This window comes from Planotetraspora kaengkrachanensis (assembly GCF_016862895.1).
Classification (GTDB): Bacteria; Actinomycetota; Actinomycetes; order Streptosporangiales; family Streptosporangiaceae; genus Planotetraspora; species Planotetraspora kaengkrachanensis.
Genome location: NZ_BONV01000058.1, coordinates 1 through 48,659, shown reverse-complemented (window position 1 = coordinate 48,659; position 48,659 = coordinate 1). Strand labels below are relative to the sequence as shown.

Annotated in this window: 42 protein-coding genes and 1 pseudogene; 21 read left to right on the top strand and 22 right to left on the bottom strand. The window is 69.1% G+C overall.

Annotation, left to right across the window (positions count from 1 at the left end):
• Positions 1-217: 217 nt before the first annotated feature.
• The 3 genes from Pka01_RS38950 to Pka01_RS38940 form a co-directional block, all read right to left on the bottom strand.
• A complete protein-coding gene (locus Pka01_RS38950) occupies positions 218-1,303 on the bottom strand; it encodes an alcohol dehydrogenase catalytic domain-containing protein (RefSeq protein ID WP_203888032.1) in 1,086 nt (361 codons plus the stop codon).
• 50 nt (positions 1,304-1,353) lie between these two features.
• Positions 1,354-1,548 (bottom strand): ferredoxin, encoded by a 195-nt coding sequence (locus Pka01_RS38945; RefSeq protein WP_203888031.1) that lies wholly within the window; start codon positions 1,546-1,548, stop codon positions 1,354-1,356.
• Positions 1,549-1,648: 100 nt separating this feature from the next.
• Positions 1,649-2,182, bottom strand: a complete 534-nt coding sequence (locus Pka01_RS38940) for a pyridoxamine 5'-phosphate oxidase family protein (protein ID WP_239116258.1) — start codon at positions 2,180-2,182, stop codon at positions 1,649-1,651.
• 223 nt (positions 2,183-2,405) lie between these two features.
• On the opposite strand from Pka01_RS38940, the gene Pka01_RS38935 reads away from it, so the two are divergent.
• Complete coding sequence (locus Pka01_RS38935; protein WP_203888030.1) at positions 2,406-3,047, top strand: class I SAM-dependent methyltransferase; 642 nt, start codon at positions 2,406-2,408, stop codon at positions 3,045-3,047.
• A gap of 106 nt (positions 3,048-3,153) precedes the next feature.
• Here Pka01_RS38935 and Pka01_RS38930 read toward each other — a convergent pair whose 3' ends face one another.
• The 3 genes from Pka01_RS38930 to Pka01_RS38920 all read right to left on the bottom strand — a co-directional run bounded on the left by Pka01_RS38930 (position 3,154) and on the right by Pka01_RS38920 (position 6,251).
• Positions 3,154-4,215: a prenyltransferase/squalene oxidase repeat-containing protein gene (locus tag Pka01_RS38930; protein ID WP_203888029.1), complete on the bottom strand. Its 1,062-nt coding sequence runs from the start codon at positions 4,213-4,215 to the stop codon at positions 3,154-3,156.
• Positions 4,212-4,925 carry a class I SAM-dependent methyltransferase gene (locus Pka01_RS38925; protein ID WP_203888028.1) on the bottom strand — a complete coding sequence of 238 codons (714 nt, stop codon included), beginning with the start codon at positions 4,923-4,925 and terminating at the stop codon, positions 4,212-4,214. Before Pka01_RS38925 ends, Pka01_RS38930 begins: the two co-directional genes overlap by 4 nt.
• An 81-nt stretch (positions 4,926-5,006) precedes the next feature.
• Positions 5,007-6,251 (bottom strand): glycosyltransferase family 4 protein, encoded by a 1,245-nt coding sequence (locus tag Pka01_RS38920; protein ID WP_239116254.1) that lies wholly within the window; start codon positions 6,249-6,251, stop codon positions 5,007-5,009.
• Between the two features lie 259 nt (positions 6,252-6,510).
• Between Pka01_RS38920 and Pka01_RS38915 the strand changes: the two genes are divergently transcribed.
• Entirely contained in the window at positions 6,511-7,536 is a 1,026-nt protein-coding gene (locus Pka01_RS38915) for a GDP-mannose 4,6-dehydratase (protein ID WP_203888026.1), read from the top strand.
• Positions 7,537-7,794: 258 nt separating this feature from the next.
• Here Pka01_RS38915 and Pka01_RS38910 read toward each other — a convergent pair whose 3' ends face one another.
• Complete coding sequence (locus Pka01_RS38910) at positions 7,795-8,763, bottom strand: type IV toxin-antitoxin system AbiEi family antitoxin (RefSeq protein ID WP_203888025.1); 969 nt, start codon at positions 8,761-8,763, stop codon at positions 7,795-7,797.
• 344 nt (positions 8,764-9,107) lie between these two features.
• Positions 9,108-10,310: a cytochrome P450 gene (locus tag Pka01_RS38905; protein ID WP_203888024.1), complete on the bottom strand. Its 1,203-nt coding sequence runs from the start codon at positions 10,308-10,310 to the stop codon at positions 9,108-9,110.
• Between the two features lie 279 nt (positions 10,311-10,589).
• On the opposite strand from Pka01_RS38905, the gene Pka01_RS38900 reads away from it, so the two are divergent.
• The 6 genes from Pka01_RS38900 (at position 10,590) to Pka01_RS38875 (ending at position 15,774) form a co-directional block, all read left to right on the top strand.
• The gene (locus Pka01_RS38900; protein ID WP_275414543.1) at positions 10,590-11,423 is read left to right on the top strand and encodes a fumarylacetoacetate hydrolase family protein; all 834 of its coding nucleotides are present in this window, start codon (positions 10,590-10,592) and stop codon (positions 11,421-11,423) included.
• Positions 11,420-12,730 (top strand): L-fuconate dehydratase, encoded by a 1,311-nt coding sequence (locus Pka01_RS38895; protein WP_203888022.1) that lies wholly within the window; start codon positions 11,420-11,422, stop codon positions 12,728-12,730. The genes Pka01_RS38900 and Pka01_RS38895 overlap by 4 nt, the downstream gene beginning before the upstream one ends.
• Before the next feature lie 35 nt (positions 12,731-12,765).
• Positions 12,766-13,518: an SDR family NAD(P)-dependent oxidoreductase gene (locus Pka01_RS38890; protein WP_203888021.1), complete on the top strand. Its 753-nt coding sequence runs from the start codon at positions 12,766-12,768 to the stop codon at positions 13,516-13,518.
• A 37-nt stretch (positions 13,519-13,555) separates the two neighbouring features.
• On the top strand, positions 13,556-13,861 hold the full coding sequence (locus Pka01_RS38885; RefSeq protein WP_239116251.1) for an L-rhamnose mutarotase: 306 nt from the start codon (positions 13,556-13,558) through the stop codon (positions 13,859-13,861).
• Positions 13,858-14,772, top strand: coding sequence for an aldo/keto reductase (locus Pka01_RS38880; protein WP_203888020.1), 915 nt, complete (start codon positions 13,858-13,860; stop codon positions 14,770-14,772). Before Pka01_RS38885 ends, Pka01_RS38880 begins: the two co-directional genes overlap by 4 nt.
• Before the next feature lie 129 nt (positions 14,773-14,901).
• On the top strand, positions 14,902-15,774 hold the full coding sequence (locus tag Pka01_RS38875) for an amidohydrolase family protein (RefSeq protein ID WP_203888019.1): 873 nt from the start codon (positions 14,902-14,904) through the stop codon (positions 15,772-15,774).
• Here Pka01_RS38875 and Pka01_RS38870 read toward each other — a convergent pair.
• On the bottom strand, positions 15,717-16,676 hold the full coding sequence (locus tag Pka01_RS38870; RefSeq protein ID WP_203888018.1) for an AraC family transcriptional regulator: 960 nt from the start codon (positions 16,674-16,676) through the stop codon (positions 15,717-15,719). The two genes, Pka01_RS38875 and Pka01_RS38870, sit on opposite strands and share 58 nt — an antisense overlap.
• A gap of 103 nt (positions 16,677-16,779) precedes the next feature.
• Between Pka01_RS38870 and Pka01_RS38865 the strand changes: the two genes are divergently transcribed.
• Positions 16,780-17,814, top strand: coding sequence for an aldo/keto reductase (locus Pka01_RS38865; protein ID WP_203888017.1), 1,035 nt, complete (start codon positions 16,780-16,782; stop codon positions 17,812-17,814).
• Here the strand turns inward: Pka01_RS38865 and Pka01_RS38860 are convergent, their stop codons facing one another.
• On the bottom strand, positions 17,815-18,486 hold the full coding sequence (locus Pka01_RS38860; protein WP_203888016.1) for a FadR/GntR family transcriptional regulator: 672 nt from the start codon (positions 18,484-18,486) through the stop codon (positions 17,815-17,817).
• 238 nt (positions 18,487-18,724) lie between these two features.
• Here Pka01_RS38860 and Pka01_RS38855 point away from each other — a divergent pair, with 238 nt between their 5' ends.
• Positions 18,725-19,627 carry a TIGR03619 family F420-dependent LLM class oxidoreductase gene (locus tag Pka01_RS38855; protein WP_203888015.1) on the top strand — a complete coding sequence of 301 codons (903 nt, stop codon included), beginning with the start codon at positions 18,725-18,727 and terminating at the stop codon, positions 19,625-19,627.
• Positions 19,628-19,662: 35 nt separating this feature from the next.
• Here the strand turns inward: Pka01_RS38855 and Pka01_RS38850 are convergent, their stop codons facing one another.
• Entirely contained in the window at positions 19,663-20,823 is a 1,161-nt protein-coding gene (locus tag Pka01_RS38850) for a steroid 3-ketoacyl-CoA thiolase (protein WP_203888014.1), read from the bottom strand.
• An 89-nt stretch (positions 20,824-20,912) separates the two neighbouring features.
• Positions 20,913-21,575, bottom strand: coding sequence for a TetR family transcriptional regulator (locus Pka01_RS38845; protein ID WP_373318245.1), 663 nt, complete (start codon positions 21,573-21,575; stop codon positions 20,913-20,915).
• A 250-nt stretch (positions 21,576-21,825) separates the two neighbouring features.
• Here Pka01_RS38845 and Pka01_RS38840 point away from each other — a divergent pair, with 250 nt between their 5' ends.
• The 5 genes from Pka01_RS38840 (at position 21,826) to Pka01_RS38820 (ending at position 26,811) form a co-directional block, all read left to right on the top strand.
• Positions 21,826-22,896: an acyl-CoA dehydrogenase family protein gene (locus Pka01_RS38840; RefSeq protein WP_203888013.1), complete on the top strand. Its 1,071-nt coding sequence runs from the start codon at positions 21,826-21,828 to the stop codon at positions 22,894-22,896.
• Positions 22,896-24,068 carry an acyl-CoA dehydrogenase family protein gene (locus Pka01_RS38835; RefSeq protein WP_203888012.1) on the top strand — a complete coding sequence of 391 codons (1,173 nt, stop codon included), beginning with the start codon at positions 22,896-22,898 and terminating at the stop codon, positions 24,066-24,068. Before Pka01_RS38840 ends, Pka01_RS38835 begins: the two co-directional genes overlap by 1 nt.
• Positions 24,069-24,162: 94 nt before the next feature.
• Positions 24,163-25,086 carry a bifunctional MaoC family dehydratase N-terminal/OB-fold nucleic acid binding domain-containing protein gene (locus Pka01_RS38830; RefSeq protein WP_203888011.1) on the top strand — a complete coding sequence of 308 codons (924 nt, stop codon included), beginning with the start codon at positions 24,163-24,165 and terminating at the stop codon, positions 25,084-25,086.
• The gene (locus Pka01_RS38825) at positions 25,086-25,511 is read left to right on the top strand and encodes a MaoC/PaaZ C-terminal domain-containing protein (RefSeq protein WP_203888010.1); all 426 of its coding nucleotides are present in this window, start codon (positions 25,086-25,088) and stop codon (positions 25,509-25,511) included. Before Pka01_RS38830 ends, Pka01_RS38825 begins: the two co-directional genes overlap by 1 nt.
• Before the next feature lie 127 nt (positions 25,512-25,638).
• Positions 25,639-26,811, top strand: coding sequence for a lipid-transfer protein (locus tag Pka01_RS38820; protein WP_203888009.1), 1,173 nt, complete (start codon positions 25,639-25,641; stop codon positions 26,809-26,811).
• Positions 26,812-26,964: 153 nt separating this feature from the next.
• On the opposite strand, the gene Pka01_RS38815 is transcribed toward Pka01_RS38820, so the two are convergent.
• On the bottom strand, positions 26,965-28,272 hold the full coding sequence (locus tag Pka01_RS38815) for an RNA polymerase sigma factor (protein WP_203888008.1): 1,308 nt from the start codon (positions 28,270-28,272) through the stop codon (positions 26,965-26,967).
• A gap of 310 nt (positions 28,273-28,582) precedes the next feature.
• Between Pka01_RS38815 and Pka01_RS38810 the strand changes: the two genes are divergently transcribed.
• The 5 genes from Pka01_RS38810 to Pka01_RS38790 all read left to right on the top strand — a co-directional run bounded on the left by Pka01_RS38810 (position 28,583) and on the right by Pka01_RS38790 (position 32,821).
• Positions 28,583-29,659 (top strand): ABC transporter ATP-binding protein, encoded by a 1,077-nt coding sequence (locus Pka01_RS38810; RefSeq protein WP_203888007.1) that lies wholly within the window; start codon positions 28,583-28,585, stop codon positions 29,657-29,659.
• Positions 29,656-30,333 carry an ABC transporter permease gene (locus Pka01_RS38805; RefSeq protein ID WP_203888006.1) on the top strand — a complete coding sequence of 226 codons (678 nt, stop codon included), beginning with the start codon at positions 29,656-29,658 and terminating at the stop codon, positions 30,331-30,333. Before Pka01_RS38810 ends, Pka01_RS38805 begins: the two co-directional genes overlap by 4 nt.
• Positions 30,330-30,992 carry an ABC transporter permease gene (locus tag Pka01_RS38800; RefSeq protein ID WP_203888005.1) on the top strand — a complete coding sequence of 221 codons (663 nt, stop codon included), beginning with the start codon at positions 30,330-30,332 and terminating at the stop codon, positions 30,990-30,992. The genes Pka01_RS38805 and Pka01_RS38800 overlap by 4 nt, the downstream gene beginning before the upstream one ends.
• Positions 30,993-31,028: 36 nt before the next feature.
• Positions 31,029-31,943 (top strand): ABC transporter substrate-binding protein, encoded by a 915-nt coding sequence (locus Pka01_RS38795; protein ID WP_203888004.1) that lies wholly within the window; start codon positions 31,029-31,031, stop codon positions 31,941-31,943.
• A gap of 386 nt (positions 31,944-32,329) precedes the next feature.
• Complete coding sequence (locus Pka01_RS38790; RefSeq protein ID WP_203888003.1) at positions 32,330-32,821, top strand: flavin reductase family protein; 492 nt, start codon at positions 32,330-32,332, stop codon at positions 32,819-32,821.
• A gap of 19 nt (positions 32,822-32,840) precedes the next feature.
• Here Pka01_RS38790 and Pka01_RS38785 read toward each other — a convergent pair whose 3' ends face one another.
• The 8 genes from Pka01_RS38785 to Pka01_RS38750 all read right to left on the bottom strand — a co-directional run bounded on the left by Pka01_RS38785 (position 32,841) and on the right by Pka01_RS38750 (position 44,469).
• Positions 32,841-33,704, bottom strand: coding sequence for a hypothetical protein (locus Pka01_RS38785; protein ID WP_203888002.1), 864 nt, complete (start codon positions 33,702-33,704; stop codon positions 32,841-32,843).
• Entirely contained in the window at positions 33,701-34,255 is a 555-nt protein-coding gene (locus Pka01_RS38780) for an RNA polymerase sigma factor (RefSeq protein WP_203888001.1), read from the bottom strand. The genes Pka01_RS38785 and Pka01_RS38780 overlap by 4 nt, the downstream gene beginning before the upstream one ends.
• Positions 34,256-34,367: 112 nt before the next feature.
• On the bottom strand, positions 34,368-34,898 hold the full coding sequence (locus Pka01_RS38775; RefSeq protein ID WP_203888000.1) for a GNAT family N-acetyltransferase: 531 nt from the start codon (positions 34,896-34,898) through the stop codon (positions 34,368-34,370).
• A gap of 16 nt (positions 34,899-34,914) precedes the next feature.
• Positions 34,915-36,606 (bottom strand): signal peptide peptidase SppA, encoded by a 1,692-nt coding sequence (gene sppA, locus Pka01_RS38770; RefSeq protein ID WP_203887999.1) that lies wholly within the window; start codon positions 36,604-36,606, stop codon positions 34,915-34,917.
• Positions 36,607-37,094: 488 nt separating this feature from the next.
• Positions 37,095-39,242: a 1,4-alpha-glucan branching protein GlgB gene (gene glgB / locus Pka01_RS38765; protein ID WP_239116250.1), complete on the bottom strand. Its 2,148-nt coding sequence runs from the start codon at positions 39,240-39,242 to the stop codon at positions 37,095-37,097.
• 70 nt (positions 39,243-39,312) lie between these two features.
• Complete coding sequence (locus Pka01_RS38760) at positions 39,313-40,662, bottom strand: maltokinase N-terminal cap-like domain-containing protein (protein WP_203887997.1); 1,350 nt, start codon at positions 40,660-40,662, stop codon at positions 39,313-39,315.
• On the bottom strand, positions 40,659-42,392 hold the full coding sequence (treS, locus tag Pka01_RS38755) for a maltose alpha-D-glucosyltransferase (protein ID WP_239116241.1): 1,734 nt from the start codon (positions 42,390-42,392) through the stop codon (positions 40,659-40,661). The genes Pka01_RS38760 and treS overlap by 4 nt, the downstream gene beginning before the upstream one ends.
• A 31-nt stretch (positions 42,393-42,423) precedes the next feature.
• Positions 42,424-44,469 carry an alpha-1,4-glucan--maltose-1-phosphate maltosyltransferase gene (locus Pka01_RS38750; RefSeq protein ID WP_203887996.1) on the bottom strand — a complete coding sequence of 682 codons (2,046 nt, stop codon included), beginning with the start codon at positions 44,467-44,469 and terminating at the stop codon, positions 42,424-42,426.
• Positions 44,470-45,018: 549 nt separating this feature from the next.
• On the opposite strand from Pka01_RS38750, the gene glgP reads away from it, so the two are divergent.
• Positions 45,019-47,616, top strand: a complete 2,598-nt coding sequence (gene glgP / locus Pka01_RS38745; RefSeq protein WP_203887995.1) for an alpha-glucan family phosphorylase — start codon at positions 45,019-45,021, stop codon at positions 47,614-47,616.
• A gap of 680 nt (positions 47,617-48,296) precedes the next feature.
• On the opposite strand, the pseudogene Pka01_RS38740 reads toward glgP, so the two are convergent.
• Positions 48,297-48,659, bottom strand: a pseudogene (locus tag Pka01_RS38740) (hypothetical protein); the annotation flags it as partial.

Genomic DNA, 48,659 nt, shown 5'->3' with positions numbered 1-48,659 from the left:
TCCCACCCCCTCATTCGCCGACGGCCTGCGCGTCCAGCAGGTCCTCGCCGCCGTCGAGAAAAGCGCGGCCGACGAGTCCCGGTGGACCGAGGTGTGACCTCGGAAAGGACATGACGGAGTGAGAAACGGCTCCGGTCCGGGTGCATCTGGGGCCCGGATCGGAGCCGTTTCTCATGAACGCCGCGGACGCGCCGGAGTGCGGCGCGTCACGCGGGGCTCAGTCGAACATGACGATCTGGCGGAGCACCTCGCCGCCCCTGAGGGCCGCGACCGCGTCGTTGAGGTCGGCCAGCCGGATCCGCGAGCTGATCATGCTCTCGAGGTCGAGCTTGCCGGCCTTGTAGAGGTTCGCGAAGAACGGGAAGTCCCTGCGGACGTCCGCGCCGCCGTAGAGCGAGCTGAGGATGTTCTTGCCCTCGAACAGCAGCCCGAAGGCGGTCAGCGGCACCTGGTCGTCCATCGCGCCCGCGCCCACGACGATGACGTCGCCGCCGCGCCGCGTGGCCTGCCAGGCGGTCATGATCGCGGCGGACTTGCCGACGACCTCGAAGCCGTAGTCGAAGCCCTGGCCGCCGGTCAGCGTGCCGATCGCGTCCATGAGCTGGTCGGGCGTGCACGCGTGCGTGGCCCCGACCTTCTTGGCCAGTTCGTGCTTGGACTCGAGCGGGTCGATGGCGAGGATCGTCGTCGCCCCCGACACCCGGGCTCCCTGGATCACGGACAGGCCCACGCCGCCGCAGCCGACGACCGCGACCGTCGATCCCGGCCGTACCTTCGCCGTGTTGATGACGGCGCCGACGCCGGTGGTGATGCCGCAGCCGATGAGCGCGGCGGCCTCGTAGGGGACCTCGGGGTCCACCTTGATGGCGCCCTGCCACGGGACGACGATCTCCTCGGCCCAGGTGCCGCAGCCCGCCATGCCGAAGGCCGGCGTCTGCCCGCCGTAGACGAACCTGGCCTCCATGAAGCTCTTCATGACGTAGGTCGTGCAGAGGTTGGGCTGGCCGACGATGCAGTTGGGGCAGTCCCCGCAGGCCGGGGTCCAGTTGATGATGACGTGGTCCCCCGGCTGGACGGAGGTCACGTTGGCCCCGACCTCGACGACCTCGCCCGCGCCCTCGTGGCCGGGGATCACCGGCAGCGGCATGGGCAGGACGCCGGTCAGGACGGAGAGGTCGGAGTGGCAGACACCCGTCGCCTTGATCTTCACCCGCACGTCGGTCGGCCCGACGGGGGTGAGGGTGAAGTCGTCACGGATGTCGAGCTTGTCGTCGCCGACCGCGTGCAAGAGAGCGCCGCGCATTGGACCTCCTGGGGGGTTACTCGTCTTCGAGTTATGAGTCTTCGAGCGACTTATGAGTCTTCGAGGGACAAGGCGGCTTTGGGGCAGGACCGGACCGCGTGCCGTACCCGGTCGAGCATCTCCGCGGGCGGCTCCGGCAGCAGGACGTGCAACTGGTCGTCGTCGTCGACCTCGAACACCTCGGGCGCCAGGCCCATGCACACGGCGTTCGCTTCGCAGACCAGATAGTCGACCTTGATCTTCATGTCCGGCTCTCCTTCGTACGGCGGGGCTCGTCCGCACTCTCAATCCGGCGGCCGAGACCGTGTCGTTCCCCCGAGGTCCCCACGGCCGGTGAGATCGCGCTCATCCAACGCTAGCGCCGGGCAGCTTGCGGTGATCCCACGAGACCACGCGCGAGGGCTCGACCACGTAGGCGATCCGCTTGCGGGCGGTGTGTGCCACGTACTCGCGCAACTGGCCGTCCGCGGCCGCGTCCGAGCCGTTGGGGGAAGCCGCGCCGTCCGGCTCGCCGGGGGCGGCCATGCCCGTCATCCGCCGTGTGACGTCCATCCCGACATCGAGGACCTCTTCCGGGTCGTCGATGAGACGGGCCGTGCCGTAGATCATGACGCCGCGCAGCTCGAAGTAGTCGTCGCCGGACTCGACGAGGCAGGTGACTCGGGGGTCCCGGTCGATGTTCCGCGCCTTCTGCGCCTTGCGGTACGTCCAGAAGGTGATCTTTCCGTCGCTCAGGCCGTAGAACATGGTGACGAGGTGGGGTGTGCCGTCGCCGTTGATCGTGGCGAGCTGGAGCTTGCGCGCGTCGCGCAGGAACCCGGCGACCTCCTCGTCGTCCATCGCGATGCCTGCACGGCGGTTCACGCTGGGCTGGGTCACGCTGCAAAGTAGAACACGTTACAGCAGGGTGGACAAGGGGCGAGTGGAATGTTGTTCGGGTGAGTGTGCGGTGGTCGGGCGGGGGTCGGTAGGGTTCCAGCGCGGCGGTGGAGCAGCCGTCCGCCGCGAGCCGTACAGAGTCACACAGAGCGGCCACACAGGCCGTACAGAGTCACACAGAGCGGTCACACAGGCCGTACAGAGCCGCACAGAGGGACAGCGCATGGCCGTCACGATGCCCGACGATCTCCGCCGCCTGGCCGAGGAGGCGAGGGGGTTCATGCCGCCCGCCGAGGGGCTGGCGCTGTTCGACGTCGCCGCCCGGTACGGCTCCCTCGGCCCGATCTGCGAGATCGGCAGCTACTGCGGCAAGTCGGCCGTCTACCTGGGCGCGGGTGCGCGCGAGGCGGGCTCGGTGGTGTTCACCGTCGACCACCATCGGGGCTCCGAGGAGATCCAGCCGGGCTGGGAGCACCACGACGCCGACCTGATGGACCCGCGCTTCGGGAAGATGGACTCACTGCCGTTCTTCCGGCGCACCATCGCGGAGGCCGGACTGGAGGACGAGGTCGTCGCGATCGTGGGCGCGTCGGCGGTGGTCGCCCGATTCTGGAACACGCCGCTGGCGGTGCTCTTCATCGACGGCGGCCACTCGGAGGAACCGGTCACGAGGGACTACGAGGGGTGGGCCCCTCACGTCATGGTGGGCGGAGTCCTGGTGTTCCACGACATCTACCCGGACCCGGCCATGGGCGGCCAGGCCCCGTACCAGGTCTATTTGCGTGCGCTCGCCTCAGGAGCCTTCAAGGAGACCAGAGTGGAGGGCTCCCTCCGGGTCCTCGAACGCACCACCCCCTTGGCGTGATCATGCACGGATTCGCGTGCGGCGCCGATGACCTGCGGCGCCGCCGTACGTGATCATGCGCGGGATCGCGCGCACGTCTGGTGACCTGCGGCACCACCGTACGTGATCAGGCGTGGGCGCGCTCGCATCCGCACTCGCCCGTGATCCGCACCTGCTGGCCTCCCGCGTCGCGGAAGACTCCGGAGCCGGGAGTGGTCCGCGAGAGGGCGTCGGCCGCGAGGATCACCGCGGCCGCCGTGTAGCCCGACCGCTCGTGCGGGAAGTGCTTGCCGTTCACGAACTGCCAGCCGGTCCAGTAGGACCCGTCCTCGTGCCGCAGGTGCTGCATGTCCGCGAACACCGCCAGCGCCCGCTCGTCGTCTCCGAGCGCGTCGAGGGTCATGACCAGCTCGCACGACTCGGCGCCGGTCACCCACGGCTGGTCGGACACGCAGCGCGCGCCGAGCCCGGGGACGACGAACGTGTCCCACTCCAGGTCGAGCCGCTGCGCCGCCTGGGCGCCCCGGACGGCGCCGCCCAGGATCGGGTAGTACCAGTCCATCGAGAAGCGGCTCTTGTCCGCGAACGCCTCCGGATGCGCCGTGAGCGCGTGCCCGAGGCGGTCGGCCGCGAGCTCCCAGTCGGGTTGCGGGTCACCCAGCCGTTCGGCGAGCAGCACACCGCAGCGGAGCCCCTGGTGAACGGATGAGGAGCCGGTGAGCAGGGCGTAGGCGGCGGGCTCGCCGGCGACGTTCCGCTCCCACACGATCTCGCCCCGGGTGGTCTGCAGGTCCACGACGAAGTCGAGGGCCCTGGCGACCACGGGCCACATCGACCGGGCGAAGTCCATGTCGCCGGTAACGAGCAGATCGTGCCAGACGCCCACGGCGACGTAGGCCGCGTGATTGGACTCCCCGCCGGCCTCGACCGCCTCGTCACCGACGAGCTTCATCGGCCAGGAGCCGTCCGGACGCTGGTGCCGTACGAGCCAGTCGAAGCCGCGGCGCGCCTCGTCGCGCAGCCCGGCCACGGTGAGGGCCATCAGGCACTCGATGTGGTTCCAGGCGTCGACGTGGCCCTCAGGCCAGGGGATGCCACCGGTGGCGTCCTGGATCGCGGCGATGCTCCGCGCCGTCTGGACCACCTGCTCGGCGGTGATGACTCCGGGTACGGACGGCGCCGCCGTCATGCGGGCTTCCGGACGTAGACCACCACACTCTTCCCGATCAGAGGGTTGAGCAGGGCTTCCGCGATCCGGGTGGCGGCGGGGCGCTTCATGATGTCCCACACCAGGAGCTCGTGGTAGGCCTTGGCCAGCGGGTGGCCGTCGTTGTTCACGCCGACCGCGCATTTGATCCACCAGTACGGCGAATGCAGCCCGTGGGCGTGATGGTGGGGCCCGACCTCCAGGCCGGAGGCCTTCAGCTTGGCCTGAAGCTCGGCCAACGTATAAATCCGGATATGTCCGCCAGGCGCCGTGTGGTAGTCCTCGGAGAGGGCCCAGCAGATGCGCTCGGGGATGAAGTTCGGGACCGTGATGGCGGCCTGGCCGCCCGGCTTGAGCACCCGGACGATCTCCCGCATCGCGGCCATGTCGTCGGGGATGTGCTCGAGGATCTCGGCGGCGATGACGCGGTCGAACGACGCGTCGGGGAAGGGCATGCCGAGCGCGTCGCCGACGACCGTCTCGCCGGTGGCCCCCGGGGGGATCTGCCCTTCCTTGTCCATCGCCGCGAACATCGCGGCCACGCCTTCGAGTTCGGCGGCGTCCATGTCGAAGGCGACCACGTCGGCGCCTCTGCGCAGCACCTCGAACGCGTGCCGGCCCGCGCCGGCGCCGAGGTCGAGAACGCGGTCACCCGGTCCGACGGGCAGACGGTCGAAGTCGACGGTCAGCACTCGCGTCACCTTTCGTATCGCAATGTCTGTCGGCCGCCGCACGGACGATCCGGTGGTCGGCGGCCTGGGGAAGGGCGAAGGTCAACTGGTGTGAGCCGTACGCGCCGCGATGGCCTCGCGGTAGGCCTCGACCGTGCGCCGGGCGACGACGGGCCAGGCGTAGCGTTCCATGACCCGCTCGTAGCCCTTGCGGCCCACCGCCTCGCGCTCCTCCGGGGAGTCCAGCAGGCGGAGCAGGACCGCGGCCAGCTCCTCGGGGTCACCCGGCTCGACCTGGATCGCGGCGTCGCCGACGACCTCGGGAAGGGCGCCCGTCCGGGAGGCGACCAGCGGGGTTCCGGAGGCCATGTGCTCGACGGCGGGCAGCGAGAAGCCCTCGTACAGCGAGGGGACGACCGACACCTCCGACGTGGCGATCAGCTCCGCGAGCGCCTCGTCCGAGATGCCGTGCACGAACGTGACGTGCTCGTTCAGCGAGAGCTCCGCGATGAGTTTCTCCGTGGGCCCGCCGGGCGTCGGCTTGCTCACCACGGTGAGGTGCACGTCGCGCTCGGTGGCGAGCTTCGCGGTCGCCCGCAGCAGCGTCGCGACGCCCTTCATCGGCGAGTCGGCGCTCGCCACGGCCACGATCGACCCCGGCCGCTTGGGCAGCTCCGGCCTGGGGTGGAAGAAGCGGGTGTCGACCCCGAGGGGGATCAGCCGCATGTTGTCCTCGGGGACGCCGAAGTCGCGGTGGATGTCGGCCAGCGACGACTCGCTGACGGTCAGGATCGGGCTCAGCCGTGGGGCGACGATGCTCTGCATGCGCACGAACCCGTACCAGCGGCGCATGGAGAGCTTCTTCCAGCCCTTCGCCGCCTTGAGCTCGATCCGGCGGTCGACGCTGATCGGGTGGTGGATCGTGCCGACGACGGGGAAGAGCTTCTTGATCCCGAGCACGCCGTACCCGAGCGTCTGGTTGTCCTGCACGACGTCGAAGTCGCCCTGGCGCTTCTCGAGCTCTCGGCGCGCGCGAAGGCTGAAGGTCAGCGGCTCGGGGAAGCCGGCCGTCCACATGGTGGCGACCTCCAGGACGTCGATCCAGTCGCGGTACTCGCGCAGCTTCGGCGTCCGGAACGGGTCGTCGTCGTTGTAGAGGTCGAGGCTCGGGACCTTGTTGAGGATCACGCCCTCATCCAGCTCGGGGTACGGCTGGCCGGAGAAGACCTCGACGTGGTGACCGAGGGCGACCAGTTCACGGCTGATGTGGCGGAGATACACCCCCTGACCGCCGCAGGTGGGCTTGCTGCGATAGGACAGCAGCGCGACTCGCAGCCGTTCGGCCAAAGGGCACCTCTTTCCCGCTGTGCCCTCAAGGGGCTGGCACCGAACCCTACCATTTGACCTTAGATAGGACAGCTCGGGTGGAATTGTTCCTAGGGTTGCCTGCACCATGCCGGAACTGCGAAGTTAGCTTACCCGAATGGCATTCGGTGTAACACGTTCTATCTAATGGTCGATCACGATGGCATCCTGAGGCGGGCAGGGCGGTACATTCGCCTCTTATAGCCCTCATCGGGTTGGTCGGGCACAGCGAGGAGGACCGTTGGCCAAGCGCGCGCTTGTAACCGGCATCACCGGTCAGGACGGCTCATATCTCGCCGAGCACCTGCTCAGTGAGGGTTACGACGTGTGGGGCCTCGTCCGCGGCCAGGCCAACCCCCGCGTGTCGCGCGTACGGAAGCTCCTCCAGGATGTGCAACTCGTCCGGGGCGACCTGCTCGACCAGGGTTCGCTGATCTCGGCCGTCGAGAAGGTGCGACCCGACGAGGTCTACAACCTGGGCGCGATCTCGTTCGTCCCGATGTCCTGGGAGCAGGCTGAGCTCACGGCCGAGGTGACCGGCATGGGAGTGCTCCGCATGCTCGAGGCCATCCGGGTGTGTTCGGGGATAACGGCGTCGCGCGGCTCGGCCGCCGGACAGATCCGCTTTTATCAGGCTTCTTCGTCTGAAATGTTCGGGCAGGTCAGGGAGACGCCGCAGACCGAGAGCACCCCCTTCCACCCCCGCTCCCCGTACGGCGTCGCCAAGGCGTACGGGCACTTCCTGACTCAGAACTACCGCGAGTCGTACGGGATGTTCGCCGTGTCGGGCATCCTCTTCAATCACGAGTCGCCCCGCCGCGGCGCCGAGTTCGTCACCAGAAAGGTGACCCTCGGAGTGGCGCGGATCAAGCTCGGCCTCGCCACCGAGCTGCGCCTGGGCAACCTGGAGGCGCGGCGCGACTGGGGATACGCGGGGGATTACGTCCGGGCCATGCACCTCATGCTGGGCGCGGGGGACCCCGAGGACTACGTGATCGGCACCGGGCGGACGAGGTCCGTACGGGAACTGGTGGAGGCCGCGTTCACGGCCGCCGGGCTGGACTGGGAGCAGCACGTCGTGTGCGACCAGAACCTGCACCGGCCGGCGGAGGTCGACCTGCTGTGCGCCGATCCGAAGAAGGCCAGGACCCAGCTCGGCTGGGAGCCGACCGTGTCGTTTGAGGAACTCGTCGCGATGATGGTCGAGGCCGATCTGCGTCTGCTCGCGGACGGCCACGACCCAGATCACGACTCCTCCTGGCCGTGATCATGCACAGGTTCGGCCGCATGCCGTACGACGTGGGCCGACGCTTGGCGTGATCATGCACGGGTTCGCGGGGAGGCGGGCTGACGTGGGCACCCCCCTGGCGTGATCATGCACAGGCTCGGCCGCGTGCCGTACGACCTGGTCTTTCCTCGTTCGTGATCATGCACGGATTCGGGAGCGTGCCTCGCCACCTGGGGAAACCTCTGTCGTGATCATGCACGCACTGTCGGACATGGCGCACGGTAGAGGGTTAAGGCGTCACGCGGCATAGAGGCGAAATCGCGCCTCACGGTTGCGCAGCATGCGCAGTCGCGTGAGGACGAACGTCATCTGCTCGGTGGACGGCCGCCATCCTCTGGAGAGGAGTTTCCCGGTCAAGTCCTCGAGATAGTCGGCGGGCCGTCCGAGAACGTCTGACTTGCGAACGATGACGAGCTCCCAGCCGCACTCCCGAAGCTGCGCACGTCGCCACGCGTCGTGCGCCAGGTCCTCGGCGCTGCTGTGGTATTTCTCCCCGTCGTACTCGACCCCGACCAGTTGGTTCGGGTACCCCATGTCCACGAACACCTCCGCGCCCGACGGCAGGATGACGTGAATCTGCGTCTCGGGTCGCGGCAGGCCGGCATCGACGATCAGCACACGCGTCCAGCTCTCGCTGGGGGCCTGCGCGCCCGCGTCGCCCAGTTGCAGGACCTCTCGGAGCCTCTTCGCGTTGCGCCGGCCGGCGAGCGCGAGGGCCCGGGTCTGCAGGCTCTCGATCTCGACGCGCCGCCGGAGGAACTGGTCGAGTGCCGCGACGGCCTCAAGGCGCGGCAGGAATCGCGCACAGTCGAGAGCCGTACGTTCTTGAGTGGTGATCGCCACACCGCCGAGGAGCGTGATGTCCGCGGAAGTGATCTCGGCCTCGTGGCCGCGGCAGCCGGGCCGCCGAGGTCGCGTCCTTTCTCCTGCGGCGACGAGGAGCTCCACCGGCCAGTCGTGGCTCGTCTTCCCCGGCGGAAGCACGTCGAGGCCCCACAACCACGCGGCCGTGCGGCGGCAGATGATCGCCGTCGGCCCGCTGACGGCGGCGATGATCTGCGCTCGTACGGCCAGGGCATGCGGATGGTCGCCGGCGTAATAGGCCCCGAGTGCGAGCCGATGAATCTCGCCGGTGTCGACGAGCCTGGTGAGCTCGTCCTTGTCGATTCCGCGCGCCCTGGCGGCCGCCGTCGTGATGAGATCCATGACCGCACAGCATGGGACTTCGCAGGCCCAGCCGTTGGCAGGTCCGCCCGGCTGTGGATATCAGGCGTGGCTGTGGACAAGCCCGGCCGCCTGCATGATCACGACAGGCGTTGGCGCTGGTGGGAGGGGGTCTCTCCGAATCTATGCATGATCACGGACGGTGAAAGGCCAGGTCGTACGGCATGCGGCCGAACCTGTGCATGATCACACCAAGGGGTGGCGCAGGTCGGGCAGTGTCTCCGCGAACTTGTGCATGATCACACCAGGGGGGACCTGCACTTACATGATCACGCCAAGGGGGGACCTGCACTTACATGATCACGCCAAGGGGAGGGCCCGGGGGGTCAGAGGGTGACGGGGAGGGTCTTGATGCCGTTGATGAAGCTGGACCGGAGGCGGGTGGCCTCGCCGGACTGCTGAAGGGTGGGAATCCGCTCCGACAGGACCTCGAAGAGCACCCTCAGTTCCAGCTTGGCCAGGTGGTTGCCCAGGCAGAAGTGGGCGCCGCCGCCGCCGAAGCCGATCTGGGGGTTGGGGGTCCGGCCGATGTCGAAGACGTCCGGCGCCTCGAACACGTCCTCGTCCCGGTTGGCCGAGGTGTAGAAGACGACGACCTTGTCGCCCTCGGCGATCTCCTGGCCGCGGACGACCGTGTTCGTCGTGGCCGTCCGCCGGAAGAGGTTGACCGGGGACACCCAACGGACGATCTCGTCGGCGGCGGGCCCCGCCAGATCACGGTTCTCGACCAGCCTCGTCCACTGCTCGGGGTTCTCGAAGAGCGCGAGCATGCCGCCGGACGCCGCGTTCCGGGTGGTCTCGTTGCCCGCCACGACCAGAAGCAGCACGAACAGGTCGAACTCGTCGACGCTCAGCGTCTCGCCGTTCTCCGCCGGCAGGAGGAGCTTGGTGACGATGTCGTCCTGCGGGTCGTCCTTGCGGGCCGCGGCCAGTTCGTTGGCGTACGAGTAGACCTCCATGGCGGCGGTCTGGCTCTCGTCAGCCTCGGCGGCGTAGTCGGGGTCCTGGGCGCCGATCATGCGGTTGGACCACTCGAAGATCTTGTCCCGGTCCTCGATCGGCGCCCCGAGGAGCTCGCAGATCACGTAGAGGGGGAGCGGGGCCGCGAAGTCCCTGACGAAGTCGGCTTCGGGCTTGTCCCTCGCCTCGTCAACGAGCTGGTGACAGATCTCCCTGATGTGATCCTCGAGCTTGCTGATCGCGCGGGGGGTGAATCCGCGGTTGACCAGCGAGCGCCGCCGGGTGTGCTCCGGCGGGTCCTGGTTGAGCATCATCATGCGCTGGAGCTCGCGCTGCTCTTCGGGCATCTCGTCGAACAGGGCGAGCTTCGCCGCGGAGGAGAAGAGCTCGGAGTGCCGGGAGACGTGCACGACGTCCTCATGCTTGGTGAGCGCCCAGAATCCGGGCCAGTTACGCTCGGCGTCCCCCTCGTGCCGGAAGACCGGAGCGTTCGCGCGCAGCCAGCGGTACTGGTCGTGCGGCGCCCCTTTGCTCGAGTAGTGGTCCTGGTCGACGAGGTTGATATCCATGGGACCACCTAGTGTCGAGGGTGAGGCCGGGGACTGGAAGATCGTTTATACCAGCCGCCTGCGAACCTCTTACTGAAACGTGTTCTATTACGGCTCCAGATCGTACGTCAAGGTGTGGCCGGGGTGGCCGCGGGGTGACATGAAGCGTCGGCAGCCGCAGGTCATCGGAGGTGTGTGCCGCCTCGCACTTGACATCGGCGTCGGCCGTCCGGAAATCTTCTCCTTGAGAAAACATCGGATGTATGGGGGCCCCTTGTGAAGCTGCTCCGCGTTGGTGCCATGGGTGAGGAGCGTCCGGCCGTGCTGGACGGCGAAGGCCGTGTCCGCGACCTGACCGGCGTCCTCGAGGGGGCCGACATCGACGGGCGGTTCCTGGCCGGTGGTGGCCTTGATCGGGTCCGCGCCGCACTCGCCGGAGGCGACCTGCCCGTGGTCGACACCGAGGGTCTGCGGATCGGGGCGCCGGTCGCCCGGCCGGAGAAGGTCGTGTGCATCGGCCTCAACTTCCGCGACCACGCCGCGGAATCCGGCGCCGCCATCCCCGAGGAGCCCGTCGTCTTCATGAAGGCGCCCAACACAGTCGTCGGACCTTTCGACGAGGTGCTGGTCCCGAGGAAGAGCGTCAAGACCGACTGGGAGGTCGAGCTCGCCGTCGTGATCGGCAAGACCGCACGTTACCTCGAATCCCACGAGGACGCCCTCGCCGCGATCGCCGGTTACGCGATCTCCAATGACGTCTCCGAGCGGGAGTTCCAGCTCGAGCGGGGCGGCCAGTGGGACAAGGGCAAGTCGTGCGAGACCTTCAACCCGCTCGGCCCGTGGCTGGTGACGGCCGACGAGGTCGCCGACCCCCAGAGCCTGGGCATGCGGCTGTGGGTGAACGGCGAGCTCCGCCAGGACGGCGACAGCAAGGACATGATCTTCGGGGTGGCCGAGGTCATCCGCTACCTCAGCTGGTTCATGGTCCTCGAGCCCGGCGACGTGATCAACACCGGTACGCCGGCGGGGGTCGCCCTCGGCATGCCCGACCACCCGTACCTGCGGGAGGGCGACGTCATGGAGCTCGAGATCGACGGTCTGGGACGCCAGCGCCAGCCGGTCGGCCAGGCATGACGGCCGAGCAGGTCGTCGCACGGGGGTCCTCCGTGATCACGGCGATGGAGACCCACGACATCCGTTTCCCGACCTCGAGGGAGCTCGACGGCTCGGACGCGATGAATCCCGATCCCGACTACTCGGCGGCCTACGTCGTGTTGCGTGACGGCGACGACGAAGGACACGGGTTCGCCTTCACGATCGGCCGCGGCAACGACATCCAGACCGCCGCCATCAAGGCGCTGGAGCCGTACGTCGTCGGCCGGAGCGTCGATGACATCGGCGCGCTGTACCGGGACATGGTGGGCGACTCGCAGCTGCGCTGGCTGGGCCCGGAGAAGGGCGTCATGCACATGGCGATCTCCGCGGTCGTCAACGCCCTGTGGGACCTCAAGTCCAAGCGGGAGGGCAAGCCGCTCTGGCTGCTGCTGAGCGAGATGTCGCCCGAGGAGATCGTCGACCTCGTCGACTTCCGCTACCTCTCCGACGCCCTCACGCGTGAGGAGGCTCTGGCCATCCTCCGCGCCGCCGAGCCGGGGCGCGCCGAGCGCATCGAGCGGCTCAAGGCGAGCGGTTACCCCGCCTACACCACGTCGCCCGGCTGGCTCGGCTACAGCGACGACAAGCTGCGCCGCCTGTGCAAGGAGGCCATCCAGGACGGCTTCACGCAGATCAAGCTGAAGGTCGGCGCCGACCTCGACGACGACGTCCGCCGCATGCGGATCGCCCGCGAGGTCTGCGGCCCCGATTTCCGGATCGCCGTCGACGCCAACCAGAGGTGGGACGTCGGCGCGGCCGTCGCCTGGGTGGGCGCGCTGGCCGAGTTCCACCCGTGGTGGGTGGAGGAGCCCACGAGCCCCGACGACGTGCTCGGCCACGCCGCCATCGCCCGTGAGATCGCGCCCATCAAGGTCGCGACGGGCGAGCACGTCCAGAACCGGGTGATCTTCAAGCAGCTGCTGCAGGCCGAAGCCCTGTCCTATCTCCAGCTGGACGCCGCCCGCGTCGGCGGGGTGAACGAGAACATCGCGATCCTCCTGCTCGCGGCCAAGTTCGGCGTGCCGGTCTGCCCGCACGCCGGCGGCGTGGGGCTGTGCGAGCTGGTCCAGCACCTGTCGATGTTCGACTACGTCGCGGTCAGCGGATCCATGGACGACCGCGTCATCGAATACGTCGATCACCTGCACGAGCACTTCGTGACGCCCGTGGTGATCGAGAACGGCGCCTACCGGGCACCGCTCGTCCCCGGCTTCAGCGCCACCATGCGGCCCGAGTCGATCGCGGCGTACTCCTTCCCCGACGGGCCCGTCTGGAGATCCGCATGAGCAGCGCAGCCCACCCCACGTCAGGAATGTGACCGATGAGCACCGAATTCGATGGACTTTCCGCACTCGTAACGGGAGGCGGCTCGGGAATCGGCCTCGCCACGGCCACCCTCCTGGCCGAGCGGGGGGCCCGCGTGGCCTGCCTCGACGTCAACCCGCCGGGTGAGCCGTTCCTCGGGCTCAAGGCCGACGTCACCGACGACGCCTCCGTCCGTGCGGCCGTCGCGGCGGCGGCGGAGCACTTCGGCGGGCTCGACATCGTCGTCAACAACGCCGGGATCGGGGCCGCGGGCACGATCGCGGACAACCCCGACGACGAGTGGCTGCGGGTCCTGGACATCAACGTCGTCGGCATGGTCCGGGTGGCCAGGGCGGCCCTGCCGTACCTGCGGCGGTCGAGCCACGCGGCCATCGTCAACACGTGCTCCATCGCCGCGACCGCGGGGCTGCCGAACCGCGCGCTCTACAGCGCCAGCAAGGGCGCCGTACTATCGTTGACCCTCGCGATGGCGGCAGATCACATCGAAGACGGCATCCGGGTCAACTGTGTCAACCCGGGCACGGCGGACACCCCGTGGGTGGGCCGGCTGCTCGACGCCGCGTCCGACCCGACGGCCGAGCGCGCCGCGCTGGAGCAGCGCCAGCCGATGGGCCGGCTCGTGACCGCTCAGGAGATCGCGCACGCCATCGCCCACCTGGCCAGTCCGCTCAGCTCCGCCACCACCGGGACGGCGATCGCCGTCGACGGTGGCATGCAGGGCCTGCGCCTCCGGCCCCGATCGAACTGACAGATCGATACAGATCAAGCTGACAGGGAGTTCGCCCATGCAGAGGCTCGCTCTGCGCACCCGGCTCAAGGCGGATGCCGTCGAGGAGTACGAGAGGGTCCACGCGGTGATCCCGGAGGATCTGGACGCCGCCCTGCGAGAGGGCGGCGTGCACACCTGGCGGATCTGGCGTGACGGTCTCGACCTGTTCCACTACGTCGAGGTCGACGACTACGCGAGCCTCCAGCGGTTCCTTCGCGACAGCCCCGCCGACCAGGCGTGGCAGGCACGGATCAACCTGCTGCTCGACGCCGACTTCGACCAGGAGGCGACCGGCCTTCGCATGGTGTGGGAGCTTCCATGAACGTCACCCCCTACGGATTCGGCTCCGCGCCGATCGGCAACCTCTACTCGGCCCTCCCGGACGATGAGGCGGCCGCCGCGATCGACGCGGCGTGGGACGCCGGCATCCGCTACTTCGACACCGCTCCTCATTACGGCCTGGGGCTGTCCGAGCGGCGGATCGGCGCCGCACTGCGCGGCCGGCCGCGGGAGGAGTACGTCGTCTCCACGAAGGTCGGCCGGCTGCTCGAGCCGAGCACGGGCGGCGGGCGCGACGACCAGGGCTTCGACGTGCCCGCCACCCACAGGCGCGTCTGGGACTTCTCCCGCGACGGCGTGCGGCGCTCGCTGGAGGAGTCCCTCGAGCGGCTCGGGCTCGACTCGGTCGACATCGCCCTCATCCACGACCCGGACGCCCACTCCAAGGAAGCCCTCTCCGAGGCGTATCCCGCGCTGGCCGAGTTGCGCGCCCAGGGCGTCGTCAAGGCGATCGGCGCCGGGATGAACCAGACGCGGATGCTCTGCGACCTCGTCAGGGAGACCGACATCGACGTGGTGCTGCTCGCCGGGCGCTACTCCCTGCTCGACCGGTCGGGCGAGGAGGAACTCCTGCCGCTGTGCCTGGATCGCGGGGTGACCGTCTTCGTCGGGGGAGTGTTCAACAGCGGACTGCTGGCCACCCACGACCCCCGCGGCACCTACGACTACGCGCCCGCCCCCGCGGACCTGCTGGAGCGGGCCAGGGAGATGGCCAGGGTGTGCGAGCGGCACGGCGTCACCCTGCCCCAGGCGGCTCTGGCGTTCCCGCTCAGGCATCCCGCGGTTGCCTCGGTCATCGTGGGCATGCGCTCGGCCGAGGAGGTCGAGCAGAACATGGCCCTGACCGATCGCGTCGTCCCCGAGGACCTCTGGGCCGAGCTCCTCGCCGTGTGACCCCGTACGACCCGTGTGAACCTGTACGACCCGTGTGACCCCGTACTACCCGTGTGACCCCGTACGACCCCCTTGACCCGGAGCGAGGCAGTTCGTGATCATGCACGGACGACGACAAGGAGACGTGACGTGATCGACGCGCACCACCACCTCTGGGACCCCTCCCGCCGCTCGTATCCCTGGATGACGGGCGACGCCCTCGCACCGGTGCGCAAGCCGTACGGGCTGGAGGACCTCAGGCGTGAGACGTCCGCCGCCGGGGTGAACGGGACGGTTCTCGTGCAGACCGTCTCCGACATCGACGAGACGGTGGAGTTCCTGGGCACCGCGGGCCGGTCGGACGGCCTGATCGCCGGGGTCGTCGGATGGGCCGACCTCACCGCCGACGTCACCGGCCAGGTGGAGCGGCTGCGCGCCGCGGCGGGGGGAGAACTGCTCGTCGGCCTCAGGCACCAGGTGCAGGACGAGGCCGACCCCGAGTGGATCGCCCGTCCCGACGTCCGCGCGGGGCTGCGCGCGGCCGCCGCGGCCGGCCTGGCCTACGACCTGCTGGTGCTCGTGCCGCAGATCCCGGCTGCCCTGTCGGTGGCGCGCGAGCTGCCCGACCTGCGTTTCGTGCTCGACCACGCGGCCAAGCCGCCGATCGCGTCCGGCGAGCTCGAGCCGTGGGCGAGCGGGCTCGACGAGCTGGCCAAGCTGCCGAACGTCGCGTGCAAGCTCTCCGGGCTGGTGACCGAGGCGTCGTGGACCGACTGGGAGACCCCGCAGTTCGCGCCGTACGCCGACCGCGTCCTGGACTCGTTCGGCCCCGACCGGGTGATGTTCGGCTCCGACTGGCCGGTGTGCGAGCTCGCCGCGTCGTACGCGCAGGTGGTCGAGCTGGCGGCGGAGCTCGCGTCGGGCCTGTCCGAGGCGGAGCGCGCGCAGGTCTTCGGCGCCACCGCTCAGGAGTGGTACGGGCTGCCCGACACCGACGACCTGGACGCGTCCCTCCTCCGGTAGGTCCGGGGCGAGGCGCCCATGACCCGTTTGAACGCGTTGCTAAAGGAGCTCTCCGAGCCGTACCCCCAGTTTCCGGCTATCGCGTGCACGGTCCGGTCGGTGTCGCGCAACTCCCGCCCGGCCGCGTGCATGCGCCAGCGCATGAGGTAGTCGAGCGGGGTGGCGCCGACGGCGGTCTTGAACTTCTCCGCGAACGTCGACCGCGACATGCCCACGGAGGTGGCGAGGTCGCCGACCGTCCACTTGCGTGCGGCGTCCTCGTGCATCAGCCGCAGCGCGCCGCCGATCTGGGGATCGAGCAGGGCGCTGAGCCAGCCGCCCGGCGACCCGCCGTCGGCCGCCATCGTGGCGGCGTAGGTGCGCAGGGCCTGTACGAACACCATGTGGACGATGCGATCGGTCATGAAGGCGGAGCCGAGCGAGGGCGCGGCCGTCTCCTGGTTGAGCAGCCGCATCGCCATGTGCAGGGCCTCCGCCTGATCGGATGAGGCGGGGACGTGCACCAGCGGGGGCAGCACGTCGAGCAGCAGCCTGGCGTTGCCGTCGTCGAAGGTGAGGGCTCCGCCGACGAGGACGGTGTCGACGTCCGCGTCCCCGTACCGGACGCAGTCGAGGCTCTCGGCGGCCAGGAACACCGGCACGGCGTCGACGGCCCTGGTCGCGAGGTCGCTGGACATGACGTACGGCCCGCCGCTGGTGACCATCCAGCAGTCTCCCTGCCGCAGTTGTGCGGGCTCGGCGTCCTGCGGCGAGATCCAGCAGGAGCCGGTCAGCACGACGCCGAACTTGGCGTGCCGGTAGCCGCCCGGGAATCTCAGCGCCCACGGGCCTCCCACCTCGAAGCGGGAGGGCGCGGCGCTCTCGACGTTCAGCAGGGACAGGACGTGGGACAGCGCATCCACGGGTGACTCCGGACGATCGCTCAGATAAATCGGACTTTCTCGTATGGATTGTCCGGGCTGCCCTTCATAGCCTGCAAGTGAATCCCCACAAACAGGAGAAACTGTGAAATATCGCATGCTGGGTCGTACGGGTGTGTTCGTATCGGAAATCTGCCTCGGGGCGATGTCGTTCGGAGGCGCCGACCACCCGGTCTACCAGGCGGTGGGCGGCCTGCCCGTCGAGGAGGCCGACCGGATCGTCGGCATCGCGCTGGACGCCGGTGTGAACTTCATCGACACCGCCGACGTCTACTCGGCCGGCGAGTCGGAGTCGCAGCTCGGTCAGGTGCTCAAGGGCCGTCGCGACGGCGTCGTCCTGGCGACGAAGCTGGCCGCCCGCATGGGCCCGGGTCCCAACGACGTCGGGCTGTCGCGGCTCCGCGTCGCCCGGGCTCTCGAGGACAGCCTGCGCAGGCTCCAGACCGACCACATCGACCTGTACCAGCTCCACAGCGTCGATCCGCACACGCCGATCGAGGACACGCTGAGAGCGCTGGACGACGCCGTACGGCAGGGCAAGATCCGATACGTAGGATGTTCGAACTTCGCCGCCTGGCAGGTGGCCAAGGCGCTGGGCGTTTCGGCGCTGCGCGACCTGCCCGCCTTCGTCTCGGTGCAGGCGTACTACTCCCTGGTCGGGCGGGAGCTCGAACACGAGCTGCTCCCCGTGATCGAGGAGGAGAGGCTGGGCCTGATGGTCTGGGCCCCGCTGGCGGGGGGATGGCTGTCCGGCAAGTTCGACCGCGGCGGTGCGTCCGACCCGACCTCGCGTCAGGCGCAGGCGGGCCGCGCGGAGTTCCCCCGGATCGACCGGGAGCGCGCCTACGACGTCATCGACGTGCTCAAGGCGGTCGCCGCCAGGCACGAGGTGAGCGCCGCCAGGGTCGCACTCGCCTGGGTGCTCGCGCGCCCGTCGGTCACCTGCGCCGTCGCCGGAGTCCGCAGGCCCGGACAGCTCGAGGACAACCTCGCCGCCGTCGACCTCGAACTCACCGCGGACGACCTCACGGAGCTCGACGAGGTGAGCCGCATCCCCGAGACCTACCCGACCTGGGTCCAGCGAGGCGGCCTGAGGGACCGGCTTCCGCTGAACGTGTGATCAGAGGGCCTGGCGGAGCCACTCCTCGACTCCGGCGACGTGGACGGTCGCCCAGGCCATCGCGATGTCGGGCTGGTGGGCGGCGATCGCCTCGTAGATCGCCACGTGTTGCTCGCGGGTCTTGCCCAGGGCGCCCTCCTGGGTGAGACCGCGCCACACCCGCGCCCGCGTGGTCGGCCCCGACAGGCTCTCTATCAACGAGGCCAGGACGACGTTGCCCGAGCCGGCGGCGATCCGCTGGTGGAACTCGAGGTCGTTGGCCACGAGCTGCTCGACGCTCGGCTCGGCCGGGAGGGAGTCGAGGATCTTGCGCAGGTCCTCGATGTCGTCCGCGCCCATCCGGGTCGCCGCCATCGCGGTGGCCGCGGGCTCCAGGATCCTTCTCACCTGGAAGAACTGCAGGACCGTGTCGTCCAGGTGGAAGTCGACCACGAACGACAGCGCGTCGAGCAGCAGGTGAGGCTCCAGGCTCGTGACGTAGGTGCCGTCGCCCTGCCGCACGTCGAGGACGTTTATGAGGGCGAGCGCCCGGACGGCCTCGCGGAGCGAGTTGCGGGACAGGCCGAGGCGCTCGGCCAGGTCGGCCTCCTTGGGCAGCCGGTCCCCGGGGGCCAGCTCACCCGAAAGGATCATGTCCTTGATGCTGTCGATCGCCGCGTCGGTGACTGCCACGCCATGCACTCCTTGGAGCCCTGTCAGCGGGGGCGGTCCCCGCGTGCGTGGACTCTTAGACATCCGATGTCTAAGAGTGTATGACGCGAAGCCGTCCCCGAGATCCCGACCGCGCCCACGACCTCCGGTGAATCCCTCGGGTTCGGCGGGCGAGCTCGTCAGCTGCCCTCATGAAAGGGCGTCCAGGCCGATGGCGTACGTTCGTTGGCCTCGGCACTGAGGCAGACAGAGGGACGCCATGAAGATCGGTTTCGCTGTTCCGCACCTGCACAAGCAGGCGCACGACATCGCCAGAACGGCCTATTTCGCTCGTGAGGCGGAGAAGGCGGGCGCGGACAGCCTCTGGGTGGGCGACCGCAACTTCGCCGCCGTCAACCCGAAGATCGGTGCCGGCGGCCAGGGCAACACGATTCCGGTCGAATACAACACCGCGGCCGACCCCTTCGTCGTCCTCGGCGTGGCCGCCTCCGCGACAGAGCGGGTGAAGCTCGGCACCCACGTGCTCATCGCCCCCGTGTATCCGCCGGTGCAACTGGCCCGCATGCTGACCTCGATCGACCTGATCAGCGGCGGCCGGCTCATCCCCGGTTTCGGCATCGGCTGGTCGCCGGAGGAGTACGAGGCCGTCGGATACGAGTTCTCGACCCGCGGCGCCCGGATGAACGAGCTGCTGGACGCGCTCGAGGTGCTCTGGACGCAGGACCCGGCCGAGTTCCACGGCAAGCTGATCGACCTGCCGCTGCAGCACAGCCCGCTGAAGCCCGCGCAGCGGCCCCGCCCGCCGATCTACCTCGGCGGCACGGCCGAGGCCGCCCTCCGGCGCGTCGGCGAGCGGGCCGACGGCTGGTTGCCCCTGTGCATGGTGCCCTACTTCGTGAACATCGACATGATGAGGGAGCAGCGGGGGGTCGTCGACCGGTTCGCCCGTGACGCCGGCCGCGACCCGGCGTCGATCGACACGATCATGCGCGTCAACATCATGCAGGGCGTCTCGGCGCAGCAGACCGCCGACGTCATCAAGACCGTGGCCGAGGCGACCGGCATCGATCACTTCCTCGTCGACTCTTCGTTCGTCGCGTCCAACGTCGACGAGTCCCTCGACCTGGTCGGCGAGGTTCTGCCGCTCATCCGGCGCGGCTGAAATCGGGGCCGGGCTCCGGGCCCGATCCTCCCGGCTCAGACGCGTTCCAGGATGGTCGCGGTGGAGAGGGCTCCGCCGGCGCACATGGAGATGAGGGCGGTCGAGGAGTCCGACCGCTCCAGCTCGTGCAGCGCCGTCGTGATGAGCCGTGCGCCCGTCGCGCCGACCGGGTGCCCGAGCGCGATCGCGCCGCCGTTCACGTTGACCTTTTCCATGTCGGGCCGGTGGACCGACGCCCACGACAACACGATGGACGCGAACGCCTCGTTCACCTCGAACAGGTCGAGGTCGCCGATCGTCATCCCGGACCGTTCGAGCACCTTCGCCGTCGCGTCGACCGGCCCGTCGAGGTGGTAGTACGGCTCGGAGCCGACCAGCGTCTGCGCGAGGATCCGGGCGCGGGGGCGCAGACCGTGCCGCGCGGCCGCCTCCTCGCTCATCAGGAGCACGGCGGCGGCGCCGTCGGACACCTGTGACGACGTGCCGGCCGTGTGCGTGCCGTTCTCGCCGAGGACGGGTCGCAGCCTGGCGAGCCCCTCCACTGTCGTCTCCCGCAGTCCCTGGTCCCGGGCGACCGTAAGGCTCTCGCCCGTCGGCTGCCCGTCCTCGCCGAGGACGGGAGCGGCCACGGGGAGCACCTCACGGCCGAACCTGCCGTCGGCCCACGCCTTGGCGGCCAGCTGCTGCGAGCGGGCGCCGAAGGCGTCCAGGTCCTCGCGGGTGAGGCCGCGCCGGCCCGCGATCCGCTCGGCGGCGGTGAACTGGTCGGGCAGGTCGATCGACCAGTCGTCAGGCCGGGGCTTGGCGGGCAGCACGTTGCTGCCGAGCGGCTGGCGGCTCATGACCTCCACGCCGCACGCGACGCCCACGTCCATGACGCCCGCCTGGATCAGCGCCGCGACCAGATGCACGGCCTGCTGCGACGACCCGCACTGCGCGTCGACCGTCGTGACACCCGCCCCGTACGGCAGGCCCGCGTAGAGCCAGGCGTGCCGGCCCACGTGGCCGCCCTGCTCGCCGGCCTGGGTGACGCAGCCGGCGAACACCTGCTCGACGGCCGCGGGGTCGACGCCCGACCGGTCGACGAGCCCCCTCATGGCGGCGGCGAGGAGGGCCTGCGGCTTGACGCCCGCGAGCAGGCCGCCTCGCTTCCCGATCGGAGTCCGCACCGCTTCGACGATCACCGGGCTGCCCACGAGACCTCCGCCACGTCAGAACAATGTTCCAGCGAAATGTAACGCGTTCTACTCTCGTGGGGAAGACGGCGGCGGAGGTCCGTCCCGGCTCAGAAGTCGGCGAACAGGCGTCCGGCGGCGATCTCGATCCTGCGCTGGACCTGCTCGTAGGTCCGGCGGCCGCGGAGCATCTCGAGCAGTTCCTGCACCCAGACGCCGGACAATGACCCGGCCAGCGCGAACTGCTCCTCGGTCGCGACCTCGGCCGTCAGGCCGTTTCCCGCGACGCGCAGCAGCAGTCCGGCCATCCGGTCGCCGAACGGGATGTCCACCTCGGCCATGATCAGTGAGCGGATCAGGGCGTCGGCGAGTTCCGGCTCGCGCATCAGTCCGCGGGTGGCCCGCATCAGGATGTCGACGGCCCGGCCGGCGGGCGTGGCCGCACTGGGCGGCCGGCGCTCGATGCTCGACTCCAGCGTGTCGATCTCCTCGCCCACCACGGCGACGACGAGATCCATCTTGGACGGGAAGTACCGGTAGAGCGTGCCGAGCGCGACCCCCGCCCGCTCGGCGACGGTGCGCATCTGCATGGCCTCGACGCCGCCCCGCGAGGCGAGTGCGGCGGCCGCCTGGACGATGCGTTTGCGCCTTTGGTGCTGACTCCGTGTCCGCACTCCCGGAGCCGGAGTGGGAGAGATCGGATGGCTGTCCACGACGGATGCCCCCTCAGAACGTGGCGCCGGGGCGTCCGCGCCGACAGGCGAGATACGCATAGGAACACGTTATCTGATTCCCGGTCTGACCCGGTGGTTACTCACCAGTCACAAATACCGGGCTCCATCCATGTCTTTTCGGGTTTTCTGCGGGTGTCAGGCCCGACCGGAGGGGTGCCCTATGGACACAGATTAGAATGTGTTCTAGTTTGCGGTTCTGCCAGGTGTGCGAGGAGGCGGGTCCGGGGCGGGCGGCGACACCCCGGAGGACAACACGGAATCGGACCGAGTTCGCCCTTCTGGAGGGCCAGTGGACTTCAATGTGGACGAGACCCAGGCAGAGCTGCGCACGCTTGCGTCCGAGGTGCTCGACCGGGAGGCCGTACAGGCGAGGATCGAGGCCCACGAGAAGAGCGGCCTGCCGTACGACGCGAAGACGTGGAAGGCGATGGCGCAGGCCGGCCTGCTCGGCGTGTGCCTTCCCGAGGAGGCCGGAGGCGCGGGACTCGGCGCGGTCGAGATGGCGGTGATCCTCAGGGAGACCGGCGCCCGGGTCGCGCCCGTCCCCGTCCTGCCCAGCCTCGTCGCCGCCCTGACCGTCTCCCGGTACGGCACGGCCGCCCAGAAGGAGGCACTAGCGCCGCTCGCCGAGGGGGACGCGGTGCTCACCTTCGCCTTCAGGGAACCGGGCGCAGATCCGGGCGAGCCGCCTGCGACCACGGCCGCCGGGGGCAGGCTCACCGGACGCGCGAGTGTCGTCTCCCACGCGGCCTCGGCATCGGGGATCCTCGTCCCCGCGCAGGTCGAGGGAGCGGGGGTCGGCCTCTTCCTCGTCGAAGCCGATGCCGTGGCCGTACGGGAGGTGACGCTGGCGACGGGCGAGGCGGGAGCGGTGATCACCATGGACGGCGCTCCCGGAGAGGCGGTCGGCGAGGCCGACGGCGCGGCGTGGGAGTCGCTCAGGCTGCACGCGCTCGCCGGCGTCACCGCGACCGCGTCCGGCGTGCTGGCGGGCGCGTTGAAGCTGACGACCGACTACATCCGCACGCGCCGCCAGTTCGACCGGGCGCTGGCCGAGTTCCAGGCCGTGACCATGCAGATCGCCGACGTCTACATCGCGGGCAGGGCGCTCGACGTGGCCATGTGGTCGGGCGTCTGGCGGCTGGCCGAGGGGCTGCCCGCGGCGGAGGACCTGGCGATCGCCGCCTTCCACACGACCGGTCCCGTCCTCGAGGCCCTGTACACCTGCCAGCACCTGCACGGAGGCATCGGCCTCGACGTGACCTATCCGCTGCACCGCTACTTCGCCTGGGGCAAGAACGCCGCCCACCTGCTCGGCGGCACGGAGGCCCAGCTCGACCTGATCGGAGCGCTGGTCTGATGTACATCGAACTGAACCCGGAACAGCGGCGGCTCCGAGACGAGCTCAGGGAGTACTTCACCGCCTGCCTCACGGAGGAGGACCGGGCGAAGTTCGCCCAGGACCCGTTCGGCGAGGCGTACATGGAGCACTGCCGCAGGCTGGGACGGGACGGCAAGCTCGGGCTCGGCTGGCCCAAGGAGTACGGCGGCGGCGGATACGGGCCGCTGGAGCAGCAGATCTTCGCCAACGAGATCGCCAGGGCCGAGGTGCCCTACCCGATCATCACTCTGCAGACCGTGGGGCCGACGCTGATGCAGTACGGCACCGACGAGCAGAAGAACTTCTTCCTGCCGCGCATCCTCGCGGGCGACTGCCACTTCGCCATCGGCTACAGCGAGCCGGGAGCGGGCACGGACCTCGCGTCGTTGCGCACGACGGCCGTCAGGGACGGCGACGACTACGTCGTGAACGGGCAGAAGATCTTCACATCGGGGGCGCACCACGCGCAGTACATCTGGCTGGCCGCCCGCACCGATCCGACGGCGAGCAAGCACCGCGGGATCACCATGATGATCGTGGACTGCGCGGACCCCGGCTTCTCCTGGACGCCGATCGTCACGATGGACGGCCGCCACCACACGAACTCGACGTACTACTCCGACGTCCGCGTGCCGGCGAGCATGGTCGTCGGGACGGAGAACAAGGGCTGGGACCTCATCGTCAACCAGCTCAACCACGAGCGTGTGACCCTCGGGCCCGCCGGCAACATCGCCCACACGTACGTCAGGTTCGTGGCGTGGGCGAAGAACAAACCGGGCAGAGACGGCAGGCCCCTGTACGACAACCCGGCGGTGCGGCGGGCGCTCGCCCAGGTCTACGCGTACTTCCGGACGAACGAACTCCTCAACTGGCAGGTCGCCGCGAACATGGATCTCGGCTGGCTGGGTGCGCCCGACGCCTCCGCCACCAAGATCTACGGTTCCGAGCGCATGCAGGACGTGGGCCGGATCGTGGGCGACGCCCTGGCCCGCTTCGGCGATCCGGGGGACGAGGAGACGCAGGACCTGATCGAGCGGGTCGACCGCGGCGTCAAGGGCGCGATCGTGCTCACGTTCGGGGGCGGCGTCAACGAGGTGCAGCGCGAGCTCATCGCCATGCTCGGTCTCCAGCTTCCCAAGCCGCCGCGATGAGCCCTGTCTGTTTCCGGCGGGCCTGTTTCCGGCGGGCCTGTTCTCGGCGGGTCTGTTCTCGGCGGGCCTGTTTTCGAAGGAGCGAGGAGGCGTGATGACCGAACTGCGGGACCATCTCATGGCGCTCGCGGACAAGGCGGTCGCGGCGGGGGAGGGCCCCCGCCAGGCGGCCCCCCACCCGGTGAACGACGTCATGATCAGTCACTGGACCGAGGCGATGGGGGATCGCAACCCCGTCTACGCCGGCCCAGACGCGGTGGCCCCTCCCGTGATGATCCAGGTGTGGTCGATGGAGGGACTGAGCCGTGACCCGGCCAGGGAGTTCCGGAGGCCGATGGACGACGTCTTCGACGCGCTCGACGAGGCCGGATACAAGGGCGTCGTGGCCACGAACTGCGAGCACACCTACCACCGCTATCTCTCGACGGGCGAGGAGCTGACCTCGAGCACCCGCATGGTGGACATGGTAGGGCCCAAGCGGACCGCGCTCGGGGAGGGCTACTTCGTCACCTGGAACGTCACCTGGTTCTCCGGGGACGAGCCGGTGGCCGAGATGATGTTCCGGCTGCTGAAGTTCCAGCCGGTCGTTCCGGCGGAGAAGGCGAAGCGGGAGCCGTACCCGCTCCGGCCGGCCGTGAACGACGACACCCGTTTCTTCTGGGACGGCGTGCAGGCCGGCGAACTGCGGATCCAGAGGTGCGGGGGCTGTGGAGAGCTGAGGCATCCGCCGGGACCCGTCTGCCCGTCGTGCCGGTCGGCCGAGCGGACGCACATCGTGGCGAGCGGTGCGGGCACGGTCTACAGCTATGTGGTGCACCACCATCCGCCGGTGCCCGGGCAGGAGCCCCCGTTCGTCGTGGCCGTGGTGGAGCTCCCCGAAGGGGTACGGATGGTCGGAAATATCGTGCAATGCCCCATTGAAGAGGTTTATGTCGGCATGCCTGTGCGGGTGACGTACCAGGAGATGGACGACGAACTGACCCTGCCGATGTGGGCCCCGATCCCGGAGGAGGCGTGATGCGGGTCGTCGCCGGAAGCGTGCTGCCGCCTCTCACGATCGAGCTGACCCCCACGGTCGTGATCTCGACCGCACTCGCGACGAGGGACTTCACGCCGGTCCACCACGACCCCGCCATCGCCAAGGCGCAGGGGTCGAAGGACATCTTCCTGAACATCCTGACGACGATGGGCCTGGTCGAGCGGTACGTCAGCGACTGGGCCGGCCCCGACGCCCGGTTCCGTGGAATCAAGGTGAAGCTCGGCGTCCCCGCCTACGCGGGAGACACCCTGACCTTCTCCGGAACCGTGGCGACCGTCGGGGAGAACGAGGCGGTCGTCGAAGTGACAGGCTCGGTCAGCCTCGGCCCTCACGTCACCGCCTCTGCCGTGATCATGCACGGGTTCGGAGAGTCCCCCGCCGACCTCCCCCCACCCCGCGCGTGATCATGCACGGATTCGTGATCAGGCCGGGTGAGCTGCGACCCCTCTGGCCGTGATCATGCACACTTTCGCGATCAATGTCTTTGACCTGCACCGACCGGTTTCGTGATCATGCAGAGAGGGTGAGTCGATGAGCTCCCTGTCCGGCCGTACGGCTGTCGCGGGCATCGGCGCGACGGAGTTCTCCAAGGAGTCCGGACGCTCGGAGTTGCACCTCGCCGCCGAAGCGGTGTTCGCCGCGCTCGACGACGCGGGGCTCTCGCCGTCCGATGTGGACGGCATGGTCACTTACACGCAGGACGCCAACGACGAGATCGCCGTCGCCCGTGAAGTGGGTATCGGCGATTTGTCCTTCTTCTCGAGAGTGCATTACGGCGGCGGCGCCGCCTGCGGCACGGTTCTGCACGCCGCAATGGCGGTCGCGACCGGAGTCGCCGAGGTCGTGGTGTGTTATCGCGCGTTCAACGAACGGTCCGGCCGGCGTTTCGGCCAGCCCAATACGAGGCTCGGCGGCGAACCGTCGTCTCAGGGGCTGGAAATGAGCTGGCATGTGCCGTACGGGTTGATAACGCCCGCGGCATGGGTCGCCATGTTCGCGCGCCGCTATATGCACCAATACGGTGTCACGTCGGAAGACTTCGGCCGCGTGGCGGTGGCCATGCGGCGGCACGCCTCGACGAACCCGGCGGCCTGGTTCCATGGGCGTCCGATCACCTTGGCCGATCATCAGGCGTCGAAGTGGATCGTCGACCCACTGCACTTGCTGGACTGCTGCCAGGAGAGCGACGGCGCGGTGGCTCTGGTGGTGACCACGGAGGAGCGCGCCAGAGATCTGCGCCGCTCTCCCGCGGTGATCACGGCGGCCGCCCAGGGATCCGGCACCGGACAGATGATGATGACGAGTTATTACCGAGACGATATGACCGGTCTTCCGGAAATGGGCGTTGTCGGCCGCAAATTGTGGAAGGAATCTGGACTTTCTCCATCGGAAATCCAGACGGCCATCATTTATGATCATTTCACGCCATTTGTTCTCACCCAGTTGGAAGAACTCGGATTCTGCGAGCGCGGTGAGGCGAAGGACTTCATCCGGAACGGCGGCATCGAGATCGACGGCCACCTTCCCGTCAATCCGCACGGCGGCCAACTCGGCGAGGCCTACATTCACGGCATGAACGGCATCGCGGAAGCCGTACGGCAGATCCGCGGAACCGCGGTCAATCAGGTGGCGGGCGTGCAGAACGTCCTGGTCACGGCTGGTACGGGGGTGCCCACGAGTGGCCTCATCCTCTCTCAGGGATGAGGCGGCGTCGTGGCGGAACCGCGCATGATCACGAACGTCGTCACCGCAGGTGAGAGGCCGTGATCGCGAAAGTGTGCATGATCACGCGAGGGGGTTGGGCAGGTCAGGGCGCACGTCGCCGAACCCGTGCATGATCACGCGCAAGGGGTGGGGTCAGGGGGTGACGATCGTGGGGACGCTGAAGAACACGATCAAGGCGATGGCCAGGCAGATCAGGAAGCCTACGAGCTCCCAGACCCAGTCGTAGTGGCGGTCACGCGACTTGGCCTTCTTGCGCTTCTTCGGGCGGGCCTCGATCTTCGCCGGCTGCTTCGGCGTCTCAGCCTCCAGGACCGCCGCAGGACCGCTCTCCTGCTGAATCGGCGGGGTGGCCTCGACCGGCGCCGGCTGGGCCGCGGCGACCTTGGGCATGACCGGCGGCGCAGCCGAGATCGCGGCCGGCGGCGCGGGATCCGGCTCGGCGGGGCGGAAGGCGTCGAAGGTCGCGTCGACCTCCGACGAAGACGAAGACGAAACCGAAGGTGACGCCGGAGCCGGGGCCGGGGCCGGGGTCGGAGCCGCGACCGGGGCGGAGACGGCGGCGGCCGTCGGCGCAGCCGGGATCGCCCGCCTCCGGCCCGGACGGCCGTCGCCGAGCGCGTTGAGGATCGATCCCCGCATCTTGGGCATGGGCTCGGTCATGGCCTCGTGCTTGGCCTTGCGGCGAGGCAGCGGCGCCTTGGCCGGGTCGGTCTGCACCAGGACGGTGTCCGTCGCCTGGTCCGGGTTGCTCAGCGGCAGCGGCCAGGTGGGAGTCGTGGGCCACAACTTCTTGGCGGACAGCTTGAGGGAACCGGTGGTCACGCCTGGATCTTCGAGGAGCAGCGCGGACAGCACGCGGCCGCGCACCGCGGCGGATGGGCCGCGCCACGGCAGGCGGGCGAGGATGTCCTCGACCGGTGCGACTCCGATCGCGTTGTAGACCTCCGCCACGCCGGCGACGACGTACGGCGCTGAGCGGGCGGCCGTCGTCGCGGTCTCGAGGGTCTGGGCGAAGCGCCGCTGCGCCCCGAACGTGAGCTCCTGCGCGGTGTCGACGGCGACGTCGAGGACGACGGCGATCTCGGAGCTGCTCAGCCGGCAGACCGCCGACAACAGCAGCACCTCGCGCTGGTGCGGCCGGATGTCACGGAAGACGCGCTCGATCAGCGCGGTGGCGGGGTCGGCGACGGAGTCGACGGAAGGGAGGGCATAGCTGACATCCCTGCGGTAGATCTCGCGGCGAGCCAGGGCGTACAGGGCGGCACGGGCGGGCGGTTCACCCGCCGGGACGCCGGTGAAGACCGCGACCACGGCGTCGCCCGCCGACGTCGTCTCGCCGAGCTGGTCGTGGCAGTACGCGAACAGCCCGGCGGCGTGACGCTCGTAGAGCTCGGCGATCAGCTCGCTCCGTGAGCGCTGACCGGTGAGCGGTGAGGACACGACCGGCACTCCTCTGATTCGTAGTGGAGGGGCTGGAGGGATTGTTGAGAGTAATCATGCCAAGACAACGAGGGTGAGCGCACTATTAGATGCCCTATTGATAGATATTCCGGTGTGGGAATTCACATATTGATCATGTCGGTGAATCATCGACTGGACAGGACAGATCGGACGAGTGCCCCGTAGGCTGACGGGCACGTCATGGGACCGGGCGGCATGAGGCGGCCGGGACGGCCCGAGCCGATCTCGGGAACACCGATGTCGCTTGGTCTGTTGTCGTGATCGCTTGCTGTCGAGGGACGAGGTACGTGTGATCACATTTGAAGGCGTGACCAAGCGCTACCCCGATGGAACGGTGGCGGTTGACGACCTCAGCCTCCAGGCGCCCACGGGCGCGATCACGGTCTTCGTCGGACCGTCCGGATGCGGCAAGACCACCTCGCTGCGGATGATCAACCGCATGATCGACGCCACGTCGGGCCGGATCCTGCTCGACGACCAGGACGTCCGCGCGATCGATCCCCCGACGTTGCGCCGGGGCATCGGATACGTCATCCAGCAGGCGGGGCTCTTCCCGCATCGCAAGATCGTCGACAACGTGGCGACCGTGCCGTACCTGCTGGGCTGGGACAAGAAGAAGGCCCGCGCACGGGCCATGGAGCTGCTGGAACTGGTCGGGCTGGACTCCAAGCTGGCCGGGCGCTACCCCTTCCAGCTGTCCGGCGGACAGCAGCAGCGCGTCGGCGTCGCGCGCGCCCTGGCCGCGGATCCGCCCGTGCTGCTCATGGACGAGCCGTTCAGCGCCGTCGACCCCATCGTCAGGGCGAGCCTGCAGGAGGAGTTGCTCCACCTCCAGTCGGAACTGCACAAGACGATCGTGTTCGTCACCCACGACATCGATGAGGCGATCAAGCTCGGGGACGCCGTCGCCGTTCTCCGCGTCGGCGGCCGCCTGGCCCAGATGGCCGATCCGGCCACGCTGCTGAGCGAGCCTGCCGACGACTTCGTCCGCGAGTTCCTCGGCAAGGACCGCGGCATCCGGCGGCTGTCGTTCGTGCCGGCCACGGGAATACGGCTGGGCTCCGTTCCCGCCGATCTCGAGCTGGACGAGGACACCCGCCCCCTCGGGTGGCGTTCGGACGGCGGGCTCCTGCCGTACGGGACCTTCAATCCCGAGCGGGACTCGCTGCGTGCGGCGCTGGACGCGGCGCTGCTCTCGCCCAACGGCACGGCGATCGCCGTGGACGGCGACGGCCGGGCGATCGGTGTGGCGACGCGGGACGTGCTGGACGAGGCCCTCGCCCGGCACGGGACGAGGCCCGAGAAGCGGGTCCCGGATCCTGACCGAGAGGTCCCGGCGTCCGATCCGAGGCGGGCGGAGTCGTGAACGACGAGCCGCTGGTCCGCTGGGACTGGATCGCCAGGAACTGGGACAACGGCGGCCCGTCGGCCATCAGAACGCTTCTGGAGAGCCACGTCGTGATGGCGTTGCTGCCGGTGGTGTTCGGGCTGCTCATCGCGCTTCCGCTCGGGGTCGCGTGTGCGCGGTGGCGCCGGCTCTACCAGCCCACGGCGGGGTTGATGAACGTCGTCTACTCCCTGCCGTCGCTGGTGTTGTTCTCGATATTCCTGTCCTTCACCGGGCTCACCCAGTCGACGGTGATCATCCCGCTCACCCTGTTCACGCTGGCGATCCTGATCCCCGCCGTGGTGGACGGGCTGGGCTCGGTGCCCGAGCACGTACGGCAGTCGGCGGTGGCGATGGGCTTCCGGCCGCTGCGCCGCCTCCTCCAGGTCGAGTTGCCCGTCGCCGTCCCGGTGGTGCTCGGGGGCCTGCGCGTGGCGACCGTCTCCAGCATCAGCCTGGTCAGCGTGGGTGCGCTGATCGGCCAGGGCGGTCTCGGCAACCTGTTCATCGACGGGTGGCAGCGGCAGTTCCCCACCCCGATCGTCGTGGGGATCGTGCTCATCGTGCTGTTCGCCATACTGTCCGACGGCCTGCTCGTGCTCGCCCAGCGGTTGCTCACCCCGTGGTCGCGGGCGAGGAGGAGTGCGGCGTGAACTGGCTGATCGACTTCTTCGGCACCGCGGCCAACTGGTCGGGCTCCGACGGGATCCCCGTGCGCATCCTCGAGCACCTCGAGTTCTCGGCCGCGGCCTTCCTCATCGCGGCGCTGATCGCCGTCCCCCTGGGCCTGCTGATCGGCCACACCGGTCGCGGCGGCTTCATCGTCGTGGTCACCGCCAACGCCGCCCGCGCGCTGCCGACGCTGGGACTTCTCGTGCTGGTCGTGCTGCTGATCGGGGTGGGGACCGTGCTGCCGGTCCTGATCCCCCTGGTCGTCCTGGCCGTGCCGCCGATTCTGGTCAACACCTACGAGGGCGTGCGGGGGGTCGACGCCGACCTGCGCGACGCGGCGTACGGCATGGGCCTGCGCGGGCGCCAGGTACTGTTCCGGGTGCTGACCCCCAGTGCGCTGCCGCTGATCCTGCTGGGCCTGCGGCTGTCGGCCATCCAGGTGGTCTCGACGGCAAGCGTCGCCGCCTTCGTCGGCCTGGGCGGGCTCGGGCGGTTCATCATCGACGGACTGGCCACCAAGACATATTCAGACGTGATCGGGGGAGCGGTACTCATCGCGCTCCTTGCGCTGGCCGTCCAGTTGGGCTTCACCGTGCTCGACCGGGTGGTCGTCTCCCCGGGAGTACGACAGGTCCGCTAATCTCCCTATTACCTCCCGATTGTGAAGGGAATTTTGATGAAACGCATCCTCACCGCCGCCGTGGTCGCCGTGACCGCGGCGCTGACCCTATCCGCGTGCGGAGGTTCCGATCCGCTGACCTCCGCCACGCCGTCGAACGCGCCGGCGAGTTCGGGCGGGACGTCGGCCAAGGTCGTCGTCGGCTCGTTCAACTTCCCCGAGAGCATCCTGCTCGGCTCGATCTACGCGCAGGCGTTGCAGGCCAAGGGCGTCACCGTCGAGGAGAAGCCCAACATCGGCACCCGTGAGGTCGTCTACGACCAGGTCAAGAGCGGCGGCCTGACGGTCGTGCCCGAGTACATCGGTTCGTTGCTGGCCTTCGTCGACAAGACGAGCACCGCGAAGACCAAGGACGAGATCGTCGCCGGACTGCAGGCGAAGCTCCCGGCCGAGCTCGGTGTTCTCGACCCCTCCGAGGCTCAGGACAACAACTCGCTGACGGTCACCAAGGACACGGCGGCCAAGGACAAGCTCACCACGATCGAGGACCTGGCCAAGGTGTCCAAGAACTTCGTCGTCGGCGGGCCGCCGGAGTTCAAGGAGCGGCAGGAGCAGAACTTCAAGGACGTCTACGGCATGGAGTTCAAGGAGTGGAAGCCGACCGGTGACACCACCGCGGACGCGATCAAGAGCGGCACGATCCAGGTGGGCAACGTCTTCACGACCGACCCCAAGATCGTGCTGAACGACCTGGTCTCGCTGCAGGACACGAAGAACGCGTTCGGCTCCGACAACGTCACGCCCCTCGTCTACAAGGCCGGAGTCGACGACACGGTCACCTCGACGCTCAACGCGGTCTCGGCCAAGCTCACCACGGACACCCTGCTGTCGCTGATGAAGCAGATCTCCGTCGACAAGGCCGACCCGCCCGTGGTCGCCAAGGACTGGCTGACCCAGAACGGCCTCCTCTGACCCGCGTGCGTTTTTTTGTTGGTGTGATCATGCACAGGTTCGCGGATGTGCGGCTCTGCCTGCGCAACCTCGGCTCGTGATCATGCACAGGTTCGTGAATCGGCGGCCCTGCCTGCGGCGATGCGATTCGTGATCATGCGCGGATTCGTGGGCAAGGCCGCTGACCTGCGGAAAAGACGCCCGTGATCATGCACTCGAAAGCGCATGATCACGAACGTTGAAATCGCAGGCCAGGCCGTACGCCGCAGAACCTGTGCATGATCACGAATGGGAAAGGTGCAGGCCGGGCGGGACTTCTGCGAACATGTGCATGATCACGCCGCGAGGTTGCGCAGGTGGGAGGGGGTCCCTCCGAACCTGTGCATGATCACGGGCAAGGGGGGAGCATGTTCACCGAGGCCATGGGGCAGGTGCCCGCTGGGGTGGGGGTGGTCACGGTCAAGGACGGCCGCGACGACCTCGGCACCACGGTGGCCACGCTCCTGTCGGTGTCCCTCGAACCACCGCTCGTCCTGGTCAGCCTCGACTCGAGCAGCTATCTGACCGAGGTCCTCCTCCGCGACGACCGGTGGGCGGCCAGCCTCCTCGCCGACGGCCAGCAGGCGATCGCGTCGCGGTTCGCGACCCCCGGACGGCCCAGCGCCCGGCTGCTCCTCGCGGGAGCCCCGCACCATCGCGGGGAGCACTCCGAAGCCCTGATCGTCGACGGCGGAGTGACCGCGCTCGAGGTCGAGACCACTCGGGTCGTCCCGGCCGGCGACCACACGCTCTTCATCGGACAGGTCCTCGCCGTCGCCTACGTCGACGTCTCGAAGGCCCCGCTGGTACGGCTTCGCGGCCGCTACCGGCCCGTGCCGAAGGCCCCCGAGAGCCCCTGAGGCTCCCAAGGGCTCCCGGTCAGCCCAGTGGCTCGGGGCCGACGAAGATGATCACTTGACCCTCGCTGCCCGCGAGCGCGTCACGGACGTACCAGTCCTCGTGCACCTCCGCGGCAGGGATGCCGTTCGGGTACGGCTGGTCCGAGCCGTCCTCCTCGTAGCGGTACTCGATCCTCGTGATGTGCCGTCTGGCGGCCTCCGCGAGCACGTCCGCCACGGTCCTGCCCTGGACGTCGCTCAGCCCGACGCCTTCGCCCGGTACGTCTCCGGGGGCGGTGTTGTACTGCTCGCCCGGTCGCGCTGCCCGGCCGAAGACGACACTTAGATGACCTTTGAACGTCAGGGGAATCTTGATGCCGACGCCGCAGGTCTCCGGACCGCAGGCCCCTTCCGCCGTGATCATCCGTACGTCGTTGCTTTCTTCGTCGCCCCCCATCATGAGCACCGAGCCGGCTCTGTTCGCGGAGGAGGGCTCCAGGGTGAGGTCGACGTCCAGCCCCCTCGCCGCGAACTCCCGCCGGTAGCGGGCCGGGTCGGCGACCGGGTCCTTCACCTTCACGACCAGGTAGTCGCCCTCGCGGCTGAACGACAGGGCGGCGGCCTGGGCGCTCGGCGGCCCGACCTGCACGGGACCGACCTTCTGACCGGGGGTCGCGGACGACGTCACGACGACCGCCGCGGCGGCCGTCACGCCAACCACGGCGACACCGAGCAGCAGACGGCGTCCGGATGACACCTTCCGGGGGATCTCGGCCGCACTGGTGTCCTGCGCCGTTGCCATGATCCGATCGGCCAGATCGGCCCTGGTCTGCGGGCGCACCATTGCGGCGGCCTCCTCGTCGGTCACGGGGGCGGCCTTCTTGATCAGCAGTTCGGGATTCATGCGGGATCTCCCTCCGTGACCCCGACCTGGGGCGCCGGCATTTCGAACAGGGCACCGCGACGTTCCAGCTCGCGGGTGAAGCGTCGGCGGGCGCGGTGCAACCGGACCCGTACGGCGTTGCGCGAGCAGCCGAGCACGGTGGCGATCTGCCCGGCGTCCAGGTCCTCCCAGCCGACCAGCGTCAGGAGTTCCCGGTCGCGCTCGGGCAGGCCGTCCAGCGCCTCCATGATCGGGCGCAGGTCCGCGGGCACCTCTCCGGCAGGCCTGTCGGCGAGGTCGGCCCGGAGCCGGTCGCCGAGCGCGAGGCGTCGTCGTTCGCCCCGGCGGTGGTTGGCGAGCACGCGCCGGGCCACGCCGTACAGCCACGGCCTGGTCTGGTCGTCCGGCGGCACGTCGTCCAGCCGCCGCCAGGCGGTCAGGAACGTCTCGGCGAGGACGTCGGCGGCGTCGTGGGCGTCGGCGGTGCGGCGCAGCACATACCCGAGCACGGGGTCGTGGTTGGCCGCGTACATCGCCTCGAAACGGCGTCGTTTCTCATCAGGGGGCGGCATCTCTCTCCTTGGGCGCACGCCGGGGTCACGGCGTCCCTCACGGAAGCTGACACCTGGCACATGTCCGCGAGCCCGGCCGGCATTTCACCCTGGCGAGGGGAACCGGTCCGGGCTACCAGACGTCGCCGTCCCGCCAGTCGCAGGTGAGATCCCCGGACAGGTCGGGCGAGACCGTTACGGGCAGGACGTAGACGCCGTCGTCGTCCTCCTCCGTGCGCCGGAGTCCGTCAGGCGTGAGCGCCCACGTCCGCCCCAGCCAGAGCCGCCACCCGCGGGCGGCGTAGAAGCCGACGGCCTCGTGGGCGCTGCTCAGGGCGCCCATCTCGTACGCGCCGCGCACCACTCGCTCCAGCGCGGTCATGACGGCGGCGCCGTACCCGTTCCTGCGCAGGTCGGCGCGTACGCCGACGGCCTCGATGTATCCCACGCGGAGCGCCCGGCCGTCGTGGATCAGGCGCCGCTGGACGACCGACCCGTGGGCGACCAGGTCCGGTCCCTCCCGGACGAGGGCGTGGACGCCGCCCAGTGAGTGGTCCCAGTCGTGGTCGTCCAGGCCGCCGTCGAACACGTCGTCGAGGAGCGTTCGCGCCTCGACCAGCGTCTCGGCGTCCAGGTCCGCGGTGTGAGCGGTGACGATCTTCATGACACGCGACGCCGGCTCAGCGGATCGTCCACCACCCGGGGAGCATCAGCGGGCCGAACGCCGGGAGGCCGAGCTCGCCGGCCAGCCTGGCCATCGGGCCCCACGCCTCGAGACGCACCCTGGCGAGGGCGGCGGACCTGTCCTCGCTCGACTCCGGCGGCCGGAGCCGCTCCAGCGGATGCATGCGCGGATACGTCCTGACCTGGGTGTCCTTGGGTAACCCGGCCTTCTTGCGTGCCAGGCTCAGCGCGTCCTCCACGCCGCCGAGCTCGTCGACCAGACCCGCCTCCCGGGCGTCGGCACCCGTCCAGACCCTTCCCCTGGCAAGCTCGTGCGTCCGCTCCCTGGTCAGGCCGCGTCCCTGCGCCACCTTGCCGACGAAGTCGTCGTAGATCCGGTCCAGCCAGCTGTTGACCCTGGCCCACTGGTCGTCGGAGAACTCACGTACGGGGGAGAACATGCCGGCGTTGGCGCCCTCGGAGACCGCCTCGGTGACCACGCCGAGCCTGCCCAGCAGCTCGCCGACGACCGGCTTGCCGCCGAACACGCCGATCGAGCCGGTCAGCGTGCCCGGCTGCGCGACGATGACGTCGGCGCCCATCGCGACGAAGTACCCGCCGGACGCGGCGAGGTCGCCCATCGAGATGATCACCGGCTTGCCGGCCTCGCGGGCCAGCACGACCTCGCGCCAGATCGCGTCCGAGGCGACGTACGACCCGCCCGGGCTGTCCACGCGGAACACGATGGCCCTGACCTTGTCGTCCTTGCGGGCGGAGCGGAGCGCCGCGCAGATCGTGTCGGAGCCCATGGCGCCCCCGCCGCCGAGCGGAGAGCGGCCGCTGCGGCCGAGCCGGATGGCGCCGGTGCCGTGGACCAGCGCGATCACCGGCTCGCCGGGGTGGGGGAGCCGCTTGGCCAGCGCCGACTTGGCGTACCGCGACACGTACATCAGGTGGGTGCCGTCCTCCACCGCCTCGGCGTACACCTCGTCGCGGTACTTGAGAGCGTCGACCAGGCCCGCCTCCACCGCCTCCGGCCCCAGGAACGGCCCCTGGTCGATGAGCTCGCGCACCCGCCGGGGTTCGAGCGAGCGTGCCTCGGCGATGCCCGCCGTGATCTGCTCGGTCACCGACTCGGCGATGCGGGCGGTGGACTCGCGGTGCGGCTCGGTCATGCGGTTCTGGGTGAACATGTTGGCCGCGGTCTTGTACTCATGACGCTGGCCGAGCTGGTACTCCACCCCCACCTTGGCTAGCGCGTCCCGTACGAAGCGCTGCTCGAGCGTGATGCCGGTGAGGCCGACGTCGCCGGACGGCTGGAGGTAGACCTTCTCGAACGCGCTGGCCAGGTAATAAGGAACGGTCCCGGCGCCGAACTCGCCGAACGTCTCCGCGAACGCGACGGTCCGCTTCCCCGCGGCCCGGAGCTTCAGTACGGCGGTGCGCAGCTCCTGGACCATGCCGAGGCCGATGGGGTTGCCGCCGATCTTCACGATCAGCCCCTTGACCCGGGAGTCGGTGCGGGCGCGCCGCAGGCCCGCCAACACGTCGGTGAGCCGGGGCCTGCGCATGGACAGCAGGGCTCCGAGCGGGTCGGAGGGCGGTCCCTCGGACAGCCCCTCGGTGAGATCGAGCTCCAGCACGAGTGCCGCGGTACGGCGTTGCCGAAGCCTGTCGACGGTCTCCATGATGGCCTGTGTCGCGTCCATAAATGTCACCATAGGCGACGGTCGTGTCGTCACGGCCCGGCCGATTCACCCCATGTTTGGGGTGATCATGCATAGACTCGCGGATCAATGGCCCAAGCTGGGCACATCACCCGCGTGATCATGCACAGGTTCGGCTGGATCCCGCCCTGCCTGGCCTTATGCGATTCGTGATCATGCGCGGATTCGGCCGAGCCCCGTCCCATCTGGCGTTATGCGCTCCGTGATCATGCATCTGGTGCCGCCCTGCATGATCACGTACGGCGAAGCCGCACGTCAGGCCACCGATCGCCGAGTCCGTGCATGATCACGCACGGGGTTTGCGCCGGTCAGGCGGCAAGCGCCCGAAAGTGTGCATGATCACGGCGAGGGTTGGGGCTGGTCGCCGTACCCGCACCCGAAGGTGTGCATGATCACGCGGAAGGGGTCGAGCGCGGAAGGGGTCGAGCGCGGAAGGGGTCGCACGCGGAAGGGGTCGCGCGCGGAGGGGGTCACGCGGACGGGGGTGGCTTGCGCAGCCACACGGCTCCCAGTGGGGGGACGCGCAGGCGAGCGGAGCACGGCAGGCCGTGGTGAGGCGCGTCCACCGCCTCCACGGAACCGAGGTTGCCGACCCCGCTTCCCGCGTACTCGTAGGCGTCGGTGTTGACGATCTCCTCCCACCGGCCGCCCACCGGAAGGCCGAGGTGGTAGTTGTCGTGCGTCCCGCCGGAGAAGTTCGCGACGCAGGCCAGGATCGAGCCGTCCGTGCCGTACCGCAGGAAGGAGAAGACGTTGCCCGAGGCGTCGTCGGCGTCGATCCAGCGGAAGCCGTCCGGCGTGGCATCCTGGGTGAACAGCGCCGGCGTCTCCCGGTAGACCCGGTTCAGGTCGCGGACCAGACGCTGCACGCCCTTGTGGAAGTCGAAGTCGAGCACCCACCAGTCGAGGCCCTTGGACTCCGACCACTCGGCGCCCTGGCCGAACTCGCCGCCCATGAACAGCAGTTGCTTGCCGGGGTGCGCCCACATGAACGCGTACAGCGTACGGAGGTTGGCGAAACGCTGCCACTCGTCGCCGGGCATCTTGCCCAGCAGCGACCCCTTCAGGTGCACGACCTCGTCGTGCGACAGGGGCAGCACGAAGTTCTCGGAGAACGCGTACATGAGGGAGAACGTCATCTGGTGGTGGTGGTACTGCCGGAAGATCGGCTCACGCGCGAGGTAGCCGAGCGTGTCGTGCATCCAGCCCATGTTCCACTTGAAGCCGAAGCCCAGCCCGCCGAGGTGGACGGGCCGCGACACCCCCGGCCAGGCCGTCGACTCCTCGGCGATCGTCACGATCCCCGGCACCTCGCGGTAGCAGACGGAGTTCATCTCCTTGAGGAACTCGATCGCGTCGAGGTTCTCCCTGCCGCCGTGGATGTTCGGCGTCCACTCGCCCTCGCGGCGCGAGTAGTCCAGGTAGAGCATCGAGGCCACGGCGTCCACGCGGAGGCCGTCGACGTGGAACTCCTTCAGCCAGAACACGGCGTTGGCGACCAGGAAGTTGCGCACCTCGCGGCGGCCGAAGTCGAAGACGTACGTCCCCCAGTCGGGGTGCTCGCCGCGCGCCGGGTCGGCGTGTTCGTAGAGCGGCGTGCCGTCGAAACGCGCGAGCGCCCACTCGTCCATGGGGAAGTGCGCGGGCACCCAGTCGACGATCACGCCGATGCCCGCCTGGTGCAGTTCGTCGACCAGGTGACGGAAGTCGTCGGGCGAGCCGCACCGGGACGTGGGGGCGTAGTAGGACGTCACCTGGTAGCCCCACGACCCCCCGAACGGGTGCTCGGCCACGGGCAGGAACTCCACGTGGGTGAAGCCCATGTCCTTCACGTAGGAGACCAGTTCGGCGGCCAGGTCGCGGTACGACAGCCCCGGACGCCACGAGCCGAGGTGGACCTCGTAGGTGCTCATCGGCGTGGTCAGGGCGTCGCGGCCCGCCCGGGCGGCCAGCCACTCCTCGTCGCGCCAGACGTACTCGGCCTGCTCGACGATCGAGGCGGTCGCCGGGGGCACCTCGGTGCGGCGGGCCATGGGGTCGGCCTTCTCCCGCCATACGCCGTCGAGGCCGAGGATCTGGAACTTGTACCGGGTGCCCGCCCCGATGTCGGGGATGAACAGCTCCCACACGCCCGAACGGCCGAGCGAGCGCATCGGGTGCCCGCCGCCGTTCCAGTGGTTGAAGTCGCCGATCACCCGCACGCCCTGGGCATTGGGCGCCCAGACGGCGAACGCCGTGCCGTCGGTGTCCTCGTGGCGCAGGACGCGCGCGCCGAGCACCTCCCACAGACGCTCATGGCGTCCCTCGCCGATGAGGTGCAGGTCGATCTCGCCCAGGGTCGGCCAGTGGCGGTACGGGTCACCCGTCTCGTACGGCTCGCCACCCGGATACGTGACACGCAGCCGGTAGTCGGGGATCTTGTCCACGCCCGGGAGGGCCGTCTCGAAGACTCCGAAGCTCGTGTGACTCAGTTCGTACGGCCGGCCGTCGATCAGCGCCTCGACCTTCTCGGCGAAGGGCCGCAGGGCCCGGATCGTCACGCCGTCCCGTTCGAGGTGCGCGCCGAGGATCGAGTGGGGGTCGTGGTGCGCCCCGCCTGCCAGCCGGTCCAAGTCCATTTCTTCACCCTGCCCTAGAACCATCCGAGGTCCCAACAAATCAGTAGATCGACACAGGCCGGTGGAGACCTCAGCCGAAGGCGGACAGGGGGATGGGCAGCCACGTGGGGCGGTTACGGGCCTCGTACACGACCTCGTAAACGGCCTTGGTCAGCTCGAGCGCCCGCAGGAAGACCGCGTCGTGGCCGCGGATCGCGCCGCCGGCCGCCGAGTAGCCCGCGAGGAACGCCGCCCGGTTGCGTTCCGCCCATTCCTGGGCGCGCCTGTCCAGCGACTCCGCCCGAGGGTGACCCGCCAGCAGGTGCCTGGCCGCGTATTCGAACGAGCGCAACATGCCCGCCACGTCGCGCAGGGGCGAATCCAGAGCCCGGCGGTCCGCGAGAGGCTGGCCGGGCTCGCCCTCGAAGTCGAGCACCACCCAGTCGGCCGGGGTGCGCATGACCTGGCCGAGGTGATAGTCGCCGTGCACCCGCTGGACCGGTATGTCGTGGTCGAGGTCGGCCAGCCGGTCGAACGCCTCATGGGCCACGCCCGCGTGCGCCGCGAGGGCGGGGACCTCGGCGACGGCCTTCTCCAGGCGCCGCCGGAAGCGCTCGGTCATCCGTTTGATCTCGGGAGGTTCGATCACTCCCGTGGGAAAGGCCTCGGCCAGTTCGGCGTGGACCTCGGCCGTCGCCGTACCGAGGCGGAACGCCTCCGCGGCGAAGTCGCCGCCCGCGTCCTCCGCCGGCATGCCCGGCGGGGTGGCGTAGAGATCGCGGACGCTGGTCAGCGCCATCGTCCAGCCCTCGTTGGCGTTCGACAGGTACTCCTGCATGATCGCCAGGGTCGTCGTCTCGCCGTCCAGCTCCGTCTCGATCCAGCCGTACGGCCTGGCGACGTGGGCCGATCCGGCGCCGGCGAGCGCCGTGATCACCTCGAGTTCGGGATTGAGGCCGGGCGTGAGCTGGCGGAACAGCTTGAGGATGTACATGTCGCCGAAGACCAGCGACGTGTTCGACTGCTCGGCGGTCAGCACGAGGCTGCGCTGCGAGGTGTCGATCGTGGTGCCCGCCACCCGGTGGAATCCGAGCCGCGGCACCCGCAGCCCGGAGTCCATGCCGTTCAGCAGCCGGGACGTCAGCGTCGCGTCGTGCGCCGCGTCGTAGGCGCACAGGCGGCGACCGCGCCAGTCGCACCAGCCGATCAGGACGTGTTTGAGCCGGTCCGGCATGCGTGCCCGCAGGCCGAGCGGGATCTGGTACCGCGTGGTCCGCTCGCCCTGCCGTACGGACACGATGGCGTGGACCAGCGTCGGGTCGCCCGGATCCAGCTCGGTCAGGGTGTCGACGGACAGGTCATCGATCGCGCGCCCCTTGCCGGCGAACCACCGCTGTCCGGTGATCCAGCCGGCCAGAAGCTCCTGAAGTGAAGTCGTCACTCCTCCTTCGCGCCGACCGCCCTCGATGGCACGGGCAGTGTGAACCAGTAGAACCCATGCCCCGGAAGCGTCAAAAGATACGGAAGCTCGCCAATCGGCGGGAAAGGAACTCCGCCCATGCACTCGACGGGCATCGATCCCTCGAACCTGCGCAGGTCGAGTTCCACCGGCTGCGGGAAGCGCGAGAGGTTGTTGACGCACAGGACGCGGTCGTCCCCGAACTCCCGGACGAACGCCAGCACGCTCGGGTTGGACGAGTTGAGCTCGGTGAAGTCGCCCAGGCCGAACACCGGGTGACGCTTGCGGATCTCGATCATGCGCTTGGTGAAGTGGAGCAGCGAGCTGGAGCTCTTCTGCTGGGCCTCGACGTTGATGGCCTGGTACCCGTAGATCGGGTCCATGATGACCGGCAGGTAGAGACGGCCGGGGTCGCAGTCGGAGAAGCCCGCGTTGCGGTCGGGGGTCCACTGCATCGGCGTGCGGACGCCGTCGCGGTCGCCCAGCCAGATGTTGTCGCCCATGCCGATCTCGTCGCCGTAGTAGAGCACGGGGGAGCCGGGCAGGCTCAGCAGCAGGGCGGTGAACAGCTCGATCTGGTTGCGGTCGTTGTCCAGCAGCGGCGCCAGGCGGCGGCGGATGCCCACGTTCGCCCGCATGCGCGGGTCCTTGGCGTACTCCGAGTACATGTAGTCGCGCTCTTCGTCGGTGACCATCTCGAGCGTGAGCTCGTCGTGGTTCCTGAGGAAGATGCCCCACTGGCAGTTCTCGGGGATCTTCGGCGTCTGGGCCAGGATCTCCGAGATCGGGTAGCGGGACTCGCGCCTGACCGCCATGAAGATGCGGGGCATGAGCGGGAAGTGGAAGGCCATGTGGCACTCGTCGCCGCCGCTGACCGGGTCGCCGAAGTACTCCACCACGTCGGCCGGCCACTGGTTGGCCTCGGCCAGCAGGACCCGGTCGGGGTAGAGCCTGTCGATCTCCGCGCGGACCCGCTTCAGGTACGCGTGAGTCTCCGGCAGGTTCTCGCAGTTGGTCCCCTCCTGTTCGAACAGGTAGGGGATGGCGTCCATCCGGAACCCGTCGATGCCGAGGTCCAGCCAGAACCGCAGCACCTCCAGCATGGCCTCCTGCACCGCGGGGTTCTCGTAGTTGAGGTCCGGCTGGTGGTGGAAGAAGCGGTGCCAGTAGTACTGCTGCCGCACCGGGTCGTAGCTCCAGTTGGACGACTCGGTGTCGATGAAGATGATCCGGGCGTCCTGGTACTTCTCGTCGGTGTCGCTCCAGACGTAGAAGTCGCCGTACGGTCCCTCGGGATCCTGGCGGGACGCCTGGAACCACGGGTGCTGGTCGCTGGTGTGGTTCATGACGAGGTCGGCGATCACTCGGATGCCGCGCTTGTGCGCCTCGTCGACCAGCTTGACGAAGTCGCCCAGGTCGCCGAAGTCAGGAAGGATCTTCATGAAGTCGGCGATGTCGTATCCGCCGTCGCGGAGCGGCGACTCGTACAGCGGGAGGAGCCACAGGCAGTCGACGCCGAGCCACTGGATGTAGTCGAGCTTGTCGATCAGCCCCCGGATGTCGCCGGTGCCGTCGCCGTTCGAGTCCGCGAAGCCGCGGATAAGCACCTCGTAGAAGACAGCCCGTTTGTACCAGTACTGATCCCGCGGCTTCTCGTGCGTGAAGGTGTTCGGGATGGGCTGGTGCTGGCTGGGCTGAGGTGTCGAGCTCACCTGTGGACTCCCCGGATGTGCAGGGCCACGCTCACGGGCGGAGCACTGACCCGTGGCGGAGCGTGAAGACGTGTGCGGGATTTACATGCGGGTCGAGACGCACGTAGTCGGCCTGCCCCCACTGGTACGACTCGCCCGACAGTTCATCATGCACGACGAACTGGTCCTGCCAGTCGAGACCGAGCGCGGGCATGTCCAGCCGGACGGTCGCCTCATGGGTGTTGTACGGATCCAGATTCACAACGGCCAGTACCACATCGCCTATGCCGTGCCGTCGTGTGGCCGTGTCGTAGGCGCCGGGCAGTCGCTTGGAGAAGCAGATCAGATCCGGCTGGTCGACGCTGTGAAACCGTAGGTTACGCAATTCCTGGAGTGCCGGGTGAGCTCTTCGCAACAAATTGAGCTGCGTGATGAATGGGGCGAGACTCCGTCCCGCTCGCTCGGCCGCCGCCCAGTCGCGCACCCTGTACTGATATTTCTCGCTATCCAGGTATTCCTCGCTGCCAGGCCGTACCGGGACGTTCTCGGCCAGTTCGTAGCCGGAGTAGACACCCCAGGTCGGGGCCATCAGCGCACCGAGCACCGCTCTGATCTTGAAGGCGGGCACCCCTCCGTGCTGCAGGTACTCGTGCAGGATGTCCGGCGTGTTGACGAACAGGTTCGGACGCAGGAAGTGCGAGGTCTCGTGGGCGAGCTCCCCGAGATACTCCTCCACGTCGCTTCTGGAGTTCTTCCACGTGAAATAGGTGTACGACTGGTGGAACCCGATCTTGGCGAGCGTCTGCAGCATCGCCGGCCGGGTGAACGCCTCCGCCAGGAAGAGCACGTCGGGGTCGGTGGTGTTGATGTCGGCCAGCAGCCGTTCCCAGAAGCTCACCGGCTTGGTGTGCGGGTTGTCCACGCGGAAGATCCGCACGCCGTGGTCCATCCAGAGCCGGACCACCCGCTTGATCTCGGCGTAGATGCCCTCGGGGTCCTTGTCGAAGTTGAGCGGATAGATGTCCTGGTACTTCTTGGGCGGGTTCTCGGCGTACGCGATCGTCCCGTCGGCCCGGATGTTGAACCATTCGGGATGCTCCTTGACCCACGGGTGGTCGGGGGAGCACTGCAGCGCCAGGTCGAGGGCGATCTCCATGCCCAAATCCCGCGCCCTGGCCACGAAGGCGTCGAAGTCCTCGAACGTCCCGAGATCCGGGTGGATCGCGTCGTGCCCGCCGTCCTCGGAGCCGATCGCCCAGGGCGAGCCGGGGTCGTACTGCTCCGGGGTGAGGGTGTTGTTGCGCCCCTTGCGGAACTGTGTGCCGATCGGGTGGATCGGCGGCAGATAGACGATGTCGAACCCCATCTGGGCGACCGCGGGCAGCCGTTTCGCCGCGGTACGGAAATTCCCTGATTTGGGGGCGACGTCCTCCTCGACCACGGCTCCCTCGGAGCGGGGGAAGAACTCGTACCAGGACCCGAACAGCGCCCGCCGCCTGTCCACCTGCACCCGGCACCTGCCGGACCGCGTGACCAGATCACGCAGCGGGTGCGCGGCGACCAGCGCGGCCGTCTCGGGCAACTGCGCCACGGTGAAGCGCGCACGCGGATCGACGCGGTCGTCCCGCAGGCGCTCGGCGATCGCCAGCATCGCCGTCCGATGCCCGCAGGAGTCGTCCGCGGGATCGTCCTTGCAGTCCGATGCGCGTACGGCTCTCGCCGCGCGCTCGAAGAGCCGGGCGCCCTCCTCGCACATGAGGTCGGCGTCCAGGCCGCGCGGGATCTTGATCTCCGCGTCGTGCGTCCACGTGGCAATGGGATCACTCCACGCCTCGACGCGGAACTGCCACAGGCCCTCGGCCGGCAGCGTCACCTCCGCGCTCCACCTGTCGGTGCCCGGAGCGACCTCCCGCATGCGCAGCAGCCGCTTCGACGCCCCGCTCGGGTCGATCAGCACGACCCCGGCGGCCACGGCGTCGTGTCCCTCGCGGAACACGGTGGCGCTGATCTCGAAGGTCTCACCCGCGGCCGCTTTCGCGGACCGGCGTCCGCAGTCGACGACGGGCTGGATGTCCTGGATTGGGATTCTTCCGATCATCGTCACTCACGTTAGCGACGGCACGCCCGGTGCCGTCGGATTTTCAAGATCTTCTTAATGGGTCAATCAGGTCGATTTCCGGGGTTGCCCGAGCGTTCACCTGACGTGGCCTGGACTGGCCGCGCCAGATCGTTCTCAGGTGGTGCCGGGATGGTGCCGTGTCCTGCTGCGTGTCTTGCTGGGTGTCCTGCTGGTCGTGCCGTCGAGCACTCGCGCCGTCCGGAGTCGGCGCGTCGAGGAGCCCGTCACGGGGAACATCGCTCCATAGAGGGGTTGCCCCAATAGTCCCCTCTTACCCCTGCCGGCGAAAAGACTGCGTGGTGTGTTCGACCGGCCGCTCTGTGGTGAGCGAGCACACTCGGGCGGTCGTAGCATCGCCGGTGAGACTCACCCGAGCCAGTGTAGTTTTGTGAGGTTTGAGCCGGTTTGTTGGTGGTGAGAGCGCTTATGCAAGAAATCCAGGGAAGTGTCGCCACCGCGGACATCCCCGGCATCCGACAGAGTGTTTCGGTCGCGCGTCGTGGCGCTGAGTAACTAGGGTCTGGCCCCGTGAGAGCTATCCGCAGGTTCACCGTCCGCACCGTCCTTCCCTCGCAGCTCGAGCCGCTGGGCGAGCTGGTCCGGAATCTCCGCTGGTCATGGCACCCGGAGACCATGGACCTGTTCGCCGAGGTGGACCCCGAGGTTTGGGAGCGGGTCGACCACGACCCCGTCGCCCTTCTCGGCGCCGTGGAGGCCGACCGGCTGCGCGAGCTCGCCCAGGACCGGCGCTTCCTGCGCCGGCTGGCCGACGCCGCCGACGATCTCCGCGAGTACATGACCGCTCCCCGGTGGTACCAGTCGCAGGACGGCGGGCCCGCCGCCATCGGCTACTTCTCCCCCGAGTACGGCATCGCCGCGGCCCTGCCCCAGTACTCGGGCGGCCTGGGCATCCTGGCGGGCGACCACCTCAAGGCGGCGAGCGACCTCGGCGTGCCGATCCTCGGCGTCGGCCTGCTGTACCGCCACGGCTACTTCTCGCAGTCGCTCTCACCCGAGGGATGGCAGCAGGAGCACTACCCGTCCCTCGACCCCGGCGGCCTCCCGCTCACCCTCCTGAAGGAGGAGGACGGCGCCCCCGCGCGAGTCCGGATCAGCCTGCCCGGCTCCCGCACCCTGCACGCCCAGATCTGGATCGCCCAGGTGGGCCGGGTGCCGCTGCTGCTGCTCGACTCCGACATCGCCGACAACGACTCGGCCGCCAGGGACGTGACCGACCGTCTCTACGGCGGCGGGACCGACCACAGGCTCGTCCAAGAGTTGCTGCTCGGCATCGGCGGCGTGCGGGCGATCCGGGCCTACTGCCGAATCACCGGCCACCCCGAGCCCGAGGTGTTCCACACCAACGAGGGCCACGCGGGCTTCCTCGGCCTCGAGCGCATCCGTGAGCTCACCGAGGCGCGCCTGTCCTTCGACGAGGCCCTCGAGGCGGTCAGGGCCGGCACCGTGTTCACCACGCACACCCCGGTCCCCGCGGGGATCGACAGGTTCCCCGCCGAGATGATCGCCAGGCAGTTCGGCGGCGCCAACGCGTGGCCGACGGTGAGCGTCGACCGCATCCTCGCACTCGGAGCCGAGCCCGACGGCCCCGACGCCGATCCGGCCGTCTTCAACATGGCGGTCATGGGCATGCGGCTCGCCCAGCGGGTCAACGGCGTCTCCGAACTGCACGGCGAGGTCAGCCGGGAGATGTTCAAGGGGCTCTGGCCGGGCTTCGACGTCGAGGAGGTGCCGATCGGGTCGATCACCAACGGCGTCCACGCCCCGAGCTGGGTCGGCCGTGAGGTCATGGAGCAGGCGGGCGACGAACTGGCCTCCCTGACCGACATGTCCCAGGGCTGGGACGCCGTACGGAAGCTCTCCGACGCCGACATCTGGTCCATCAGGGGCGGGCTCAGGGCGCACCTGGTGACCGAGGCCCGCAAGCGCATCAGACGGTCCTGGCGGCAGCGTGGAGCGGCGGAGGCGGAGCTGGGCTGGGTCGACGAGGCCCTCGACCCCGACGTCCTGACCATCGGGTTCGCCCGGCGGGTGCCGTCCTACAAGCGGCTCACGCTGATGTTGTCCGACCCGAAGCGGCTGAAGAGCCTGCTCCTCGACCCCGACAAGCCGGTCCAGATCGTGATCGCGGGCAAGGCGCACCCGGCCGACGAGGGCGGCAAGAAGTTCATCCAGCAGATGGTCCGCTTCGCCGACCAGGAGGACGTGCGGCACCGCATCGTCTTCCTGCCCGACTACGACATGGCCCTCGGGCGGCTCATGGTCACCGGCTCCGACGTGTGGATGAACAACCCGCTGCGGCCGCTGGAGGCGTGCGGCACATCGGGGATGAAGGCCGCGCTGAACGGCGGTCTCAACCTGTCGATCCTCGACGGCTGGTGGGACGAGTGGTTCGACGGCAACAACGGATGGGCCATCCCCAGCGCCGACGGCGTCACCGACCCCGAGCGCCGCGACGAGCTGGAGGCGGCCGCCCTGTACGACCTCATCGAGCGTGAGGTCGCCGACCGCTTCTACGACCGCGCGGCCGACGGGCTGCCCCGGCGCTGGCTGGAGATGGTCAAGCACACGCTCAGCTCGCTCGGGCCCAAGGTGCTCGCAGGCCGGATGCTCCGCGACTACGTCGAGGGCCTGTACACGCCGGCCGCGAGTTCGGCCCGCGCGCTCACGGTGGACGGCTACGCGAACGCCCGCCAGTTCGCCGCGTGGAAGCTGAGGGTCACCCAGGCGTGGCCCGGGATCCGCGTGGAGCACGTCGAGGCAGCGGGAGTGGGGGACACCCCCGAACTCGGGGCCAGGCTGGAGCTGCGCGCGACCATCGCGCTGGGCGAGCTGTCCGCCGACGACGTCCAGGTGCAGGCGGCCTACGGTCGCGTCGGGCCTCATGACGAGCTGATCTCGCCCGCCCACGTGACCCTCAAGGCCGACTCGGTCGACGACGACGGCAGGGCCTACTACACAGGCGACCTGCCCCTGGACCGGACCGGCGCGTTCGGCTACACGGTCCGCGTCGTTCCCTTCCACCCGCTCATGGCGTCTCCCGCGGAGCTCGGTCTCGTCGCGGCTCCGGAGGAGCCGGCGGGCATGACCAACGGAACCCTCCGCTAAGAGGGAGCGGGGCGCCTGGTCTGGCCGCGTGTCTGCCGGGTGTCCCGTCTCAGCCGCCTGTCGATCAACGGCCGGGTTGCCCGTGGCCGGTCGGCCTGTTTGATCGGCGGCCGGATATCTGGTCGCGCTACCTGGTCGCGGCTATCTGGTCGCGGCGCAGCATTGTTGATCAGCGGTGGATGCGGCCGGTTTTCCCTGGATGTGGCGGTCTCGTCGGCGGGCGAGACCGCCACACCCGTTTACGGCGGTCGCCGACAACCGTGCACGTCCAATGGCGCTTCCACGCCCGTGCGCTCCATTGACGACGGGCATCTTTGATCGCGGGCTTTCCACTGCAAGGACCTGCTGACCGCAGCATTCGTGATCGCGCGCAGGGGAGATCAGGCCGAGGGGACTGGCCCCGAATATGCCGGTGAGCCCTATTTCGACGAGCCCTCCGTCGGTGGCTAGAAACTCTTTTCGAAATCTGTAGTCAGGCGGTTACTCTCTGTGAGATGATTCGTTCAGAGTTTCGATTCGACGGAGGGGGTCGGCGTGGCAGGCGCGCGAGGGCCGCATCCCTCCTCTTCTTCTGGTGCAGGCGACCTGCCGTGCGGTCCCGAATGGTGGGCCGAGGTGACCGCCCAGGCGAGGTCGTGGTCGTCCGACGGCAGTTCGGCGTTGAGCTTTCCGGCGTCGAGCTATCCGCCGATGACCGACCCGTGGCCGGATCCGGCCTCTCGCGGCCTGTCGTTCGGGAGCCCGCCACGTCCCGGCCCGGCAGAGTCGGGGGCGCCGGTGGTGGAGTTCCCCGGTTCGGGTTGCGCTGCTCCTCCGGATTCGGGTTCCTCGGTGCCGGACCCGTCCGCCTCGAGTTCGCCGACTTTCACCTCGCCGTCCCCGCCGTCCTCGTCGTCTCCGTCGTCTCCGTCGGGCGAGCGGTGTGCGGCTGAGGGGTGTGCGGCCGGCGGGTCTGTATGGCCGGATGATCTGGTGGCCAGGGTCGTCGAGGTGGCGTCGGCCTTGGCGCTGGCCGAGTTCCCTGCCTCGCCGTCCATGTGCCT

Excerpts from the sequence above, each read along its gene's own strand:
- Pka01_RS38880 (WP_203888020.1), top strand. The coding sequence starts at position 13,858 with ATGAACGTCACCCCCTACGGATTCGGCTCCGCGCCGATCGGCAACCTC.
- Pka01_RS38950 (WP_203888032.1), bottom strand. The coding sequence starts at position 1,303 with ATGCGCGGCGCTCTCTTGCACGCGGTCGGCGACGACAAGCTCGACATC.
- Pka01_RS38780 (WP_203888001.1), bottom strand. The coding sequence starts at position 34,255 with ATGCCGCCCCCTGATGAGAAACGACGCCGTTTCGAGGCGATGTACGCG.
- Pka01_RS38935 (WP_203888030.1), top strand. The coding sequence starts at position 2,406 with ATGGCCGTCACGATGCCCGACGATCTCCGCCGCCTGGCCGAGGAGGCG.
- Pka01_RS38895 (WP_203888022.1), top strand. The coding sequence starts at position 11,420 with ATGACGGCCGAGCAGGTCGTCGCACGGGGGTCCTCCGTGATCACGGCG.
- Pka01_RS38910 (WP_203888025.1), bottom strand. The coding sequence starts at position 8,763 with ATGGATCTCATCACGACGGCGGCCGCCAGGGCGCGCGGAATCGACAAG.
- Pka01_RS38790 (WP_203888003.1), top strand. The coding sequence starts at position 32,330 with ATGTTCACCGAGGCCATGGGGCAGGTGCCCGCTGGGGTGGGGGTGGTC.
- Pka01_RS38900 (WP_275414543.1), top strand. The coding sequence starts at position 10,590 with ATGGGTGAGGAGCGTCCGGCCGTGCTGGACGGCGAAGGCCGTGTCCGC.
- sppA (WP_203887999.1), bottom strand. The coding sequence starts at position 36,606 with ATGGACGCGACACAGGCCATCATGGAGACCGTCGACAGGCTTCGGCAA.
- Pka01_RS38855 (WP_203888015.1), top strand. The coding sequence starts at position 18,725 with ATGAAGATCGGTTTCGCTGTTCCGCACCTGCACAAGCAGGCGCACGAC.
- Pka01_RS38905 (WP_203888024.1), bottom strand. The coding sequence starts at position 10,310 with ATGGATATCAACCTCGTCGACCAGGACCACTACTCGAGCAAAGGGGCG.
- Pka01_RS38775 (WP_203888000.1), bottom strand. The coding sequence starts at position 34,898 with ATGAAGATCGTCACCGCTCACACCGCGGACCTGGACGCCGAGACGCTG.
- Pka01_RS38785 (WP_203888002.1), bottom strand. The coding sequence starts at position 33,704 with ATGAATCCCGAACTGCTGATCAAGAAGGCCGCCCCCGTGACCGACGAG.
- glgB (WP_239116250.1), bottom strand. The coding sequence starts at position 39,242 with ATGGACTTGGACCGGCTGGCAGGCGGGGCGCACCACGACCCCCACTCG.
- Pka01_RS38795 (WP_203888004.1), top strand. The coding sequence starts at position 31,029 with ATGAAACGCATCCTCACCGCCGCCGTGGTCGCCGTGACCGCGGCGCTG.
- Pka01_RS38820 (WP_203888009.1), top strand. The coding sequence starts at position 25,639 with ATGAGCTCCCTGTCCGGCCGTACGGCTGTCGCGGGCATCGGCGCGACG.
- Pka01_RS38830 (WP_203888011.1), top strand. The coding sequence starts at position 24,163 with ATGACCGAACTGCGGGACCATCTCATGGCGCTCGCGGACAAGGCGGTC.
- Pka01_RS38930 (WP_203888029.1), bottom strand. The coding sequence starts at position 4,215 with ATGACGGCGGCGCCGTCCGTACCCGGAGTCATCACCGCCGAGCAGGTG.
- Pka01_RS38845 (WP_373318245.1), bottom strand. The coding sequence starts at position 21,575 with ATGCGTATCTCGCCTGTCGGCGCGGACGCCCCGGCGCCACGTTCTGAG.
- Pka01_RS38825 (WP_203888010.1), top strand. The coding sequence starts at position 25,086 with ATGCGGGTCGTCGCCGGAAGCGTGCTGCCGCCTCTCACGATCGAGCTG.
- Pka01_RS38885 (WP_239116251.1), top strand. The coding sequence starts at position 13,556 with ATGCAGAGGCTCGCTCTGCGCACCCGGCTCAAGGCGGATGCCGTCGAG.
- Pka01_RS38750 (WP_203887996.1), bottom strand. The coding sequence starts at position 44,469 with ATGATCGGAAGAATCCCAATCCAGGACATCCAGCCCGTCGTCGACTGC.
- Pka01_RS38945 (WP_203888031.1), bottom strand. The coding sequence starts at position 1,548 with ATGAAGATCAAGGTCGACTATCTGGTCTGCGAAGCGAACGCCGTGTGC.
- Pka01_RS38835 (WP_203888012.1), top strand. The coding sequence starts at position 22,896 with ATGTACATCGAACTGAACCCGGAACAGCGGCGGCTCCGAGACGAGCTC.
- Pka01_RS38890 (WP_203888021.1), top strand. The coding sequence starts at position 12,766 with ATGAGCACCGAATTCGATGGACTTTCCGCACTCGTAACGGGAGGCGGC.